Origin of the sequence: Inhella proteolytica, assembly GCF_016093275.1 — a bacterium.
GTDB lineage: Bacteria > Pseudomonadota > Gammaproteobacteria > Burkholderiales > Burkholderiaceae_C > Inhella > Inhella proteolytica.
Window position 1 is genome coordinate 1 of sequence record NZ_JAEDAK010000014.1, and the last position, 54,345, is coordinate 54,345.

Annotated in this window: 57 protein-coding genes, 1 tRNA gene and 1 pseudogene; 25 read left to right on the forward strand and 34 right to left on the reverse strand. The window is 68.0% G+C overall.

The window, feature by feature from the left end; translation table 11 throughout:
* Positions 1–260: 260 nt before the first annotated feature.
* From I7X39_RS17340 to I7X39_RS17355, 4 genes are all read right to left on the reverse strand, one after another.
* A complete protein-coding gene (locus I7X39_RS17340; protein ID WP_198112431.1) occupies positions 261–740 on the reverse strand; it encodes a hypothetical protein in 480 nt (159 codons plus the stop codon).
* A 446-nt stretch (positions 741–1,186) separates the two neighbouring features.
* Positions 1,187–1,654, reverse strand: a complete 468-nt coding sequence (locus I7X39_RS17345) for a hypothetical protein (protein WP_198112432.1) — start codon at positions 1,652–1,654, stop codon at positions 1,187–1,189.
* 86 nt (positions 1,655–1,740) lie between these two features.
* The gene (locus I7X39_RS17350; RefSeq protein ID WP_198112433.1) at positions 1,741–3,276 is read right to left on the reverse strand and encodes a hypothetical protein; all 1,536 of its coding nucleotides are present in this window, start codon (positions 3,274–3,276) and stop codon (positions 1,741–1,743) included.
* On the reverse strand, positions 3,251–4,051 hold the full coding sequence (locus I7X39_RS17355; protein ID WP_198112434.1) for a hypothetical protein: 801 nt from the start codon (positions 4,049–4,051) through the stop codon (positions 3,251–3,253). The genes I7X39_RS17350 and I7X39_RS17355 overlap by 26 nt, the downstream gene beginning before the upstream one ends.
* Before the next feature lie 283 nt (positions 4,052–4,334).
* Here I7X39_RS17355 and kynB point away from each other — a divergent pair, with 283 nt between their 5' ends.
* From kynB to I7X39_RS17375, 4 genes are all read left to right on the forward strand, one after another.
* Positions 4,335–4,982: an arylformamidase gene (gene kynB / locus I7X39_RS17360; RefSeq protein WP_198112435.1), complete on the forward strand. Its 648-nt coding sequence runs from the start codon at positions 4,335–4,337 to the stop codon at positions 4,980–4,982.
* 74 nt (positions 4,983–5,056) lie between these two features.
* Positions 5,057–6,337, forward strand: a complete 1,281-nt coding sequence (gene kynU / locus I7X39_RS17365; RefSeq protein ID WP_198112436.1) for a kynureninase — start codon at positions 5,057–5,059, stop codon at positions 6,335–6,337.
* Positions 6,337–7,176 carry a tryptophan 2,3-dioxygenase gene (gene kynA / locus I7X39_RS17370; RefSeq protein ID WP_198112437.1) on the forward strand — a complete coding sequence of 280 codons (840 nt, stop codon included), beginning with the start codon at positions 6,337–6,339 and terminating at the stop codon, positions 7,174–7,176. Before kynU ends, kynA begins: the two co-directional genes overlap by 1 nt.
* Positions 7,177–7,223: 47 nt before the next feature.
* Positions 7,224–9,035, forward strand: a complete 1,812-nt coding sequence (locus I7X39_RS17375; protein WP_198112438.1) for an aminopeptidase P family protein — start codon at positions 7,224–7,226, stop codon at positions 9,033–9,035.
* 52 nt (positions 9,036–9,087) lie between these two features.
* On the opposite strand, the gene I7X39_RS17380 is transcribed toward I7X39_RS17375, so the two are convergent.
* From I7X39_RS17380 to I7X39_RS17390, 3 genes are all read right to left on the reverse strand, one after another.
* Positions 9,088–9,873 (reverse strand): LytR/AlgR family response regulator transcription factor, encoded by a 786-nt coding sequence (locus I7X39_RS17380; RefSeq protein ID WP_198112439.1) that lies wholly within the window; start codon positions 9,871–9,873, stop codon positions 9,088–9,090.
* Entirely contained in the window at positions 9,870–10,961 is a 1,092-nt protein-coding gene (locus tag I7X39_RS17385; RefSeq protein ID WP_198112440.1) for a sensor histidine kinase, read from the reverse strand. The genes I7X39_RS17380 and I7X39_RS17385 overlap by 4 nt, the downstream gene beginning before the upstream one ends.
* Before the next feature lie 90 nt (positions 10,962–11,051).
* Entirely contained in the window at positions 11,052–11,297 is a 246-nt protein-coding gene (locus tag I7X39_RS17390; protein ID WP_198112441.1) for a hypothetical protein, read from the reverse strand.
* Between the two features lie 453 nt (positions 11,298–11,750).
* Here I7X39_RS17390 and I7X39_RS17395 point away from each other — a divergent pair, with 453 nt between their 5' ends.
* From I7X39_RS17395 to I7X39_RS17405, 3 genes are read left to right on the forward strand one after another with little or no spacing between them, the layout of a single operon-like run.
* Complete coding sequence (locus I7X39_RS17395; protein WP_198112442.1) at positions 11,751–11,981, forward strand: hypothetical protein; 231 nt, start codon at positions 11,751–11,753, stop codon at positions 11,979–11,981.
* A 16-nt stretch (positions 11,982–11,997) separates the two neighbouring features.
* On the forward strand, positions 11,998–12,360 hold the full coding sequence (locus tag I7X39_RS17400; RefSeq protein WP_198112443.1) for a hypothetical protein: 363 nt from the start codon (positions 11,998–12,000) through the stop codon (positions 12,358–12,360).
* Positions 12,357–12,545 (forward strand): hypothetical protein, encoded by a 189-nt coding sequence (locus tag I7X39_RS17405; RefSeq protein ID WP_198112444.1) that lies wholly within the window; start codon positions 12,357–12,359, stop codon positions 12,543–12,545. The genes I7X39_RS17400 and I7X39_RS17405 overlap by 4 nt, the downstream gene beginning before the upstream one ends.
* 20 nt (positions 12,546–12,565) lie before the next feature.
* Here I7X39_RS17405 and I7X39_RS17410 read toward each other — a convergent pair whose 3' ends face one another.
* The 3 genes from I7X39_RS17410 to I7X39_RS17420 form a co-directional block, all read right to left on the reverse strand.
* Positions 12,566–12,718 (reverse strand): hypothetical protein, encoded by a 153-nt coding sequence (locus I7X39_RS17410; RefSeq protein WP_198112445.1) that lies wholly within the window; start codon positions 12,716–12,718, stop codon positions 12,566–12,568.
* 4 nt (positions 12,719–12,722) lie between these two features.
* Complete coding sequence (locus I7X39_RS17415) at positions 12,723–13,967, reverse strand: MFS transporter (RefSeq protein ID WP_198112446.1); 1,245 nt, start codon at positions 13,965–13,967, stop codon at positions 12,723–12,725.
* 100 nt (positions 13,968–14,067) lie between these two features.
* Entirely contained in the window at positions 14,068–14,991 is a 924-nt protein-coding gene (locus I7X39_RS17420; protein ID WP_198112447.1) for a LysR family transcriptional regulator, read from the reverse strand.
* A gap of 33 nt (positions 14,992–15,024) precedes the next feature.
* Between I7X39_RS17420 and I7X39_RS17425 the strand changes: the two genes are divergently transcribed.
* The 4 genes from I7X39_RS17425 (at position 15,025) to I7X39_RS23720 (ending at position 19,255) form a co-directional block, all read left to right on the forward strand.
* Positions 15,025–15,894, forward strand: coding sequence for a LysR family transcriptional regulator (locus I7X39_RS17425; RefSeq protein ID WP_198112448.1), 870 nt, complete (start codon positions 15,025–15,027; stop codon positions 15,892–15,894).
* Positions 15,895–16,877: 983 nt separating this feature from the next.
* Positions 16,878–17,792, forward strand: a complete 915-nt coding sequence (locus tag I7X39_RS17430; RefSeq protein ID WP_198112449.1) for an Lcl C-terminal domain-containing protein — start codon at positions 16,878–16,880, stop codon at positions 17,790–17,792.
* Positions 17,793–17,822: 30 nt separating this feature from the next.
* Complete coding sequence (locus I7X39_RS17435; protein WP_198112450.1) at positions 17,823–18,350, forward strand: superoxide dismutase family protein; 528 nt, start codon at positions 17,823–17,825, stop codon at positions 18,348–18,350.
* 26 nt (positions 18,351–18,376) lie between these two features.
* Entirely contained in the window at positions 18,377–19,255 is an 879-nt protein-coding gene (locus I7X39_RS23720; protein WP_198112451.1) for a helix-turn-helix domain-containing protein, read from the forward strand.
* Between the two features lie 156 nt (positions 19,256–19,411).
* Here I7X39_RS23720 and I7X39_RS17445 read toward each other — a convergent pair whose 3' ends face one another.
* The 7 genes and pseudogenes from I7X39_RS17445 to I7X39_RS17475 all read right to left on the reverse strand — a co-directional run bounded on the left by I7X39_RS17445 (position 19,412) and on the right by I7X39_RS17475 (position 27,124).
* On the reverse strand, positions 19,412–20,548 hold the full coding sequence (locus I7X39_RS17445; RefSeq protein ID WP_198112452.1) for an ABC transporter permease: 1,137 nt from the start codon (positions 20,546–20,548) through the stop codon (positions 19,412–19,414).
* An 83-nt stretch (positions 20,549–20,631) separates the two neighbouring features.
* Positions 20,632–21,324, reverse strand: a pseudogene (locus I7X39_RS17450) (ABC transporter ATP-binding protein); the annotation flags it as partial.
* On the reverse strand, positions 21,321–22,337 hold the full coding sequence (locus I7X39_RS17455; protein WP_198112454.1) for an HlyD family secretion protein: 1,017 nt from the start codon (positions 22,335–22,337) through the stop codon (positions 21,321–21,323). The pseudogene I7X39_RS17450 and the gene I7X39_RS17455, both read right to left, overlap by 4 nt.
* Positions 22,338–22,342: 5 nt before the next feature.
* Complete coding sequence (locus I7X39_RS17460) at positions 22,343–22,969, reverse strand: TetR/AcrR family transcriptional regulator (protein WP_198112455.1); 627 nt, start codon at positions 22,967–22,969, stop codon at positions 22,343–22,345.
* Between the two features lie 32 nt (positions 22,970–23,001).
* Positions 23,002–23,514 carry a hypothetical protein gene (locus I7X39_RS17465; RefSeq protein ID WP_198112456.1) on the reverse strand — a complete coding sequence of 171 codons (513 nt, stop codon included), beginning with the start codon at positions 23,512–23,514 and terminating at the stop codon, positions 23,002–23,004.
* Positions 23,511–24,737, reverse strand: coding sequence for a hypothetical protein (locus I7X39_RS17470; RefSeq protein WP_198112457.1), 1,227 nt, complete (start codon positions 24,735–24,737; stop codon positions 23,511–23,513). Before I7X39_RS17470 ends, I7X39_RS17465 begins: the two co-directional genes overlap by 4 nt.
* Complete coding sequence (locus I7X39_RS17475; protein ID WP_198112458.1) at positions 24,734–27,124, reverse strand: TonB-dependent receptor; 2,391 nt, start codon at positions 27,122–27,124, stop codon at positions 24,734–24,736. The genes I7X39_RS17470 and I7X39_RS17475 overlap by 4 nt, the downstream gene beginning before the upstream one ends.
* Before the next feature lie 192 nt (positions 27,125–27,316).
* On the opposite strand from I7X39_RS17475, the gene I7X39_RS17480 reads away from it, so the two are divergent.
* Complete coding sequence (locus I7X39_RS17480; protein WP_198112459.1) at positions 27,317–27,544, forward strand: hypothetical protein; 228 nt, start codon at positions 27,317–27,319, stop codon at positions 27,542–27,544.
* 80 nt (positions 27,545–27,624) lie between these two features.
* Here the strand turns inward: I7X39_RS17480 and I7X39_RS17485 are convergent, their stop codons facing one another.
* The 9 genes from I7X39_RS17485 to I7X39_RS17525 form a co-directional block, all read right to left on the reverse strand.
* Positions 27,625–27,915: a hypothetical protein gene (locus I7X39_RS17485; protein WP_198112460.1), complete on the reverse strand. Its 291-nt coding sequence runs from the start codon at positions 27,913–27,915 to the stop codon at positions 27,625–27,627.
* Positions 27,916–29,067 carry a c-type cytochrome biogenesis protein CcsB gene (ccsB, locus tag I7X39_RS17490; RefSeq protein ID WP_198112461.1) on the reverse strand — a complete coding sequence of 384 codons (1,152 nt, stop codon included), beginning with the start codon at positions 29,065–29,067 and terminating at the stop codon, positions 27,916–27,918.
* Complete coding sequence (locus tag I7X39_RS17495; RefSeq protein WP_198112462.1) at positions 29,054–31,021, reverse strand: cytochrome c biogenesis ResB family protein; 1,968 nt, start codon at positions 31,019–31,021, stop codon at positions 29,054–29,056. Before I7X39_RS17495 ends, ccsB begins: the two co-directional genes overlap by 14 nt.
* Entirely contained in the window at positions 31,018–34,203 is a 3,186-nt protein-coding gene (locus I7X39_RS17500; RefSeq protein ID WP_232352031.1) for an efflux RND transporter permease subunit, read from the reverse strand. Before I7X39_RS17500 ends, I7X39_RS17495 begins: the two co-directional genes overlap by 4 nt.
* Complete coding sequence (locus I7X39_RS17505; RefSeq protein WP_198112463.1) at positions 34,203–35,564, reverse strand: efflux RND transporter periplasmic adaptor subunit; 1,362 nt, start codon at positions 35,562–35,564, stop codon at positions 34,203–34,205. The genes I7X39_RS17500 and I7X39_RS17505 overlap by 1 nt, the downstream gene beginning before the upstream one ends.
* Positions 35,565–35,628: 64 nt before the next feature.
* Positions 35,629–36,546 carry a multicopper oxidase domain-containing protein gene (locus tag I7X39_RS17510; protein WP_198112464.1) on the reverse strand — a complete coding sequence of 306 codons (918 nt, stop codon included), beginning with the start codon at positions 36,544–36,546 and terminating at the stop codon, positions 35,629–35,631.
* Positions 36,547–36,562: 16 nt separating this feature from the next.
* Positions 36,563–36,898 (reverse strand): c-type cytochrome, encoded by a 336-nt coding sequence (locus I7X39_RS17515; protein WP_198112465.1) that lies wholly within the window; start codon positions 36,896–36,898, stop codon positions 36,563–36,565.
* Between the two features lie 29 nt (positions 36,899–36,927).
* Complete coding sequence (locus I7X39_RS17520; protein WP_198112466.1) at positions 36,928–37,635, reverse strand: c-type cytochrome; 708 nt, start codon at positions 37,633–37,635, stop codon at positions 36,928–36,930.
* 8 nt (positions 37,636–37,643) lie between these two features.
* Complete coding sequence (locus tag I7X39_RS17525; protein ID WP_198112467.1) at positions 37,644–38,699, reverse strand: multicopper oxidase domain-containing protein; 1,056 nt, start codon at positions 38,697–38,699, stop codon at positions 37,644–37,646.
* Positions 38,700–38,930: 231 nt separating this feature from the next.
* On the opposite strand from I7X39_RS17525, the gene I7X39_RS17530 reads away from it, so the two are divergent.
* The 7 genes from I7X39_RS17530 to I7X39_RS17560 all read left to right on the forward strand — a co-directional run bounded on the left by I7X39_RS17530 (position 38,931) and on the right by I7X39_RS17560 (position 44,455).
* The gene (locus tag I7X39_RS17530) at positions 38,931–39,518 is read left to right on the forward strand and encodes an RrF2 family transcriptional regulator (RefSeq protein WP_198112468.1); all 588 of its coding nucleotides are present in this window, start codon (positions 38,931–38,933) and stop codon (positions 39,516–39,518) included.
* A 280-nt stretch (positions 39,519–39,798) separates the two neighbouring features.
* On the forward strand, positions 39,799–41,421 hold the full coding sequence (locus I7X39_RS17535; protein ID WP_198112469.1) for a cbb3-type cytochrome c oxidase subunit I: 1,623 nt from the start codon (positions 39,799–39,801) through the stop codon (positions 41,419–41,421).
* A gap of 3 nt (positions 41,422–41,424) precedes the next feature.
* The gene (locus I7X39_RS17540; protein ID WP_198112470.1) at positions 41,425–42,015 is read left to right on the forward strand and encodes a cbb3-type cytochrome c oxidase subunit II; all 591 of its coding nucleotides are present in this window, start codon (positions 41,425–41,427) and stop codon (positions 42,013–42,015) included.
* A complete protein-coding gene (locus I7X39_RS17545; RefSeq protein ID WP_232352032.1) occupies positions 42,012–42,671 on the forward strand; it encodes a c-type cytochrome in 660 nt (219 codons plus the stop codon). The genes I7X39_RS17540 and I7X39_RS17545 overlap by 4 nt, the downstream gene beginning before the upstream one ends.
* 59 nt (positions 42,672–42,730) lie before the next feature.
* Positions 42,731–43,183 (forward strand): group III truncated hemoglobin, encoded by a 453-nt coding sequence (locus I7X39_RS17550; RefSeq protein ID WP_232352033.1) that lies wholly within the window; start codon positions 42,731–42,733, stop codon positions 43,181–43,183.
* 13 nt (positions 43,184–43,196) lie between these two features.
* Positions 43,197–43,865: an SCO family protein gene (locus tag I7X39_RS17555; protein WP_198112471.1), complete on the forward strand. Its 669-nt coding sequence runs from the start codon at positions 43,197–43,199 to the stop codon at positions 43,863–43,865.
* A 95-nt stretch (positions 43,866–43,960) separates the two neighbouring features.
* Positions 43,961–44,455 (forward strand): hypothetical protein, encoded by a 495-nt coding sequence (locus I7X39_RS17560; RefSeq protein ID WP_198112472.1) that lies wholly within the window; start codon positions 43,961–43,963, stop codon positions 44,453–44,455.
* Positions 44,456–44,458: 3 nt separating this feature from the next.
* On the opposite strand, the gene I7X39_RS17565 is transcribed toward I7X39_RS17560, so the two are convergent.
* Positions 44,459–45,682 (reverse strand): nucleotide disphospho-sugar-binding domain-containing protein, encoded by a 1,224-nt coding sequence (locus tag I7X39_RS17565; protein ID WP_198112473.1) that lies wholly within the window; start codon positions 45,680–45,682, stop codon positions 44,459–44,461.
* A 227-nt stretch (positions 45,683–45,909) separates the two neighbouring features.
* On the opposite strand from I7X39_RS17565, the gene I7X39_RS17570 reads away from it, so the two are divergent.
* The 4 genes from I7X39_RS17570 to I7X39_RS17585 all read left to right on the forward strand — a co-directional run bounded on the left by I7X39_RS17570 (position 45,910) and on the right by I7X39_RS17585 (position 47,836).
* The gene (locus I7X39_RS17570; protein ID WP_198112474.1) at positions 45,910–46,371 is read left to right on the forward strand and encodes a hypothetical protein; all 462 of its coding nucleotides are present in this window, start codon (positions 45,910–45,912) and stop codon (positions 46,369–46,371) included.
* Entirely contained in the window at positions 46,340–46,615 is a 276-nt protein-coding gene (locus I7X39_RS17575) for a hypothetical protein (protein WP_198112475.1), read from the forward strand. The genes I7X39_RS17570 and I7X39_RS17575 overlap by 32 nt, the downstream gene beginning before the upstream one ends.
* Positions 46,616–46,640: 25 nt before the next feature.
* A complete protein-coding gene (locus I7X39_RS17580) occupies positions 46,641–47,312 on the forward strand; it encodes a hypothetical protein (RefSeq protein WP_198112476.1) in 672 nt (223 codons plus the stop codon).
* 80 nt (positions 47,313–47,392) lie between these two features.
* Positions 47,393–47,836, forward strand: a complete 444-nt coding sequence (locus tag I7X39_RS17585) for a site-specific integrase (RefSeq protein WP_198112477.1) — start codon at positions 47,393–47,395, stop codon at positions 47,834–47,836.
* Positions 47,837–47,945: 109 nt separating this feature from the next.
* Here I7X39_RS17585 and I7X39_RS17590 read toward each other — a convergent pair.
* The 4 genes from I7X39_RS17590 to I7X39_RS17605 all read right to left on the reverse strand — a co-directional run bounded on the left by I7X39_RS17590 (position 47,946) and on the right by I7X39_RS17605 (position 50,879).
* Positions 47,946–48,036 (reverse strand) — tRNA-Ser (locus tag I7X39_RS17590).
* 57 nt (positions 48,037–48,093) lie between these two features.
* Positions 48,094–49,389, reverse strand: a complete 1,296-nt coding sequence (gene serS / locus I7X39_RS17595) for a serine--tRNA ligase (RefSeq protein ID WP_198112478.1) — start codon at positions 49,387–49,389, stop codon at positions 48,094–48,096.
* A 69-nt stretch (positions 49,390–49,458) separates the two neighbouring features.
* Entirely contained in the window at positions 49,459–50,421 is a 963-nt protein-coding gene (gene ispH / locus I7X39_RS17600; RefSeq protein ID WP_198112479.1) for a 4-hydroxy-3-methylbut-2-enyl diphosphate reductase, read from the reverse strand.
* On the reverse strand, positions 50,421–50,879 hold the full coding sequence (locus I7X39_RS17605; protein WP_198112480.1) for an FKBP-type peptidyl-prolyl cis-trans isomerase: 459 nt from the start codon (positions 50,877–50,879) through the stop codon (positions 50,421–50,423). Before I7X39_RS17605 ends, ispH begins: the two co-directional genes overlap by 1 nt.
* Before the next feature lie 101 nt (positions 50,880–50,980).
* Between I7X39_RS17605 and radC the strand changes: the two genes are divergently transcribed.
* Both radC and I7X39_RS17615 read left to right on the forward strand, forming a co-directional pair.
* Positions 50,981–51,655, forward strand: coding sequence for a RadC family protein (gene radC, locus I7X39_RS17610; RefSeq protein WP_198112481.1), 675 nt, complete (start codon positions 50,981–50,983; stop codon positions 51,653–51,655).
* Positions 51,652–52,287: a Smr/MutS family protein gene (locus tag I7X39_RS17615; protein WP_198112482.1), complete on the forward strand. Its 636-nt coding sequence runs from the start codon at positions 51,652–51,654 to the stop codon at positions 52,285–52,287. The genes radC and I7X39_RS17615 overlap by 4 nt, the downstream gene beginning before the upstream one ends.
* Positions 52,288–52,295: 8 nt before the next feature.
* Here the strand turns inward: I7X39_RS17615 and I7X39_RS17620 are convergent, their stop codons facing one another.
* From I7X39_RS17620 to I7X39_RS17630, 3 genes are all read right to left on the reverse strand, one after another.
* Positions 52,296–52,679, reverse strand: coding sequence for a group II truncated hemoglobin (locus I7X39_RS17620; RefSeq protein WP_198112483.1), 384 nt, complete (start codon positions 52,677–52,679; stop codon positions 52,296–52,298).
* A gap of 130 nt (positions 52,680–52,809) precedes the next feature.
* Entirely contained in the window at positions 52,810–53,568 is a 759-nt protein-coding gene (locus I7X39_RS17625; RefSeq protein WP_198112484.1) for a MinD/ParA family protein, read from the reverse strand.
* A complete protein-coding gene (locus I7X39_RS17630; protein ID WP_198112485.1) occupies positions 53,565–54,287 on the reverse strand; it encodes a GGDEF domain-containing protein in 723 nt (240 codons plus the stop codon). The genes I7X39_RS17625 and I7X39_RS17630 overlap by 4 nt, the downstream gene beginning before the upstream one ends.
* Positions 54,288–54,345 lie beyond the last annotated feature (58 nt).

The window sequence follows — 54,345 nt, forward strand, 5'->3', positions numbered from 1 at the left end:
AAGGCCGTCGTCGGCGCTTGCATGCACAAGCTGGCGATGCTGATTTACGGCGTGCTGCGCTCAGGCCAGCCGTTCAACCCTCAAATCGCGATGCCGGGGCTTGCAATTCAAGACGGTATCTGACCCCAACGAACTTCAGCGCTCGTTGTCATAACTTCCCTTTTGACTGTTTCGGCACGAGGCGCGGAAGGCAACTGGATCGAACGCCTTTATTCAAAGGATCAACCAGCAAAACCGCCGCAAGCCGCCACAATAGAAGATTAATTCCTATTATTGAATCTTTCGCGCGCGGCGCGATAGAGCTCAACCAAGTTCGCCTCATCCTTCAGCTCTTTCATAAGAATCATCAGTTGAACAGGCAAAATCACGACCAAGCTATAAATAAGGAAGACAATCACCCCACTCCGAGGCTCCGGCAGTGACGTGACGATAAACAAAAGAATGAGATTGACACCAACAAGAATGAATGTCAATTGGCTTCGTATCTCGCATTGAGCCGCCTCCTGACCCGCCAATATCAACAAAGTAGGATCGACGGAAATTCTTGCAACCTTGGCACCAAAAACCTTATCGCGAGCTTCTCGCGCGACCCTTCGACGGTCAGAGCGCCTTTCAATCCATCTATCCATGGGCGGCTTGACATACGAGCTTGCCAGATTGATTGCGATCCCGACAAACACTACGGACAACCACCAGTACCAAGAACTAATGTCGCTTCCGAACTTCACAATTGCGTCCATTATCGAGCCCTAATTACCAATTTTAAGGGGCGGCAGAGTGAGGCCTATATGTTGAATGGGTCTCACAACAGAAGCCCATACATATATCTATCGCGACAGCTGCGCAGTTACCGCGCCGAGCCAACTTCCGAACAGCGCGCCCGCATGGGTCAAGCCCGCTCCGCATGCGAGGTGTGGCTGACTGGCCCTACGGCCACCCGCGCATGATTGAAAGCTCTGCGTGCTCATAAGGCCACCTCCCTCATGGCTGGGCTCCGGGGCACCTCTTGCCGGGCACCTTGGAGCAGGCCGTGTTTATACGACCCGCCCCGCAGGCAAGCCGCGCGGGCCAACCCCGACCGAAGCACACCCGCCGCCCACCCAACCCGTCCGTGAGCTCCAGCGGACCGACCTTCCGGGCGACGCGCCTTTAGCGCGGCAATGAACGGCGTGCAGCGAGCGACGTGTCAGCGCAGCGCCGCCGGCAAGGCCAGCGCGGTGCTCGCATTGCCGTAATGCAGCTTCAGCTGATCCCCCGGCCGCAAGGCCTGCGCCTTCAGCAAAGGCCCCAAATCCACCCAGAACACGCCGCGGTCCACGCTGCCGGGGTCGGGCCGCAGATTGGGGTTGGGGGTGATCGTCTGCACGTTGTCGCCCTTCACCGGCGGCGGCGCCAGTTCCCAGGCCAGGCGGCGTTCCTTGCCGTCGGGCCCCGGGCCCACGGCTTCCATCTGCCAGCGGGTGCCGAAGGGTGCATTGCGCAGCAGCAGGGTGTAGCTGACCAAGAGCGCGGCGGCCGACGCCGGGGGCACGGGCACGCGCGCATCGGCGCCCGGGCGCAGCAGCCAGGTTTCGACCCCGTACACACCGGGCTCGCGCTCCAGCTCCGGGAAACGCTCCTCGTCCAGCGGGTTCAGGGTCAGGAAGGGGGACACGGGTTTCTCCTTGGAACGGGGCGCTTGGGGCCCTGCGGCAGCCACCGGCAGCAGTGCAGCCGCCAGGGCGATGGCGAGGCCAGCGGTTAGAAGCCGCCGCTGAGATCGACCTTGCGCAGGGTGGTCTTGCATTCGTTGCAGAAGGTGGTGATGGTCTTGAGCGAACCCCACATGGTGCAGGTGGCGGCGTTGTGGGCCGCGTCGGTCCACAGGTCGGTGCCGGCGGCCACGCCCACGGAACAGTGCGGCCCGGTGTGGGAAACGCCATTGGCCGCATTGAAGCTGGGGTAGTGGTGGGCCTGCTGGTCGGGCTGGCCGCCCACACCGGGGGCGGTGAGGTGCAGCTTGTGGCCGAGCTCGTGGACCATCAACGCCTCGGCGGCGGCCGCGGTGAGGATGGCGTCGGTGTTGGGGTCGCGCATGTTGAGGTAGATGACCGGGTGCGCGTTGTAGGCCCAGCCCACCGCCCAGCCGCGGATGGCCTTGACGTTCAGCGTGACCCGCAGCGTGGCCACCGCCGCCGCAAAGTTGCCGCGCACGCCGGTCAGGTCCACAGTGAGTTGCTGGCTGAAGGCGTTGCGGCCGCCCACGGCGGCCGCGGCGGGCCGCTCGGTGCGCCCGCCGCCCCGCACCGTGCAGCTGCCGAAGGCGCTGCCGTCGTTCAGCGGCACAAACACGTACTGCGAGCCGGCCTTGGCCAGGGTGACGGTGACGCTGGCCGGGAAGTTGCCCGTGCCATCGCGGGGCACGTCCACCCGGAAGGCTTCCAGGGCGATGGGGTCGCTGACGAACTCGCCCACGATCACCGCCACGCTATGCGGGCGAAGCTCGCGCACATGGGCGGTGCTGGAGCGCAGGGCGCGGCGGCCGATGTCGTCCAGCCCTTCGGCCAGGTTGTTCTCTTCCACCACGCCCAGCTCGGAGCCGCTGGAGCGCTGCACCACCTTGACCTCGATGCCCAGCCGGGTGAGCGTGCTGCGGATGGCGTTCATGGCGGCCAGCGCGGCGGCGCGGCCGCTGGCGTAGCGCACCACCGGCCGCAGGTAGACGCGGCGCATCACCTTCACGGCGTTGGAGCCGGGCACGAAGCCCTGCCCGGGCAGAGCGGCCTCGACGCGGTATTCGCCACCGCCCAGGGCCGAAATGGGCAGGCCGGGTTCGATCAGCAGCTCGCCGTTCTCGTTGGTGCTGTATTCCCGGGCGGAGCGGGCGTACTGCAGGTGCCCGAGGCCGCGCTCGCGCGCCGAAAGGGTGGAGCTGCCGGCCGGAAAGCCGCCGCGCGTGAGGGTGCGCGTGAGCTTCACCCGCACGGTGGTGGCGCGCGCGGGGGTCACCTGCACAAAGATGGGCGGGGAGTTGCCGATCTGGTTGTCGGAGGTGATCTCGCTGTCGGCCTGGCGAATCTCGGCGCGCGTGAGGTTCACGTATTGCTTGCGCGTGGCGCCGAACAGGGCGTTTTGCGTCGCCTGGTCGGCAAAGCCCACGGCGACGATCGAGCTGACCAGCGGGCAGGGCTCGGCAGTGCCGTTCAGCACGTCTTCGGCCAGCAGCGCGTCGAGGTTGTCCTCGTCGGCGGCAAACAGGCTGGCGCTTTGATCAGCGCTGGAAACCGGCGGCGGCATGGATGGCCTCCTTCAGAAGCGGTTCACGTGAATCGGGCGGCAGCGTGGTGGCCAGGCGCACGCAGCGGCCCAGGCCCAGCAGCAGATCACCCGCCAGGCACAGGCGGGCCACGGGGCTGCCCTCCAGGCCCGCCATTTGCGCCAGCCGCTGTTCGTGGCTCAGGAAGGCCTGGGCGTCGGGCGAGAGGGGCAAGGCCTCGTCCTCGAACTCGGGCTCGGGGGCGTCGTCTCGGGGCTCGGCATGGGGGGCGAAGGCGGTGCGCGCCAGCTCCAGCAGCGCGGCGTCGCCCAGCTCTTGCGCCAGGGCGCGCTGCCACGCCAGGTGCAGGCCGGCGCGCAGCTCGCGTTCGCGCATCGCCGCCTGCTTGAAGCGCAAGCCCTGCTCCTGCGCCAGCAGCTGGGCCATGGTGACCGGCAGCGTGGGCTGAAGCGGCAGCTGCCGTGCTCCGGGCAACAGGCGTCCATCCACGAACCACAGCGCGCCCAGCGCGGCGGCGGCGTTCAGAAGCGCGGCGGCCCGGGTGTCGCGCCAGGGGGCGCCGGCCTCCAGGCCCATCTGCAGCCACTGAGCGGCTTGCTGCACGTCGCGCGCGGCCAGTGTTTCGTTCGGCGCCAGGCCTTCCGACACCAGCTGCTGCAGCGCGCCCAGGCGGGCCAGCGGCTCGCCGCGCTGCGCGGGCAACAGGGCTGCGTCCACGCGGGCGGTCCACTGGCGGGCCTGGCTGTGAACCAGGTTCCGCTTCATCTGCTGCATCTGCTCGGTGCTGAGCTGCATGGGCGTGTGAGGGTGTTCGTGGCGGGGAGAGGACCTGAATCAGGCCATCACGCTGAGGGGAGTGGATTCAACGGGAACCTCACCCAGGCCACCTCCCCTCTGGCGGGCCCCGTGGCGCCACTTGGCGGGCGTCTTGGAGCAGACCGGTTTATACGGCCCACCCTGCGGGCACGCGGCGCGGTCTAACCCCGACCCCCGCATCCAGGTCAGACGCTTGCTCCCGCCGCGCCTGTATGAAATAACCGACACCACGCCCCCGCCCTCCTCGCTAAGGTGCGCGCCCATGTCGAAACCCCCACCCTCTTCCCGCCGCCTGTGGGACCTCTCCCCACCGGTGAGCCCCACGGCGCCGATCTTTCCGGGCGACGCGCCCTTCCAGCTGCAGTGGACGGCGCGCATCGGGCCGCAGTGCCCGGTGAACCTGAGCGCGGTGAGCACCAGCCCGCATGTGGGCGCGCATGCCGACGCGCCGCTGCATTACGCCGATGAAGGCGCCGCCATCGACGCCGTGGCCCTGGACCCCTACCTGGGCCGCTGCCGCGTGATCCATGCCATCGACTGCGGGCCGCTGATCCTGCCGCAGCACCTGGCGCATGCGGCGGCCGAGCTGCCGCCGCGCGTGCTGGTGCGCACGGCGCAAAAGGCCGACACGGTCTGGCGCGAGGACTTCACGGCCTATGCGCCCGAAACCCTGGCCTGGCTGGCCGAGCGCGGGGTGCGGCTGGTGGGCATCGACACGGCTTCGGTGGACCCGGCCTCCAGCAAGACCCTGGATGCGCACCAGCAACTGCGCGCGCATGATCTGCGCGTGCTGGAAAACCTGGTGCTCGACGAAGTCCCGGAAGGGGACTACGAGCTGATTGCCTTGCCGCTGCGCTGGGTCGGGGCCTGTGCCTCGCCCGTGCGCGCCATCCTTCGGAGCCTGACATGACCACCCCCAGTCTCACTACGTTCGCCACCCCCCAAGGGGGCGCTGCCGCCCTCGGGAACGGCCCTTCGCGCGGCATGACAAGAGACGACGCACTGCGCAGCGATGCGCAAGACCCGCTGGCCCCGCTGCGCGAGCAGTTCGCCCTGCCCGAGGGCAAGATTTATCTGGACGGCAATTCCCTCGGCGCGCAGCCCAAGGCCACGCCCGAGCGCGTGCGCCGCGCCATCGAGCAGGAATGGGGCACGGACCTGATCGAGAGCTGGAACAAGGCCGGCTGGATCGACGCGCCGCGCCGCCTGGGCGACCGCCTGGCCCCGCTGATCGGTGCGCGCAGCGGCGAGGTGCTGGTGGCGGATTCGACCTCCATCAACCTCTACAAGGTGCTGCACGCCGCGCTGTCGCTGCAGCAGGGCCAGCGCAAGAAGGTGGTGAGCGAGCGCAGCAACTTCCCCACCGATCTGTACATCGCCGACTCGGTGGTGCGCGCCCATGGCGGCGAGCTGGTGCTGGTGGATTCGCCCGACGAGATCCCCGCCCTGCTGGACGAGCACTGTGCGGTGCTGATGCTCACCCATGTGCACTACCGCACCGGCCGCATGCACGACATGGCCCTGCTGACCCGCTGGGCCCAGCAGGCCGGCGCGCTCACCGTCTGGGACCTGGCGCACAGCGCCGGCGCCGTGCCGGTGGACCTGCTGGGCGCGGCGGCCGACTTCGCGGTGGGCTGCGGCTACAAGTACCTGAACGGCGGCCCCGGCGCGCCGGCCTTCGTGTGGGTGCACCCGCGCCACCTGGGCCAGAGCTTTCAGCCGCTGATGGGCTGGCTGGGGCATGAAAGCCCCTTCGCCTTCACGCCCAACTACCGGCCGGCGGTGGGCATCCAGCAGTACCAGTGCGGCACCCCGGTGGTGCTGAGCCTGGCCGCCTTGGAATGCGGGCTGGCGGTGTTCGAGCAGGCGCAGGCCCTGGGCGGCATGGCGGCGCTGCGGCGCAAATCGCTGGCGCTGACGGACGCCTTCATGGCCGAGGTGGAGGCGCGCGTGCCGCAGGCGCGCATCGTGACGCCGCGCGAGCATGCCTTCCGCGGCAGCCAGGTTTCGCTGGCACTGAATGCGCCGCTGGAAGACGCCGCCTACGCCGTGATGCAGGCCCTGATTGCCCGCGGCGTGGTGGGCGACTACCGCGCCGGCGACCCCGCCCGCTTGGACGCCGAGCCGCATCTGCTGCGCTTCGGGTTCACGCCGCTGTACACGCGCTTCGTGGACGTGCACGACGCCGTGACCCAGCTGGCCGACGTGCTGGCCCGCGAGGCCTGGCGTGCCCCTGAATTCCAGAAAAAGAACAAGGTGACCTGATGAGCAAGCCCGAAGACATCGTGCGCGATGAGCGCGCCCAGCTCGACTTTTCCAAGGACATGAGCTACGGCGACTACCTCGGCCTGGACCTGGTGCTGAACGCGCAGAAGCCGCTTTCGCCCGCGCACGACGAGATGCTGTTCATCGTGCAGCACCAGACCAGCGAGCTCTGGATGAAGCTGGCCCTGCACGAGCTGCACGCCGCCACCCGCTGCGTGGCCGAAGACCGCCTGCCCGAAGCCTTCAAGATGCTGGCGCGGGTGAGCCGCATCTTTGAACAGCTGGTGCATGCCTGGGACGTGCTCTCCACCATGACGCCGACCGAGTACAGCGCCATCCGGCCCTACCTGGGCCCGAGCAGCGGCTTCCAGAGCCACCAGTACCGGCAGATCGAGTTCATGCTCGGCAACAAGAACGCGGCCATGCTGAAGCCGCACGCCCACCACCCGCAGCGCCTGGCCGCGGTGCAGGCGGCGTTTGAATCGCCCTCGCTCTACGACGAAGCCCTGCGCCTGATGGCGCGCCGCGGCATTGCCCTGCCGCCCGAGGTGCTGGAGCGCGACTGGACCCAGCCCTATGCCGCCAGCGATGCCGTGAAGGCCGGCTGGCTGCAGGTGTACCGCGAGCCCACGCAGCACTGGGACCTGTACCAGATGGCCGAGGAGTTCGTGGACCTGGAAGACGCCTTCCGGCTCTGGCGCTTCCGCCACGTCACCACCGTGGAGCGCGTGATCGGCTTCAAGCGCGGCACCGGTGGCACCTCGGGCGTGGGCTATCTGCGCAAGATGTTGGACGTGGTGCTGTTCCCTGAACTTTGGGCACTGCGCACGGAGTTGTAAGGCGGCCGACAATCGCGGGCTCTGCTTCCCACCGCCCTGCCCGCCCCATGGACACCCGCGCTCACCCCATTCCCCAACGCCTGGCCTCCGTTCGCGAGGCGCTGCAAGCCGCCGGCAGCCACGCGCTGCTGGTGCCTTCCGCCGACCCGCACCTGAGCGAGTACCTGCCCGCGCGCTGGCAGGGCCGCGAGTTCTTAAGCGGCTTCACGGGCTCGGTGGCCACGCTGGTGGTGACGCTGGACGGCGCGGTGCTGTTCGCCGACAGCCGCTACTGGGTGCAGGCCGAGGCCGAGCTGAAGGGCTCGGGCATTGAGCTGGTGCGCGTGCCCACGGCCGCGCCCGGCCATGTGGTCGACTGGCTGGTGGGCCATCTGAAGAGCGGCCAGCGCGTGGCGGTGGACGCCCAGGTGCTGGGCCTGGGTTTTGCCCATGCGCTGCAGGCGGCGCTGGGCGCGGCCGGCATCGTGCTGGACGGCGGCCAGGACCTGCTGGAACGCATCTGGCCCGAGCGCCCCGGCCTGCCGCCGCAGCCGGTGCACGAGCTGGCCCCCGAGCTGGTGGCCCGCCGCCGCGCCGACAAGCTGGCCGACCTGCGCACCGCCATGGCGCAGGCGCAGTGCAGCCACCATTTGATTTCCACCCTGGACGATCTGGCCTGGCTGCTGAACCTGCGCGGCGCGGATGTCTCCTACAACCCGGTGTTCGTGGGCCACTTGCTGGTGGGCGCGGACAAGGCCGAGCTCTTCGTGGCGCCCGGCAAGATCGACGCCGCCCTGCAGCAAGCGCTGGTCGCTGACGGCGTGCAACTGCGCCCCTACGACCAGACCCTGGACGCGTTGGCCCGCGTGCCGGCTGGCAGCACCGTGCTGCTGGACCCCAAGCGCGTGACCTGGGGCCTGCGCCAGGCCCTGCCCGCGGGCGTGAAGGTGCGCGAGGCCATCAACCCCAGCACCCTGGCCAAGAGCCGCAAGGCCGCGCTGGAAGCCGAGCGCGTGCGCGAAGCCATGGTGCGCGACGGCGCGGCGATGTGCGAGTTCTACGCCGAGTTCGAGGCCGCGCTGGCCGCCGGCGAGGCCTGGACCGAGCTGACCGTGGACGAGCGCCTGAGCGCGGCGCGCGCGCGCCAGCCGGGCTTCAAGGGCCTGAGCTTCTCGACCATCGCCGGCTGGCAGGCCAATGGCGCCCTGCCGCATTACCGCGCCACGCCCGAGAGCTTCAGCCCGCTGGGCACGAACGGCCTGCTGCTGATCGACTCCGGCGGCCAGTACGGCGGCGGCACCACCGACATCACGCGCGTCTGGGCGCTCGGCGAAGTGAACGCCCAGCAGAAGGCCGACTACACCCGCGTGCTGCGCGGCACGATTGCGCTGTCGCGCACCGTGTTCCCGCGCGGCACCCTGGGCCCGATGCTGGACGCAATTGCCCGCGCGCCGCTGTGGGAAGCCGGCCTGGACTTCGGCCACGGCACCGGCCACGGCGTGGGCTACTACCTGTGCGTGCACGAGGGCCCGCAGAACATCTCCAAGGCCATCCCCGAGCCGACGATGGCGATGGAGGCCGGCATGATCACCTCGATCGAACCCGGCCTGTATCGACCTGGCCAATGGGGCGTGCGCATCGAGAACCTGGTGCTGAACGTCGAGCACGCCACGGCCGAGAACAACGCCTTCGGCCCCATGCTCGCCTTCGAGACGCTGACGCTCTGCCCCATCGACACCCGCCCGATCGAGCGCAGCCTGCTGCGTGCCGACGAGATCGACTGGCTGAACCGCTACCACGCCACGGTGCGCGAGCGGCTGCTGCCGCGCGTGCAGGGCGCGGCGCGTGGGTGGCTGCTGCGCCGTACCGAAGCGATCTGAGTCGCCTCAAAGCAGAAGGGCCCGCAGCGCGGGCCCTTTGTTTTGGCGGGTCTTACATCTGCTTGAACAAGTGCAGGTAGCTGCGGCTGACGGGCAGCACCTCGGGCCGGTTCTTCAGGTGGATGTCGGCGGTCTCGTTCGGCCCGCGGGTGACATGGGCGATGGCGCGCAGATTCACCACCACCGAGCGGTGCACCTGCTGGAACTGCTCGGGGTCGAGCTGGTCGATCAGCTCCTTGAGCGGGGTGCGGATCAGGGCCTCGCCCTCGGTCCAGACCACCAGGGTGTACTTCTCGTCGCTGCGCAGGAAGCTGATCTCGTCCACCGGGATCAGTTTCAGCATCTGGCCCACCGAGGCCTTGATCCACTGCAGATAGGGCTGCGGGCTACCGCCGCGCTGCAGATGGGCGGCGATCTGCGCCAGCAAGGCTTCGGCGTTCGGGGCAGGCTCGGCCGCGGCCGGGGTCTGCAGGCGCTCCTGCAGGCGCTGCACGGTCTCGGCCAGGCGGGCCGGCTCCACCGGCTTGACGACGTAGTCCAGCGCGCCCTGGTCGAAGGCGGCGACGGCGTATTGATCAAAGGCGGTGACGAAGACCAGGATGGCGCTGCGATCCGCCGCGCGAATGGCGCGTGCGGCCTCGACGCCGTTCACGCCGGGCATGTGCACGTCCAGAAAACAGATGCGCGGGCGGTGGGCTTCGAAGAGCTCGACGGCCTCGCGGCCGTTGCGCGCCTCCGCCACGACCTGCAGCTCCGGCCAGGCCTTGGCCAGCATGCCGCGCAGGGCCTCGCGCAGCAGGGGTTCGTCGTCGGCAATCAGGGCGGTGATCGGGTTCATGGCTTCTGAATGGGCAGGATGAGTTCGGCGCACACGCCATGGGGCTGCACTTCGCTGAGGTGCAACTGGGCCTGCGCCCCCAGGCTGAGCTGCAGGCGTTCGCGCAGGTTCGCCAGCCCGAGGCCCGGGCTGCCGCCCTGGCGCAGGCCGACGCCGGTGTCGCGCACCTGCACGCGGCAGCGCTGCGCCGCGCCCTCGCCTTCCAGCTGCACCGTCACGTCGATGCGGCCGCCCTCCTCGCTCGGGTCGATGCCATGGCGGATGGCGTTCTCCACCAGCGTGAGCACCGTCATCGGCGGGCAGATCAGCCGCTCGGCGGCGGGCGCCACGTCGAGCGCGTAGGCCAGGCGGTCGGGCATGCGCAGGTGCATCAGTTCCAGGTAGGCGCGCACCAGCTGGATCTCTTGGCCCAGGTTGCTGGCTTCATCGTTCAGGCGCGGCACGGCGGCGCGCAGGTAGGCGATCAGGCTGGACAGCACGGCCGAGGCCTTGGGCGAGCCGGCATCCACCAGGGCGCGCACATTGGCCAGGGTGTTGAAGAGGAAGTGCGGCTCGATCTGCGCATGCAGCAGGCGCAGGCGGGCGTCCAGCGCGCGGCGCTCCAGTTCGGAGCGCTCCAGCTCGAAGCCCAGGGCCTGGCTGCGCGCCTCGGCATCGCGCTGGCGGTAGAGCGCCGCCATGGCCACCAGCGGGCCCAGCACCAGGCCGGAGGCGGCGGTGTACAGAAAGCCCATCATCCGGGCCTCGCTCTGCCAGAAGGCCGCGAAGTTGCCCCCCACCGCCACCATGTAGACCACCAGGGTGCCCAGCGGCACGGCCAGCGCCACGCCCACCAGCTGCAGCAACCAGCGCGCCAGCCAGCGCGGCAGGCGCCGCGGCCAGCATTCCAGGCCGACGAAGGTGAGCAGCGCCAGCAGGCCGATGACCATCGAGCGGCCCACCAGCACCGGCGTGGGCGTGACGAACACCGGGCTCAGCACCAGTGCCAGCAGGGAGGAAATGCCCAGCGTGAACGTGACGCGCTGCGGGTTCAGCCCGCGGAAGAAGGCGCGCAGGGTCTGTGCATGCGTGGGCAAGGTCTGAGGCATGGCGACACCATAGCCAAGCCCAGACGCCCTGGCGCGGCCCTTGCGATGAGTGACGAACCGCAGGGGCCGAAGCACGACCCTCGCCGGGCTTCAAGCGCGCAGGGCGCTCCCGCAGATGACCCAGTCCAGCGCCTGCTGCAGCGCGAAGCGCAGGGCTTCATCAGGGGTGGACCAGCGATAACCCTGGCCCAGGTCCAGTTCGCGGAACACCTCGACAAGGCGCCGATCCCGCAGCCGCCGCATCACCACCACCGCCGCCCCGTACTGGCCGCCCGCACGCGGCACGGCCACCGCGTACAGCCGGTGGTCTCCGGTATCGAGCTCCCTGGACAACATTCGCTAACAAGCCCCGCAAAGGGAGCCGATGCTGCCCGCGCACGCCCGGGGCGGACATCCGACAAATGGGGGATGGGGTTCTCCCGTGGAGACCCGCTTGCCGAGGGGCCTACCCGGCTGCGGCGCCCCCACAGAAACCCCAGTGGCTCTCGCCATGAGCCAGTGCCTGCCTACTCTGGGTTCAAGCAGCCGCCCCGCCAGGAGAACCGGGTATTGCCTTGAGGCGCCGACTTAAAGTACTGTATGCCCATACAGTTTCACGCAAGCACTCACCAGGCACCTGGCGTACGCGCTGACCGAGCGGCGGGGGCACTGGCGAGTTTGCGGAAGTCTTGATGGAGCGGATCGACGGGGTTCCCCACCGCAAGGGAACGCACGTCGAGGCCGGAAAGGAGAACCAGGAATGAATGCGTTCAGACAGCACTACCGTCCCGCCCGCAAGGAGCTGCCCCCATGGCTGCGCCGCATCTGGGCCTGGCTTTGAACCCGCCCGCGGGGCATGGCGGCGGAGGCGCCAGCTGGGCCGGCAGGCGCGGCCCCTGCCGAACCTGCCGCTTCTTCGGCGGCTACTCGCGCAGCGGCGCGCAGGCGTGGTGCCTGCGGGAATTGCCCATGAAGGTGCTGTGGATGGAGCCCGCCCAAGGCTGCCAGGCCCATGCGGCGCGCGAGCGCGTGGCGGCTTGAGCGCGAGGAGACCTTGATGAGCTTCCGTACCCCGGCCGACTTCTCGGCGAAGCTGCTCCGCTTGGTGGCGGTGACGAGCCGCTCCGAAGCCACCGAGGCTGCGTTGCGCTGGGCCCGCCAGCACCGGCGCGGGCGGGCCTGGCTTCTGGATCTGCAGGCGCAGCCGGAGGCTCAGGACCTTGCCCCCCTGGCGGATTCACCGCGCGCCCTGAGCCGCGCCCTGGTGCGCCTGCTGCTGGAAGGGAAGGCACCCGTCGATTCATTACCCACCGAGCCGGCCATCCCGGGCTTGGACGTCATGGAGCTGCCCGGCTTGGAGTGGGTGGACCCGCCGCTTGAAAGCAGCGAACTGCCTGCGGCCGAGGGCACGCCGAAGTGAAGGCGCTGCTCGCCACGGTGGTGCTGGGCGCCACGCTGCCGGTCTTCGGGCTGATGCTGCTGCTGGTCTTGATCAAAGCGCCTTGGGCGCTGCTGGCGCTCGCCTTCATCCTGGCGGCGGTGTGGCCTTTCCATCGGCACGGGGCGGCGCAGCAGGCGGCGCGAGGGGCCGACTCGGTCTTCTGAATGCTTGCTGCCCAAAGGCGCTACAGGCCGCACAAGGCCCAGCCACTGGCCAACACCCGCTGCAGATCCGCCTGCGTGTAGGCCAGGCAGGTGCCGCCCAGCATCAGCAGGGCCAGCGCCCAGGCCACCATCCGCCAGGCCGCCCTGCGGCTCGGGCCGGGTGGACGCTTCATGGCCTCAGGCGGCCTGGAGCGCGAGCTCGGACTCAATGGAGCGATCCCGAATGGGCAGATGCAGGGCAATGGAAGCGAGCCCGAGCCCGATCGACAGGAGCCACATCCCGCTGTAGGAGCCGGTGGCATCGAACAGCAGGCCGCCCAGCCAGGCGCCCGCAAAGCCACCGGCCTGATGCCCCAGGAACACCAAGCCGAACAGGGTGCCCAGGTAGCGCACGCCGAAGATCTCCGCCAGCACGCCCGTGGTCAATGGCACGGTACCCAGCCATGTGGCGCCCATCACGATGGCAAAGATCCACAGGCTGACGGCGCTCAGCGGAAGCAGGAAGAAGACCAACATCGCGGCCGTACGCACCCCGTAGAGGCCTGCCAGCAGGTATTTGCGGCGGTAGAGATCCCCCAGGCGTCCGCAGGCATAGACCCCGAAGGCATTGGTCAGCGCAATCAGCGCGATCGCCGCCACGCCATCGGCGGCGCTCATGCCGGCATCGCGCAGGTAGGCCGGCAGGTGGGTGCCCAAAAAGGCCAGCTGGAACCCGCAGCTCAGAAAGCCCAGGTTGAGCAGCCAGAAGCCGCTGTGACCCAAGGCGCGACGCAATACCGGGCCCACAGGCACGGGGGCCGCAGGGCCGCCCTGGTGGCCGGCTTCGGGGCCGAATTGGGGGCGGTCATCCAGCACCCAGGCGGTACCGGCCGTCAGTGCCGCGCAGGCGGCCATGCCGAGCAAGGTGGGGCTCCAACCCATGCTGCCGATACCGGCCTGCACCAGCGGCACGAGGGCGAATTGGATGAGCCCACCGATGCCGCCTGCAATGCCCTGCGCCCAACCCCGGCGCGAGGGTTCGACCCGCCGCGCCAGCCCGCCGTAGACGACCGAGAAGGTCGTTGCCGTCAGCCCCAGGCCGATCAGCACACCCACGCCCCAACTGAGCCCCGCCGGCGTCGGGGCCCAGGACTCGATGGCCAAGCCCAGGGCATACAGCCCGCAGCCCAGCACGATCACGCGCCGCGTGCCGAAGCGGTCAGCCAGCCACCCGACGACCGGCTGCAGCAGCCCCCACACCAAGGCCTGCAGGCCCAGCGCGAACGAGAAGGCTTCGCGCCCCCAGCCCCGTTCGCCCAGCAGGGGCAGCATGAAGAGACCCTGCACATGGCGGGAACCCATGGACATGCCCAGCACCAGCCCGGCGCACAGCAGCAGGGCCCAGGGTTGGGAACTTGGGGATCGGGCGGAAGGGGCGTGCATGGGTTCAGGTGCCTTGGACGGCCTGCGGGCCAGGGCCACCATGTTCCGCAAGGCCCCTGCCTTCTGGCCTGAGCAATGCAGCGGTCCGCCCCGCTGCCGCTCAGCTCTGGGCGGGCAGCTGTTCCTGCAGCCAGGCCAGAAAGGCATGAACCGGGGGGCGCTGCTCCTGCCCCTGGGCGATCACGGCCCGGTAGGTGCGCGCCCGCAGCACATGGGTGGAGAGGACCACCAGTTCGCCGCGGCGCACGCGGTCCGCGATCAACAGCTTGGGCGCGATCGCCACCCCGATGGACTGCACGGCGGCCTCGATGGCCAGGTGCAGATCGTTGCAGCGCATCACCACGCGCCCGGCGCTGCCGCCCGAGGCACTGCCCGCCAGCCACTGGGCCCAATTGGCCACCGGATGGTCGATCAGGGGCAGGTGGGCGGCGATGCGCGCCGCGGACCAGCCCTCCGTCCCTTCCGCAAGCCGCGGCGAGGCGGCAGCCACCATGTCGTCGCACCACAAGGGGATGCTCGTTCGCTCGCCATCCTCCGGCCCGGCCATGCGCAGGGCGATGTCCACGCCCCCCGCACCCAGAGAGGCGTAGCGGTCGGTCGCCGTCAGCACCAGATCCACGCGCGGATGCCGCGCCAGAAAGCCGGCCAGCCGAGGGCCCAGCCACATCCGGCTCAGGGCCTGCGGCGCGGTGACGTGCAAGCGTGCACGGGCCTGCGCCGTGTGCTCGTACAGCCCATCGCGCACCTGCGCAAAGAACCGCTGCACGGCGCCGAGATAACGCTCCCCGGCGGCAGTCAACTCCAGCTGCGGGGTGAGGCTGCGCACCAGCTGGATGCCCAGTCGGTCCTCCAGCAGCGCCAGCGACTGCGAGAGTGCCGAGGGCGTGAGCCGCAGTTCACCCGCCGCCATGACTAGACTGCCGCTGCGCCCCAGGGCCTCGAAGGCTTGCAGGCAATGCATGGGCGCCGGCAAGCCCATCGCCAGGGGCTCCGTGCCGGGTTGGAAACCTGATGTGCTGATCATGGGTGGCTGATTGGAAGGGAAGGCGGGGCCGGGGTGAAGCAGAGTGCGTCAGCGCGACAAACCGGTGCAGACCTTCCGCTGCACGAACTGACGGCGCTCGAAGCGGTGGCGCGGCTCGGTTCGGTGCAGCAGGCGGCCGAGGCGCTGCACGTCACGCCGTCCGCCATCAGCCATCGCATCGCCAGCCTCGAACGCCGGGCGGGCGAGCCGCTCCTGCAGCGCGCGGGGCGCCGCGTCGCCCTGACCGCCGCGGGGCGGGCACATGTCGATGCCATCCAGGCGGGGCTGATCGCGTTCGCACAGGCGACGCAGCAGCTGCGCGAGCAGGAGCACCAGACGATCCGCATCGCCACCGCGGCCGCGATCGGCATCGACTGGCTGCTGCCGCGCCTGCGCGACTACCTGGGCGAACGGCCCCAGCTGAGCGTGGACATCCGCACCGTGGCGACATCGCAGTCCCTGCCCCCGACGCAGTGGGACCTGCTGATTCATTTCGGCGACGCCCCTGCCCGCGGCAGCCAGCGCATCCGGCTCTGCGAAGAGCATCTGGTCCGGGTGGCCTCCGCCACGCACGCGGCCACGCCGCGTGAGCTCCGGCTGGCCCAACTGGAGGACGTGACGCGAGGGCGTTCGCCTTCCCACCAGCCGGTGCCCGCGGGCGCGCAAGCGGTGTTTGACGACGCCTTGACGATGCTCGAGGTGGCGGCAGCTGGCGGCGGCATGGCCCTGACGACGCGCACCGCGGCGGCCGGACTGCTGCGTCAGGGGCGGCTGTGTGAGCACGGCACGCCGGTACGCGCCGCGGGGGACTACGTGATGGACCTCTCCGAAGCCGGCCAGCTCAAGGCCGCGGCCAAGGACTTGTTCCGCTGGCTGTCGTCCCGAAGGCCTGTCGGGGGGTAGAGCGAACCATTCCGGTGGGCGGTCCACACGCTGTGGGAGCCCGCCACCACTTGCTCGATGGAAAGTGGCGGCTCGGCGGGTGCCGCCGCGTCCGGCGGCGAACCCTCCTTCCGGCAGCGAGATGTTTGTGGTCCGATCGTTGGCCTTGATGGGCCAGAGTCCATGAACGATCGAGCTGAACAAATCCGAACCGCGCTCGTGGACGCGGCGCTCCGCGCCTACGAGGAAGCCGGCCTTTGCGGGCTCTGCGCTGAGGGGCGTTGGGAAGCCGCTGTCAGCGCCCTGCGATCGCTCGACCTCGCGTCGGTGCCGCTGAGCGCGCCATCAAGCTTGTCTGCACCGCCCGAGAAGCCACGCGGGTAGCTGAGCATTCGCTCAAGCTGCGCTGAAGTCAGTCCCGCGGCGTCGATGAATCGCGGGGCGATTCAGAGTTGCAAAAGCGATGACGCGGAAATTGCGGAAGCGATTGCCTCAGAAGCGAAAAGCCCGCACGGGGCGGGCTTTTAAGTCCTTGAATGAACAAGGCATCTGGCGGAGAGGGAGGGATTCGAACCCTCGGTACGGGGATACCGTACGCCTGATTTCGAGTCAGTCGGAATGTGCATTAAGAACAAGTACTTAGGCACTTTTCGTCTCCGCATCTGTCCGCCTCGCACATTGAGCTCTTCATAGGGCGGGCCATGGCGAATTCAGGTGCATTGCGGAAATGCTTCAGCCCCAGGAAGCCCCTTACGCCTCGGCTTGAAGACTAGGGTCAACAAGCCATCCGAATAGCGGAGGCAAGCAAGCCGTCATCGACAAGATCACGCACGAGAACGCCATCCTCAAACGGCTGAAGTTCGCCGCCAAGTCCGAGCCGTTCACCGCCGAGCAAAAGAGCCTGTTCAGCTCAAGCCATGGCGACGCTCGGCCGAAGGGGGCCTGCGCAGCTCAGGTTGCGCAGCCGGCCACTGCCAATACCACTTGAACTTTTCCGAACCAGCATGTGGCCGAGCCGTGGACGCTTCGGCCTTAAACATGCATACTTTGCGCATCTTAAGTGCATGGCCTGCCACTGCCGATCGGACTGCGGGCAGAAGGTGCAGGGTGGCGCAGCAGCGCTCTTGCCCGCTGCCAACCCAAATTTCAAGACAACAGATGCTGTTATGAACCATTCGGTCTTTTTCGCCCTGATTGCGGCGGCGTCCTGCACGGCCGCGGCAGCCGCGACCGTGGATGCCACAGGCAATCCATCGGCCAGCCCCGGCCACCTACTGAAGGGGCTGGAAGCCCGCGACTTCAATCGCGACGGCACGCTAGACGGCTATTTCGATCGTGAGCTGAACATCACCTGGTGGGCGAAGGGTGGCGTCAGCCAATCGAACTGGTCGCAAGCGAAAGACTGGGCGGCCAACCTCGATGTCTTCGGCTTCGACGATTGGAGACTCCCCACCGCCACCGACCACGGCAACGATGGCTGCAACTGGAGCGTGACGGGCGGCACGGATTGCGGACACAACGTTGACATCAGCGCGGCCAACGGCTCCGAAATGGCGAGGCTGTTTCACTTCAATCTAGGCAACAAGAGCTACTTCGATCTCAGCGGTCGCCCGAACACGGATTACGGCCTGAAGAACGCAGGCGGATTCAGCCAGCTTGTGGAAGGTTTCTATTGGATGGGCCTAACGCCACAGTCCAACCCGCAAGTGGCCTGGTACTTCAATACCGTCGGTGGCATCCAGCTGGTTTTCACCAAGCAAAGCCCGATGCATGCCCTTGCGGTGGCCGATGGCGACATCGGTGAACCCATCGCGGAAGTGCCGGAACCCCAAACCGAGCTGCTGGCGTCACTTGGAGTGATCGCACTGATTGCTCGAAGGGAAAAGCCGCGGCGAAACATGCAAAGCCTGGTGGCCTGATAGCGCCCACCCCTCAACTGGAGAACATGAATGAGAACTCTCAAGATGTGGCCTTCGGGTCTGATCACGTGCGTCGCTTTGACGGCCTGCGCCTGGCCCGGCGGCAACCCCAAGATCAACGCGAGCGCCGGCATCAAACCGGCGTCCGGCAGCTCCGTGGCCGGCGACGTGCGCTTCTTCGAAGGCAGCGGCGGGGTCTTCGTGCATGCCCGGATTTCCGGGCTCACGCCGGGAGCCGAGCATGGCTTCCACATCCACGAAAAGGGCGACTGCAGCAAGCCCGACGGCAGCAGCGCCGGAGGCCATTTCAACCCCGAAGGCCACGCCCACGGACCGCAAGCGGCCGAACACCACGCCGGAGACATGCCGGCCCTGAAGGCCGATGCCAGCGGTGTGGCGGAAGCGAAGTTCTTCCTGAAGGGCGTTTCGGTCGGCGCGAAGAACGACATCACTGGGCGCGGACTCATCGTGCACGCCCAACCGGATGACTACAAAACCCAACCCACAGGAAACTCCGGCGCCCGCATTGGCTGCGGCGTCATTGCGGCGGCCAAGTAGAACGGCGAATGGTCGCGGGGCTCTGCGTGCGCAAGATCGTTGAGTCGGAACTCCTGTGCGTCTTCAAGCCGCAGGGCGCAGATGCAGATTTCGTTCCCTGGATCATTTGGCGGCGCGCCGGCCCCTCCAGCTCGGAGCCCCTGGAGTCGACCGTTCCCGCGAATGTCTATTGCTGCCTGCACTTTTCTCTGACAGGCCGCGAATATCGACTGGGACCCGACGGGTGGCGCCCTCTGCCGGCCTGCTATCTCGCGGGGCCGGCCACCCGCCCTTTTCGCTTGCGAAGCGAATCAGCCTGCGAATCCATCAGCATCGTGCTGCAGCCATGGGTTGCCCGGGCGATATTCAATGTCGATGGCTCGCGCGTCGTGGACAGCCATCTGCCCAGAGGGGACTTGGGGGCGCTCGCCACGGAACTCATGGCACGTATCGAGGAACTCAAAGAGCCCTTCACGCCAGAAACTGCATTACCCATGCTGGTCGGCCCCTTGCTAAGGGACTGTCATCGAATGCAAACGACCTTGGGTCAGCACCATGCGCTGGTCAAAACCTTTGCCCGGCAGGGCTCCGTGGCAGCCACTGCGAAAGCACTGGGGCTGACTGTGGACCTCTTCTCTGCGGTGTTCAGAGACCTGACCGGGCTGCGCCCGGCGCGTTGGCGACGCCTGAACCGGGCAGAGCTGTTGGTCGATAGCCTCGCGAACTCAGCTGCACAAAACCCGCGCCTGTGTGAGCTTGGCAAGCGTGCGGGGTTCTCTGATCCCGCTCATGTGAGCCGCGAGCTCCGGCAGATTTCGGGCATGGCCCCGAGTGCGATTCGCGAGGTCGCTCTTGGCACCGACCCTGGACATTGGCCACTGGCTCGCTACTGGCGATCTGCTGCCGTGGCGACAAGGCCCGCTTGAAGCGGCATCAACCATGCCTTTTTGTTCATTGCGACTCCCTGCGGTCGAACTCCCCTTTCCCTCGGCCTCGGCAACCGGGGGGGCGGAGTCAGCGCATGGGAGCCAGCTTCGCGGGTTGGCGGATTCGCAAGCACCCAGCCCGGTGCAGTCTGAGAGTCAATCCAGAGTCCGGCGATAACGAGCTACCGCCACCAGCGAGACCGCGAGCAGGAAGGCCGCGAGCGGCCACACATCAGGCCACAGTTCTGCCGCCGTGCTGCCCTTGAGCATGATGCCTCTGACGATGCGCAAAAAGTGGGTCAGCGGCAGCACCTCGCCCAGCACCTGGGCCCAGTGCGGCATGCCGCGGAAAGGGAACATGAAGCCCGACAGCAGCATCGAAGGCAGAAAGAAGAAAAAGGTCATCTGCATGGCCTGCAACTGGTTCTGCGCCAGCGTCGAGAACGTGAATCCAACCGCCAGATTGGCCACCATGAAGAGCCCGAGCAGCGTGAGCAGCAAGGTCGGGCTGCCGACCATGGGAACGTCAAAAAGCGCCCAGGCGGCCCCCATGATGACGCCGAGCTGCACATAGCCCAGCGAGACGTAGGGCAGGATCTTGCCGACCATCACCTCCAGCGGGCGAACCGGCGTGGCCAGCAGGTTTTCCATCGTGCCGCGCTCGCGCTCTCGGGTCATGGCCAGCGAGGTCAGCATCACCATCGTCATCGTCAGGATCGTGCCGATCAGACCCGGCACGATATTGAAGCGCGACAGGCCCTCGGGGTTGTAGCGGCGGTGTACGCGCAGCTCGATGGGCAGCTGCGCCGGGGCCAGCCGGGCTCCGGCTGCGCCGGTCAGATCGTGTTTCAGCACAGTGCCCATGAGTTGCTGCAGGGCGCTGACGGCATTGCCCGAGGCGGACGGATCGGTCGCGTCGGCCACCAGGAGCAAATGAGCGCCCTCCCCGCGCAGCAGCCGCTGCGTGAAGTTTCCCGGCACCTGCAGAACGAACTGGACCTCGCCCTTAAGCAGCAGGGCTTCGGCCTCGGCTTCGCTCGGGGCCGGCGCGACAACCCGGAAGTAGCCACTCGACTGCATGGCGGCGACGATGCTGCGCTCGAACGGCCCCGGATCCTGCGACACGATGGCCGTGGGCAGCCCCTTGGGGTCGGTGTTGATCGCATAGCCGAACAGCAGCAGCTGCAGCACCGGGATGCCGACGGCCATCGCGAAGGTCAGGCGGTCGCGCAGCATCTGCTGGCACTCTTTGATGAAGACCGCCGCCATGCGGGTCCAAGACCACGCGTTCATGCGGCCCCCGCGAAGTTGTCCGTCGCTCGGGCGATCAGCCGGACGAAGGCCTGCTCCAGGTCTTCGTCCGCCCCGCAACCCGCCGCCGACAGCACCGCCTGCTGGTCACCTTGGGCCAGCACTTCACCGTAAGCGATGAATACAAGCTCGTCGCAGCGCGCCGCCTCATCCATGTAATGGGTCGCAACCAGTACGGTCATGCCCTCGCGCGCCAGCTGGTGCAATTGGTCCCAGAACTCTCGCCTTGCTTTGGGGTCCACGCCGGCGGTGGGCTCATCCAGCAGCAACAGCCGGGGCCGGTGCAACAGGCTGGCCGCCAAGGCCAGGCGCTGCTTCCAACCGCCCGAAAGCGCGCCGGCGAGTTGGCCGCCGCGTGTGGCCAGACCGAGCCGATGCAAGGCCTCGTCGACCCGGGTGCGCCGGTCCGGCAGTTCGTACAGGCGCGCCACGAATTCAAGGTTCTCCCGGATCGTGAGGTCCTCATAGAGCCCAAACTTCTGGGTCATGTAGCCCACCTGGCGGCGCAACTGGACCGCATCGCGCCGGAAATCGAGGCCGAGGCACTGGCCCTCGCCCGCGTCCGGCGTGAGCAAGCCACAGAGCATGCGCATGGTGGTGGTCTTGCCGCTGCCGTTGGGGCCCAGGAAGCCCACGATGCGGCCAGCCCCCACCTGCAGATCAATCTGGTTGACCACGCGCCGCCCGCCAAAGGTCTTGGTCAGGCCGCGCACACTGATCGCCGGAGCGCTCGAGGCGGCGGTTGCGGCCGGACTCATGAGCGCCCCACGGGACGCACGTCGATCGGTTGCCCGGGGTGCAGACGGGGCGCGTCGGCCAGGCGCTCGGGCTCAGCCTCGAGCAAGAACATCAGCTTGCTGCGCTGGGCATTGGAGTAGATGACCGGCGGCGTGTACTCCGGCTGTGACGCCACAAAGCTGACCCGCGCCGGGATCGGTTCGCCGCAGCCATCGCAGCTCAGTTGCACCTTCGTTCCCAGCGGCAACCGGGCAAGTTCGCTCTGGGGCACAAAGAAGCGCGCCTTGCGCGCTTGGGGCGGCAAGATCGCCAGCACCGGCCGGCCGGCATCCACCCATTCACCCACCCGGTAGAGGACCGTCGTGACAACCCCGGTCTGCGGTGCCGTCTGCTGCAACTGATCCAGCCGCCATTGCGCCTGCATGCGACTGAAGCCCGCTGCGGCCGCACTCGACTGCACAGCCTCCTGCAGGTGCTCGCGCGCCGGCAGTTGGGCCACGCGCAAGCGCGCCTGCAACTCGTCCAGTCGGGCCTGGGCCTCTCGCGCACCCAGGGCCGCATCGTCCAATCGGGCCTGCAAGCCATAGCCCTCACGTGCAAGCTGCTGTTGGCGGCGCCACTCATCCTGCGTCTGCTGCAGCCGAATCTGGGCTTGCTTCAGCTGCGCCTCCAGCACTTGCAGCTCAGTCAGCCGTTGGCCCGCCCGTGCGTCGAGTGCCTGAGCTTGCGCGCCGCGCTCTCGGGCCTGCAGCTCATTGCCCAGCGCGCGCTCAGCACCGTTGTCCAAACGAAAGGAGGCGGCCCCGGCCTGCACCGTCTGCCCCTTCTGCACCTGGAGTTCCACCAGTCGGCCGGCCACCGGCGCGGCCAGGTACAGCGCCTCGCCTTCCACATAGCCCGACCACCCCGGCAGCACGGGCTGGGTACAAGCCACCAGGCTCAGCCCCAGTGCCAGGCTCAGCCCCAAGCCCGAGCGGCCTCGCCGCCACGACTTGGCACCCCCCTGCCCCACCCGTTGATTCGATCCACGCATCGCTCTTACTCCTTGCGCAGGGCCGCCAAGGCCCAGTCCACCCGCTGCTGAATCGCCTCATCCGAGAGGACCTCTCGATCCAAAGGGGCATGCAGGGCGGCGGGCAATACCCCGAGGGCGCGAGCGCCCCCCGCCACGAGGATGGGCGCCACCACCGAGCCCAACACAAACACCAGCTTGCCCAGGCCCGGAGCGTCTTCCGTGCCAGGTTCCGACTGGGTGGCACTCAGCAGGGGCATCAGCAAGGCAAGGTGTCTCGGACCATTGCGCTGGAGAAACTCCAGGGCCACCTGTTCGCCCGCCAGCACATCGGCCCACACCCTGCCCACGAAGGCGCGGTGGTCCCGCACAAAGCGCGCCAGCAAGGTCACGGCCTGGGCCAGCCGGTCTTGTTCCGGGCCTACCGCACCGGCCCTTTCGATCAGGCCGGCATACATCTCGTCGTAGGTCTGCTGCAGCAGTGCGGCCAGCAGGCCCTCCTTGCTGCCGAAGTGGTAATGAACCATGCCCGGGTTGACGCCCGCCTCCTGGGCCAGCATCCGCACCGTCAGTCCCGCGCAGCCCCACTGGGGATACAGGCGCCGGCCGGTGGCCAGCAGCAGCTGGTCTTGTTGGTTCGAAGGACGTGGCATGCGGCAATTATTAGTCAACTGACTAATAACGGTCAACGCGGGGCTGTTGCTGCGCCCACCGGCGCGGGGTCGGTCAGCCAGCGCAAGTCCTCGGCACTCGGTACTCCCAGCACACGACGCACCTCATTCGGGCTGCGAAGCAAGACCAGGTACGGTGTTTCGCCGCGCCAGCGCGGATGCACCGCTTGCTGAAGCGCCCGCACGGGTTCGGCAGCCCGTCGGTGTTGCACGCCATCCAGCTCCCCATGGCCTCGCGCGACAGGGACACGGCCATCCCCGCCATCCAGCTCAATGGCCAGCACGTCAAACGGAACCCCTTGCGAGCGCCTATGGCGCAGCAGCGCCTCCATGGCCAAGGGACAGCTACCGCAATAGCTGGCGGTGAACACCACCGCGGTCGGTTCACGCACCGAACGGACCCACTGCAGCCAAGCGGCCGCGTCCAGCGGGGCGGGGGTCGCAACCACCCCTGTCGCCTGGACCACCAGAGCCATGCCGCCCAAGGCCCGGCGCGCAAACCGCATCAGCGGGACTCGCCAACTCACGACAACTCCTTCACCACCAGACCCGCTTCGGTGTTCCAGACCGCGAACAGGCGGCCCGCACCGGCGGCCAGCCGCGGGTGGTCCGACTCGCCGTCCCGCCGCGCGAGCGTCATCACCCTGAAGCGCCTGCCCCCATCCACCGAGAACCAGGCGCGCAGCAGCTGCTGTGCGCCCTCAAATGCGCGCCAGATCACCGCCACCTTCAGCCCGGCACTGGCCACCGCGGCGTGTTCGGCTTGCTCGTCCGGCAGCGCCCGCTCCGGCCCGTTCATGGAGCCATCGCTTCCGAGGCGGGCGTAGAACACCTGCCCCTCGCCCGCCCTGTGCGTGTACCAAACGGCGTGGTAACCGCCGCCAGCCGCCGGTGCGAGCGAAGGGCCGTGGTGCGGACAGGCCTCCAGCGCCCAACGGTCGGTTCCCACGCGCTGGATGGCCGCGCCCTCTCCCCCTGCGTGGAAGGCGTGGTCGCGATAGCGCCCTTCAAACACATGCCGCCACAGCACGGCGACCTGCCCGTTCTCGCCGAGGGCTATGGCCGTACGGCAGCACTCGCAGGCCGCCTCGCCCAGCCGCTGGGCGGGCCCAAACCGCCCGTTGGGCGATTCAGTTGCCGCACGATGCAGGGCCACCCGGTCACGCGTTGCCGGATCGGTCGACTGACGCTCCAGCCAGGCCAGGTGCAAGCGCCCGGCGCCATCAAAATTCAGTGCCGCGTGTTCGCGGGCAACGGCCTCGGCACCGGCTGCAGGCAGTTCAGCGAAGCTGATCCTCGGCGCAGATCCGGCCGCCAGACTGTCACCGTCATGGACGAAGTCCCCGGTCAGCACGCGCAGTTGCCCGCGGTGGCGCCGTGGCCCCATGGTGCTGAAGGCCACCGCCAACCTGCCCTGCGGCCCCCACGCGAGGCGGGGTGCCGACTCGGCCGAGAAGTTCACCCGTTCGCCGCCGGTGGGCAGGAGGTGCTGGCAGGCCCACACCCCGCCCGAGCGGTAGCGACCCAACTGCAGGCCGTCGTCGGCGCAGCCCGAGAGGATCCAGAGTCCCCCATGGACATCGACCGCAGCATCCACGGCCAGCGGCCGATGCGGCGCGGCCGCAGCACCGTGGCCGGCCCGCGCCCAGCCCACCCAGGGAGCCAGCAGCGCGCAGCTGGCGCCGCGCAAGGCGGTGCGGCGCGAGGGGTGCGCGGCAGGCACACCCGATGTGTGTGGGCGGCCCGTCATAGCGACACCTTCAGTTCGCCGGTGTAGGTGCGCTGCGGGTAGGGGTGGAAGTTCCACGACTGGCGGTTCGTCGCGTTGTCCACGCCCACGGCCAGATGCCAGGCCGGCAGCGGCTGCCACCACAAGCGCAGGTCCATCGCCGTCAGTGGGCTGACCCCCTGGTAGCTGCTGCCGTTGACATCCTGGTTGTCCAGGCTGCGGTACTGGTGCCCGGTGTGGCGCACCCCCATGCTGGCGCCCCAATCCGGTCCGAAGCGGTAGGCCAGCTGCGCCGTGGCGCGCCAGCGCGGGATGTTGGGCTGGCGCTTGCCCAGGGTGTCGCCGGGCTGCGAGACAAAGCCGGCATTGGCCCGAATCACGGAGTCGGTGAAGGTCGCGCTGACGGAGGCATCCAGGCCGGGCAGCGGCCAGTCCGCACTGCGCAGCACGGCCTCCACACCCCGGGTGGCGATGCGGTCCACGTTCTGCACCCGGCTCACCGTGCGCTGGGCCTGCGCGTCTTGGATCGACTGGGTGTACATGCCATCGCGGGTGCGCTCCAGGAAGCCCGTGAGGCGGCCCTCCACGGGGCCCCATGCCGTGTTCACGCCCAGCTCCGACGCCCACACCCGCTCGGGCCGCAGATGGGGATCGTTGATGTAGCGCGAGTTGCTGCTGGAGGTGGCGCCGTAGAGCTCACCCACCGTCGGGAAGCGCAGGGCGCGGCCCAGGGCCACTTTCAGAACCGTTTCAGGGCCAGACTGCCAGGCCAGTGAGAGCTTGGGCGAGAGCTCGGTCTGCTGCCGGGCCGGGTGCGTGAGGTGGCTGGCGGCCGAGAAGTCGGTCCGTCCGTCGCGGGCCTGCCAGCGCTCCAGCCGCAGGCCGGCTACGCCCTTCCAGTCGGGGTGGAGCTGCCAGGTGTCCTGCACATAGGCGGCCTGCAGGCGCGTGCGGCCCTGCACGCCCGCGCTCAGGCTGTCGGGGGCATCGTGCAGGAAGTTGCCCTCGATCCGGTGCGTCAGAAACTGCAGGTGGTAGCGCTCCTGCTGCAGCCCCAGCTCCACCGCATGGGAACCCCCGGCCGGCCGCCACAGGGCTTTCAGACCCAGCGTGTTCCAGCCGCTGCCATCGGCCTGGGCCAGGGTGCCAGGCCCGCCCTGGGCCGGGCCGGGCTGGGGGTTGTTGGCGGCGTTCTGGCGCTTGTCGTCGTCCACATAGCGGTACAGGATGGCGCTGGCCTCCAGCTCCCAGGCCCCCAGGTGGCGGCGCTTCAACGTCCATCCGTGCAGGGCGTGCAGCAGTTCTTCCTGGCTGGCGGGTAGGTCCGCGCCAGTCAGCGGCGCATAGCGGCGGCCGCCCACGCCCACTGGTCCAGACACCACCGCCTGCCCCTGCTCATTGCGCAGGTAGCTGAAGGACTGGCCCTGCGACTGGTTGCGCCACAGGCCCAGCACATAGCTGGCGTGCCAGTCGGTGTGGCCGTCATAGGCCAGCCGCAGCTTGAGCTGTTCCTGCTGGCTGTTCACCTGCGTGCCCGCGGCCACCAGCCACCAGGGCTGGCCGAAGGGGTTGGTGGCGGGCACCGCGCCGTCCAACGGCGGTGCCGTGGGGTCGGGCGTGCCCGAACTCAGCAAGCGAGTGGCAAAGCTGAGCGGCTGGGACTCGCTGTCCGTGCGGGCCACATGCAGGCGCCAGCTCCAGCCGGCCGCGCGATCGCCCACGGCGGCGTGGACCTGCCAAGTCTGGAAGTGCTCGCGTTGAGGGCCGAACTCAAAGGGTTGCAGCGCCAGGAAGACGCCGGCCTGCCCTTCGAAAGCTTTGGGCATGCGGGTTTGAAAGTCGACCACCGCGCCCACCGAGTTGCCGGAGTGGGCAGCGGAAAACGGGCCGTACATCACTTCGACCCGCTCGATCTCGTCCACCGACACCATGCCCCAGCGCGGCGGGTAGCCCAGCCCGCTCACGCCGTTGCCCAGGAAGTTCGACAGCAGCACCCCGTCTGCATACACGGCCGAGCGGGCGCTGTTGGCCGTGCCGGAGGCGCGGCTGGAGAGCACGGCGTGGTTGTAGTCGCCCATGTAGCGCTTGCGCACCGACAGGCTGGGGAAGTAGCGCAGCGCGTCCTCCGCATCGACGGCATTGACCTGCCGAGCGAGTTCCTCGGCGCTGAGCGACTCGCGCGTGGCCAGCACCGGTGCCAGCAGGCTGCTGGCCGCCGCCACCTGGAGGCGCACGGTATCCAGTTGCGCCGGCGGGGGCTCCGCGCCGTCCTGGCCCGCCGCACTGACTCCTGACGGGCACAGGCCCAGCGCCATCAGCACGGCCGGCAGAGCGGCGCAGACAAAGCCGCCCTTGCGCGGCGCCCGACCCAGGCCATCACGGCGCGGATCATTCCATTTTTGATTCATTTTTCATGCCTTATTTAAGGTGTGAGTGGGCGGCGCCAAAGCAGCAGGCCAGCGACCTCGTCGCGCTCTGTGGGTGCGGAGCAATTGAGCCGCGCTGGACGCGCCTTGGCGCTCCGACCCCGTCTTGCACGCCACAAACTATACATGTATTCTTTGCACATGTTTAACGAGTCAGTGATTCCGGAGCACCCCATGAGCACCCGTGCGCAGATCCTTCAGACAGCCAACCGCACCCTCGCCGTGTCGGCCCTGGCCCTGCTGCTGAGCGTGTTGGCGGCCTACCCCTTTGCCGAGCACTTCAGCATGGGCTTGCAGGTCACCGCCCACCTGGCCATCACCGTGGCCGCAGGCTTCTTCAAGCTGGGCTACGTGGTGCGCTTGGCCGCCCAGCACGACATGGCGCTCACGCAGCGCGCCTGATCCCCTTCACGGCCACCCCTTCACCGCACCCTTACACACCTGTTGCACCGGGCCTACCGGCCCGGCGCGATTCCCCTCGCTCAGGCGGCCTCCCGTTCGGCGCCGCCCATCAGCACCCAGAAGTAGCTGGGCAGGGCCGAGACCACGAACAGCGCCGCCATCGCGCCCGCGGCATGCCAAGGCTGCTGGGCGATGGCGGCACTGCCGTCCAGCAGCATGGGCAGCAGGCTCCAGCCCACGGCCGCCAGGCCAAACGACCCCCAGCGCCGCGCCATGCGCTTCGGGCCGAGGTGAAACGCGCGCAGGGCCAGGGCATTGCTGCCCAACAGGCCCGCCAGCAGGTAGGTCCACACCAAGGTGTCCAGGGCCATTCACAGCCCCCCGTAGGAGTGCATGCCCGCGAGGTACATGTTCACCCCGAGGAAGGCGAACAGGGTCACCAGCAGGCCGATCACCGCCCACCAGGCGATGAAGCGCCCGCCATAGCCCTTGACGAGGCGGACATGCAGCCAGGCCGCGTAGTTCAGCCAGACGATCAACGCCCAGGTCTCCTTCGGATCCCAGGACCAGTAGCCCCCCCAGGCCTCGGCGGCCCAGAGCGCCCCCAGGATCGTGGCAACGGTGAAGAAGACGAAGCCCAGGCCAATGAGGCGATGCATCGCCACCTCCAGCGCTGCGGGCGCGGGCAGGCGCGGGCCCAGGCGTCCGTGATCGGCCAGCAGGCGCGCCACGCCCAGCATGGCCGCCAGGCAGAAGGCCCCGTAGCCGATGAAATTGGCCGGCACGTGCAGCTTCATCCAATAGGAATCGAGCGCAGGAACCAGGGGCTGGATTTCGTCGGCCCCGCGGCTCAGCGCGTACCAGCTCAGAAAGCCCACAGCCGCCACCGAGACCACGGACATCAGCGCGGCGGCCTGGCGCAGCTCGCCGCGCGCCATCAGCCGCAGCTGCAGCAGGCCGCTGATGACGACAAACAGCACCAGCACCTCGTACAGATTGCTGATCGGGATATGGCCCAGGTGCGCACCCAGCCGGTAGGACTCGACCCAGCGCAGCAGCAAAGCCGCCAGCCCCAGCACCACGCTGGCCTGGAGGGCCCGACCTGCTCCCTGCATGGGCCAAGAGCGCGCCGGTGCCGCCAGCGCCGCCACGAAGCCGGCAAAGGAGGCCAGCACCAGCAGCGTCATGCCCAGCACCAGGGCCTGGCTGCTGGCCAGCATCACCCCGGCAGAACGTGACCCTGCCCAGGGCGGTTCACCCGCAGGGGCCAGCGCCGCGGCGGCAGCCAGCCCCAGGGCCGCCAGCACCAAGCGCGAGCCCCCCAGCCATCGCTGCGCGCCGAGGAGCGCCGCGGCGAGCGCCAGCGCGCCGATGCCCCAATCCCAGGCACTGCCCTGCGGCCCCAGCCGCAGCGCAGCCCAGGACGCCACGGCGGCATACAGCAGCGCGTGCACGCGCCACTCCGAAAAGGTGCGGGCAGCCCCTGAGGCGCGCGCCCACTGCAACGATTCAACGGTTTCCATCACCCATCCTTGGGGCGGCCCAGGCCGCCAACAGTTCCTCGATCCACTGCCCATCACCCGGCACCGCGCCCTGTAGGCCGGTACAGGCAAGCACCACTCGGCCAGCGCCATCACCGCGAATCCAGACCCGGCGCTCGCGCTGCAGCACCATCAAGGCCACCCCCAGGGCCAGCAGGCCCATGCCGGCGTAGACGATGGGGGCGCCCGGCGCCTGGGCCACTTGCAGCACCGTGGCCGTCACCGGCTCGGCCTGCAGGGGCCGCAGCAGCGGCGGGCGGCCGCCGCCGAGCCAGGCGTCGTAGGCCGCCAGCGCGTCACCCACGAACTGCCGGGCCTGCACGGGCGGGCAGGCGGGCTCGGCCTCCAGCACCGCCAGCACGCCGGCGCGCAGCAGCAGGTCGAACAGGGCGGCGCGCTCGGGGCCCCCGCCCACATCCGCCAAACCGGCCAAGCCGGGCAGACCCTTGGCCAGGAAGTCCGCCGCCGCGCGGTCCAGCGCGCGGGCCACCACCTCGTGCGTGGCCTGCGGCCGCTGCGCCCCCACCAGCTTGCGGGCCAGGGCCGCGCGCGTTTCGGGCTGGCGCAACGAGGCCAGCAGCTGCGTGTAGCGGTCCAGGCGGCCGTCGGCATCCAGGGGCAGGCGCAGCCAGCGGGTGTCGGCCCCTGCCCGCTCGATCCCGAGCACGGCATACGCCCGCCCGTCCCAGTGCAAGGGTTCCACGTAGGCCGTCTGCGTGACGCCCTGGCCAGCCGCGTCGCGCAGGGTCAGGGTGAGAGAGGGCCCGAGGTCGCGGACCGGGGTGGCGCGCGGACCGGAAAGAAAGGTGGCCCGCCAGTCAGCGTCCGCGGCCTCGGTTTCCGGCAGCACGTTCTTGAGCCGGAAGCTGCTGGGTTCGAGCGTCCAGGGCTGGCCCTCCACCATCACGGGCTGCGCGGCCCCGACGCGGGCGGTGATCGGCACGCGCCGGTGTCCGCCGTCCTCCAGCAGCTCGGCCTGCAGCCGGGTGCCGGCGTCATCGAAGCCGGACTGATAGATCTGCAGCCCACCGTACTGCGCCGGCGCGTTCATGCCGACCCGCAAGCGGGCCAGCACCTGCCCACTGACCGGCTCCAGCGCCCGCAGTTCGCTGATGAAGTCCTTCGGCTGCCCGCTGGGGTGGTAGTCGATGTGGAAGCTCTCCAGCGCCAGCGCCACCGGCAGGCGCCGCAGCACAAAGCCCTCCGCAACCGGCACGGCCGCATGCTGCGTGCGCTGCCCCGGGGCCAGTTGCACCGCGCCCCGGAAGGCGCCGCTGCTTGCCACCCGCGCCGGGTCGCGGGCCGCCTCGTCCACGGCCTGGGCCACCGCCATGTGGGCGGGGCTGGGCACCAGGCTGCCGCGCCAGCGTTGCCACTGCTGCAGCGGGTTGGCATCCAGCAGGCCACCCACGCAAATCACCACCACCGCCAGATGGGTGGCCACATAGCCGATGCGGCGCCAATGGCCGGCACGCGCCGTCAGCGCCAGCGCGCCGTCGGCAGAGTGGTCACGCACCTGAAAGCCCGCAGCCTCCAGCACACGCAGGGCCACATGGCGCGCCCGGCCAGGGTCGCGCAGTTCCAGCACGCGCGCCCCCGGCAGCCGGCTCAGCTGGCGAAAGGCCAGGCCGGTCTTGAAGTCCGCAAACTCCCGCAGCATCTTGGGGGTGTTGCGCCACACGCAAAGCCCGGTGGAGAGCGCCAGAAAGCCCAGCAGGGCCAGGAACCAGGCGGCGTGGAAGACATCGTCCAGCCCCAACAGCTTGACCACCCGGGCCTGCAGCAGACCGAAGCGCTGCACATAGAGCGGCTCCACCTGCAGCTGCTCGACCCAAGTGCCAACGCTGGCCGCCGTGGCCACCAGCGCCAGGAGGGCCACCGCAAAGCGCATCGAGCCCAGTGCGCGCCAGGCCCGCCCTGCCCATCCGGGCTTCATGCCGCGCTCCCTTGCAGTTGCAGGGAGGTACGGGGCGCCCCCGCCTTCCGGGAGATGGCCCAGACGTAGAGGCTGGGCAGCACCAGCAAGGAAAAGAGCGGTGCCGTCAGCATGCCGCCCACCATGGGCGCGGCAATGCGGCTCATCACTTCCACCCCCACGCCCTCGGTCAACAGCATGGGCAGCAGCCCGCCCACGATGACGGCCGCCGTCATGGTCTTGGGGCGCAGGCGCAGCAAGGCCCCTTGCAGGACCGCTGCGCGCAGGCACTGCGGCGTCAGCGCCCAACCGGCGGCGCGGCGCGCCGCCACGGCCTGGTCCAGGTACAGCAGCATCACCACGCAGAACTCGGCGGCCACGCCCGCCAGGGCGATCAGCCCAACGATGGTGGCAAACGAGGCCTTGAAGCCGAGCGCGTGGCTGAGCCACAGCCCGCCCGCCACCGCTATCGGCAGGCTGGCCAGCACCACGCCCGCGCGCGCAGCGCAGCGGAAGTGCAGGTACAGCAGGCCCGCCACGGCCAACAGCGTGGCGGTGCTGATCGCCAGCAGGCGCCAGCGCGCCTCCTTCAGGCGCAGGTGCTGCCCCACCCAGCTGGCGGCATAGCCCGGCGGCAGCGCCAGCGCCTGCAGCACCGGCTCGGCACGGCGCAGCACGCTGCCCGCGTCGTCCTCGCCCAGGGTCAGCAGCACATAGGCCACCGGGCGGGCGTTGTCGCTGCGCACCTCCGAGGGGCCGTCGCTCAGGCGGATGCGCGCCACCTGGGAGAGCAGCACCTCGCCGCCAACCTGGCCGCGCAGCCGGATGTGGCCTATGGCCTCGGCCGACTGCCGCGTCGCCTGGGGGTAGCGCAGCACCACCTCCAGCCGCTCGCGCCCCACACTCAGCACGTCAAAGGGCATGCCACCCAGCGGCCCCTGCACCAGGTCCGCCAGCTCGCCCACCTCGACACCCAAGGCCTGAGCGCGCGGGCGGTCCAGCTCGATGCGCAGGTAGCGGCCCTGCTGGGTGCGCTCCGTCAAGGCACTGGCCACGCCCGGCACCTGGGCCAACTGCTGCTCGGCGCGTTCCGCCAGGGCCTGAAGGCGCACCGGGTCGTCGCCCGTGAGCTTCAGAGCCAAGGGCGTCTTGACCCCGGTGGAAAGCATGTCGATGCGCGTGCGGATGGGAAAGCCCCACGCATTGCTCAGGCCCGCCAGCCGCACCTGCTGCTGCAGGCGCTGCATCAGCGCCTGGGTGCTGATGGGCTCGGGCCACTCCGCGCGGGGCTTGAGCACGATCACTGACTCGATCATCGACAAGGGCGCCGGGTCCGTGGCCGAATCGCTGCGGCCCGCCTTGCCATGCACCAGGGCCACCTCGGGCTGGGCGGCAATCAGGGCATTGGTGCGCCGCAGCAGCTCCTTGGCCTGCTCCACCGACACGCTGGGCAGCGTGGTCGGCATGTAGAGCAGGTCACCTTCATCCAGCGGCGGCATGAACTCGGTGCCCATGCGCTGCAAGGGCAGCACCGCGCTCAGCGCCACCGCCAGGGCCAGCCCCAGGGCCCAGCGCGGGTGGTTCAGCGCCAGGCGCAGCGCCGGCCTGTAGGCGCGGCGCAGCAGGCGGTTGAGCGGGTTGCGCCGCTCCCTCTGCACCGGGCCGCGAACGAACAGGCCCATCAGCACCGGCACCAAGGTGATGGAGAGCGCCGCCGCGGCGGCCATGGCATAGGTCTTGGTCAGCGCCAGGGGGGAAAAGAGCCGCCCTTCCGCCCCTTGCAGGGAGAACACCGGCAGGAAGGAGACCGTGATGATCAGCAGCGAGAAGAACAGCGCCGGGCCCACCTCGCGGGCGCTGGCGGCCACCAAGGCCCAGTGCGAGACGGCGCTGCGGCCGGCCGCCTCCAAGCGGCGGTGCAGGGTCTCGACCATCACCACGCTGGCATCGATCATGGCGCCGATGGCGATGGCCAGGCCGCCGAGCGACATCACGTTGGCGGTGACGCCCTGCGCCTGCAGCAGGGCCAGCGCCGCCAGCAGGCCCAGCGGCAGGGTGACCAAGGCCACCAGCGCGGAACGCAGCCGGCCCAGGAACAGCGCGCACACCAGGCCCACCACCAAGGCTTCCTCGGCCAGGCGCAGGCCCAGCGAGCGCACGGCCCGCTCGATCAGCCCGGCGCGGTTGTAGGTTTCCACCAGCGCCACGCCCGCCGGCAGGCGCTCGCGCAGGTGCGCCACCCGCTCCTGCACACGCTGCAGCACCTCGTACGCATTCGCGCCCTGGCGCATCACCACGATGCCGCCCACCACCTCGCCCTGCCCGCTCAGCGCGCCCACACCCTCCACCGGGCCCGGGCCGATGCGCACGCGCGCCACCTGGCCCAGCCGCAGCGCGGTGCCGTCTTCCAGGGTCTTGACGGGCAGGTCGCGCCAGTCGTCATCGGGTTGCAGGCGGGCGTCGGCGCTTACCAGGAAGCGCTGCCGCCCCAGCTCGAGCGCGCCGCCACCCACCGCGCGGTTGGCACCCCGCACCGCGCGCATCAGGTCCTCGGCGGTGACGCCAAGTACCCCCATGCGCTCGGGCAGCAGCTCGATCTGCAGCTGGCGCGGCGCGCCGCCAAAGGTGGCCACCTCGGCCACCCCGGGCACGGCCTGCAGCTCCGGTCGCAGCTGGGTGTCCTGCAGCACGCGCAGTGCGTCCAAGCCTGGGCCGCCCTGGCTGGTCAACGCGTATTGGTAGATCCAGCCGGTGCCCGAGGCATCCGGTCCCAGCACCACGCTGGCGGCCGCAGGCAAGCGGGCGCCCAGGCTGGGCAATCGCTCGAGCACGCGGGCGCGAGCCTGCTCCGGGCGGACGTCCTCGCCGAACACGACGTAGACGAAGGCCTCGCCGAACATCGAGAAGCCGCGCACTGTTTGCGCGCCGGGCAGGCCCAGCAGCTCGGTGGTCAGCGGGTAGGTCAGCTGGTCTTCCACCAGGGTGGGCGTGGCCCCCTCCAGGCGCGCCTTCAACACCACCTGGGTCTCGGAAAGATCGGGCAGCGCGTCCAGCTTGACCCGCCAGGCCAGTGCAGCCATCAGCAGCAGCGCCAGCGCGCAGGCGGCCAGGACCCAGCGTCGGTGCTGGATGGAAGCCTCGATGAGCCCGGCAATCAGGCCCGGCCGGCGGGTTCGGGCGGCGGCGCTCGGTTCGGCCTGCATCAGTGCCCCCCCATCGCGTGGTGGGCCGGAGCGGATGCGGCCATCGCGGCCGGCGACGCGTCGTCCTGCGCCTGCCCGCCCATCTCGGCGCTGAGCAGGAACTGGCCGTTGACCACCAGCCGCTCCCCGGCATGCAACCCTTCCAGCACTTCCACCTGGCCTTCAACCACCGGCCCCACTCGCACCGCGCGGCGCGCGAAGTGCTGCGGCTGCGTCTCCAAGAACACGAAGCTGCCACGGCCGCTGTGGATCACGGCGTCTGCCGGGATGACGAGCGCCTGGCGCGCGGGCAGCACGATCTCGCCCTCCACCAAGGAACCCACCGGAAAAGCCGCGCTGGCCGCACGGGTGCCCTGCAAGGGCGCACGCACCCGGGCCATGCGGGAGCCCGTGCTGAGCACCGCCGCCACCGGCTCAATGGGCAGCTGCACCGCGGTGTGCGGGTCGACGCTGGAGCGCACCCGCAGGGTGGCCTGGGGCTTCAGCTGGCCGAGTTGTTCGGCCGTCAGCAGCACCTCGACCCAGGCGGCCTGCACGCCGCCCACTTCCAGCATCACCTGGGCGGGCATCACATAGGCGCCTTCGCGCACGTTCAAAGCGCTCACCACGCCATCGTGCGGGGCCAGCACGGGCACCACATCGCGCACGCGGCGGCTGGCTTCGAGCTCGTCCACCAGCGCCGGGGGCAGGTCCGCGGCCAGCAGGCGGTTGCGCATGCGGAAGCGCTCGCGCGCCACGCTGCCCAGCATCATGTCGGGGTTGGTGCCGCCGCCGGGAGCGGCCTTCATCGAGCCCGCCTGGGCCTGCAGGGTGTCGCGGCGGCTCAGGATTTCAAGGTACTCACGCTGGCGCAGCTGCAGCTCGGGGGAAAAGATTTCCACCAACATCTGGCCGCGCCGCACGGGCTGGCCCACCCCTGCCACGCCCAGGCGCTTGGCCCAGCCTTCGACCTTGGGCGCCAGCGTCAGTGCGCGGCGTTCGTCAGCGAGCACCTGGCCGGTCACCCACAGCTTGGGCGCCCAGGGCTTGGGTTCGACCCCCTCGACCCGCACGCCGCTGTTCTGCTGCACTTGTTCGGACAGATGCAGCGACGGCGCCGTGGTCGACGCCTGCAGCCCGGCGGCATCGCGCGGCACGAGTTCCATGCCGCAGATCGGGCATTCGCCCGGCGCGGACTGGTCGACATGGGGGTGCATCGGGCAGGTCCAGCGCTTGCGGGCGGGCGCGGTAGCCGTTGCTGCCGCAGTGGCCGGCAGGCCGGCAGCTTGCAAGGGCGCCGAGCGACGGCCCAGCGCAAAACCTGCCCCCAGCAGGGCAGAGGCGCCGAGGACCAAGCCCCAGCGACGACGGGTGCTGTGCATGAGAACTTTCTCGTGCCGCCAGCAAGGGCGGCAGCGCCCAGCGCCCCGCCCTCGCCGCAGCGGGTTACTTCACCAGGATGTTGTCGCCCTTGCCCGCCTTGGGGTCGGCGTCCTTGGTGAACTGCAGCACCGCGATGGCACCGGTCAACGCCTGGCGCATCACGTGGCTGACCAGGGCGTTGGCCCCTTCCACCGGCGAAATGATGTCGAAGGCGGCACCGTCGCCCGGACCGACCGTGTAGCTTTGCAGGCCGTGCATCACGTTCTTGGGATTGCCGCCCGGGTACACGCGGTCCCAGATGCCAGCGATCGGGTGGAAGGACGAGAACTCGTTCACCCCCGCGTTGACGAAGTGGATGCGCACACGCTCACCCGGCTTGGCCTGCAGGATGCGGGTGGCCGCCGGGTCATGCACCGGGTCGTACTTGAACACCCCGCCGTTGAACATCACGTTGGACCACTTGTTGGCCATCATGTCGTTCTGGTTGTCCGGATTGGGATACAGCTCCGACTGCACCAGCACGTACTCGCGGTCCGCCTTGGGCAGGGCATTGCCGTCCTTGGGGTCCACGATGATCACGCCGAACATGCCGCGCGCGATGTGCTGGATCATGGGATCCGAACCGCAGTGATAGAAGAAGGTGCCGGGGTGCGTGGCGTTGAAGGTGTAGGTCTTGGTCTCACCGGGCTTGATGGACTCGAAGTCCTTGACCAGGTCGGTGCGCGCCGCATGGAAGTCCACCGAGTGCGAGTTCTTGCTGGACTTGTCGTTGACCAGCGTGAACTCCACGGTGTCGCCTTCGGTCACCCGCACCACGGTGCCGGGGATCTGGCCGTCAAAGGTCCAGGCGCGGTACATCGTGCCCTTGTTGTCGATCGGCAGGTCCACCTCCTTGGCGGTCAGCGTCACCTTGACGGTCTTGGCCTGCGCCAGGCCAGTCATGGCCAGCGCCATGGCCAGCGCGAGGGTCAATTTCTTCACTTGTTTTCCTTTGGTTTTACTTCGGGGTGGTTTTGCTGACGAAGCGCAGGTAGGCCACCAGGGCGCCCACCTCTTCGTCGCTCATGACGCTCTCCCACTTCGGCATCAGGACGGACTTGCCAACGGCCAGTCCGCCACCCTTGATGGCTTTGAAGAGCAGGTCATCCGGGGTATCGCCCATGCCCTTGGTATCGGTGTGGTCGCGTGGCTTGACGGCCATGTCGCGTGCATTCACACCGTTGCCGTCACGGTTCACACCGTGACACTGGACGCAATAGGCGTTGTAGAGCTTGATGGCCTTGGCATGCGCCTCCTCAGCGCGCGCCGGGCCGGCCAGGGCCAGCAGGGCCATTCCAGCCCCAACGAGTGGCTGTAGAAACTTCACTTCGCGGCTCCTTGCTTGAGCGTGCTCAGGTAGGCGGTGAGCTTCTGGATGTCGCCTTCATTCAGGTCCAGCCGCGGCATCCAGACATGCGGGTCGAACTTCTGCGGATCGCGCAGGTAGCTGGCGATGAAATCTGGCTGCAGGCGATCGCCCGCCGTGGCCAGTTCGGCCCCCGACACACCACCCGCACCCGGCTTGGCCGAGTGGCAGGACGCGCACCCACGCAACTTGTTGAACAGCAGCGCCGCCATCGACGCATTGGGGGCCTCGTTCTTGAAGCTGCCGGGCTCCACCAGACCATCAGCACGCAGGGCCATCAGCGCCTCGGTGGCGTCGCGTGCGTCGGCCGCAGAGAGCGCTGGATGCGGCGGCACCTTGGCTGGATCCAGCGAGTCAAATGCGCCGCCAGTTCCGGGCTGCAGAGCATTCAGGAACATCGCGCCGCCGCTGCGGATGGCAACAGGCTTTTGCAGCCAGGCCTCCAGCCATTCGCGGCGGAATTTGCTGCCGGCGAAGTACAGGTCCGGCCCCTTGCGGCTCAGCACACGCTCCACGCTGCTGCTGCTGGGCTTGGTGACGGCGTGGCAGCTGACGCACTGCGCCTTGAGCAGATCGGCGCCGTTGCCCGCCTGGGCCAGCGGGCTGGCCAGCATGGCCATGGGCACAACCGCAGCCAGGGCCAGCAGCTTGAATGGGTTCTTCATGCTGCGCCTCACTGGATCGCCTGACCCTTGAAGGAGTCATTCGTGTAGACGCCCGGGCCCTTCTTCAGCGAATCCTGGTAGTAGAAATTCGGCTTGGGGCTGCGCTTGTTCCAGGGGTACCAGGTGTCGTTGCGCTTGATCTCCTCGTACTCCACCACCGTCATCAGTCCACCGTGGGGGCGGTCACCGTTCATGGTGTGGGTGTCGACGTGGTCGTGGATCATCCAGCGACCCGGGTTGTCGGCTTCGAAGATGAGGTCGTAGCGCTCGCCAGGACCGATCAGCACGGTGTCGGCCATGATGGGATTGGCCAGGGGGAAGCCGTCCTTGAAGGCGATCTTGAAGGCGTGCCCGTGCAGGTGAATGGCGTGCACCAGGTCTCCAGCGCCGATCAGGCGCAGTCGCACCACATCACCCTCCTTGATGCGGATCGGCTCGGTGTCCGGGAAGGCGCGGCCGTTGATGGTGAAGTAGTCGAACTTGTCACCCGGCAAGCCACCGAAGCCAGGCTTGTTGGCCCACTTCGAGTCCCAGTCCGACAGCATCAAGATGTGGTCCTGGGTGACCGTCTTCTCCAATGCGGTGGGCTTCTTGGGCCGCACGATGAACGGACCCCACATGCCCCGCAGGGCGACGTGCTCGTTCACATTCACATGGCAGTGATACCAGTGCGTGCCACTGGGGCCGGCTTTGAATGAGTAGGTGAAGCTGTCGCCCGGCTTGATGGCCTCTTGCGTCACGTCCGGCACACCGTCCATTTGCCAAGTGCCCCGCTGCAGCATGCCGTGCCAATGGATGGTGTGCGGCAAGGCGGTGAGGTTGTTGACCTTGACCTCCACGTCGTCACCCTCGTCCACGTAGAACAAGGGGCCCGGCACCTGGCCGGCGAAGGCGAAGGTGTGGAACTGCTGCTTCTCCACCAGCGTGATGCGGGTGTCCTCGATGTTCATCTCGAAGTCGCGCTTGGCCGCCCAGGCAGCCGGCGTAGCGGCCGATGCCACCAGCCCCACCAGAACGGCCGCCCGCCCCCAATCCCCGAGGCTCCAGCCCTGCTCTCTCAACATGTCCACTCCTTTCGGTGCCGCCCTCGGGCTGCAAAGTCAAACAACGGACCGAAAGATATCTTGCGTGTACATGTTTAACAAGCTATTGACAGATGACCACAAAGCACGCAGGGCCAATACACCGGTCATTCATATTCAAGGCGGCACGGCTTCTGCCGCCCTTCCAGGCCTCAATCCGCCCTGTCGCCTTCGGTGTTAAATTGGCACTTGCCATTCATCTTTGAGGCTCTCATGCGCCTGACCACCTTTACCGACTACACGCTGCGCGTGCTGATGTTCCTGACGGTCAAGCACCAGACGGGAGAACTGGCCACCATTGATGAGATTTCGCGCGCGTACGACATCTCCAAGAACCACCTGATGAAGATCGTCCACCACCTCAGCCTGAACGGCTTCATCGTCACCAGCAGGGGAAGGGCCGGCGGGGCCCGGTTGGCACGCGACCCCTCGCAGATCTCGGTGGGTCAGGTGGTTCGACTCTGTGAGCCAGATTTCGCCATCGTCGAATGCCACGAAGAGGGCAAGCAGCCGACCTGCGCTGTCTGGCAGGCGTGCAACCTCAAATCCGCGTTCCGGCGCGCGCTGGATGCCTTCTTGATGGAGCTTGACCGTCTCACCCTGGCCGATTCGGTGACGACGAACTCCGTCGCGGCCTCCCTGCTGGGCCTTGAGCTGGGAACCTTCCGGTCCATCCCCATCCGCGCCGCCGCCGCCGCTCCCGCCGAGCGCACCGCGCCCGCGCGGCGCGCAGCTCCGGCGCCGAAGCGGGCCCCCGTGGCCAAGCGCGCCCCTCGCACCAAGCCCGCCGCCAGCCGCTGAAGCCTGGCCAGCGCCGTCGACCGGCGCTGCGCAGCCGAAAAGAAGCATTTTCCGTATTGCTTTTTTCCGATCGAAATTTATGATGCACGCGTCGCACATGTTTAAAAGAGATCCGCGTGCACGCCATGCCCCACCTTCTGCCCGCGCCCACCGGGCCTGCCGTCCGGCCCCTTCGGCGCCCGGCCGCCCACCCCTGCAGCCTTGCCCGCGCCCGCTTGGCGGCGCGAGATCGCACGCCCGCCATCGCCCTTGAAGCGCGGCTGGCGCTCAGGAGTGCCGCATGAGCACCCTGTCGATCCTCCTGTCCGCCTTCCTGCTTTCGGTCGTGGCCTTGATGGCCTTCATCTGGAGCCAGCGCAGTGGGTTACTGAAGCAGGATGCAACGAGCGCTGCCGTCATCTTTGAACCCGGCGAGATCGGTCACGTCGAGGAGCCGGCCGCCAACCTGGCCGGACAGCAGGCGCTTCGGCTCAGCTTGGGTGCGCGTGCTTCGGCGTACGACTCCCCTGAACACGCCGACCGAATGCGCGCGGATGCCTCCTCCGCCCCGCTGGTGTTCTTTTTCTTCTGCTGCGCGTTCGCTTGGTTACTGGTGGCTTCCGCCGCAGGGCTGACCGCGTCCATCAAGCTGCACGAGCCCGATTGGATGGCTCACGTGCCGTGGTTGAGCTTCGGCCGAATCCGCACCCTTCATCTGAACGCAGTGGCTTACGGATGGGCCCCCATGGCCGGGCTCGGTATCGCCCTCTTCATCATTCCTCGCTTGCTGCGCACGGAGTTGGTGGGTGGCCGCTATGCCCTGCTGGGGGCGGCGCTGTGGAACGCGGCCTTGATAGCAGGCCTGGGCAGCATCGCCTATGGCGTCAGCGACGGCCTGGAGTGGCTGGAGATCCCTTGGCAGATTGACCTGCTGTTCGTTGCGGGTGGCGCTCTGGTGGGCGTCCCACTGGTGCTGACGCTGCTGCAGCGCAAGGTCACGCACCTTTACGTCTCGGTTTGGTACATGGGCTGCGCACTGTTCTGGTTCCCGGTGCTCTTCCTGGTGGCCAACTGGCCGGGCCTGCATGCCGGTGTTCAGCAAGCGGCGATGAACTGGTGGTTCGGTCACAACGTGCTGGGGCTTTTCTACACCCCGCTGGCGCTGGCCTCCGTCTACTACTTCCTGCCCAAGGTGATCGGTCGTCCGGTGAGCTCGTACAACCTGTCGCTGTTGGGCTTCTGGGGCCTGGCCTTCTTCTATGGCCAGGTCGGAGGACACCATCTGATCGGCGGTCCGGTGCCGGGTTGGATGATCACCCTGTCCATCGTGCAGAGCATGATGATGATCATTCCGGTCATCGCCTTCACGGTGAATCAACACCAGACCCTGAAGGGCCGGCTGGGCGCGCTGGTGCATTCGCCTACCTTGCGCTTCATTGGATTCGGCGGTCTGATGTACACGGCCAGCTCCATCCAGGGCTCACTGGAGGCGCTGCGCAGCGTCAATGCGGTCACGCACTTCACCCACTACACGGTGGCACACGCCCACCTGGGCCTGTATGGCTTCGTGTCGATGGTGTTCTTCGGTGCGATGTACTTCATCGTGCCACGCATCACCGGCAAGGAGTGGCCCTCGCCAGCGCTGATCAGCGCGCATTTCTGGCTCGCCGTGGTGGGCATCGGGGTGTACTTCGTGGGCCTCAGCATCGGTGGATGGCTGCAGGGTCTGGCCATGCTGGATGCCAGCCGTCCCTTCATCGATTCGATGACGCTCACCCTCCCCTACCTCAAGAGCCGATCGGTCGGTGGTGCCCTGATGCTGCTCGGCCACCTGATCTTCGCCCTGCACTTCGTGCTCCTGTTGCGCAGCCGGCGCCTGTCGGACGGCCGCCCCACCCTGCTGCGAGCTGCGCTGGAGGTCTGAACCATGCACGACGAAACCAAATTGCTGGCCGGCGGCATGCTGATGCTCAGCCTGGCCACCTGCGCCCTGGTGGTGTTGCCCTACCTGACGGTGCGCGACCCCAAGCCGACCGAAGGCCTCAAGCCCTACACCTCGGCAGAACTGCGTGGCCGGAGCCAGTACATCGCTCACGGGTGCGTCTCCTGTCACTCGCAGCAACCGCGCGCCAAGAAGCTGGCGCCAGACCTGGCGCGGGGCTGGGGACGCGCATCGGTAGCCGGTGACTACGCCTACGACTCACCGCACCTGCTCGGCACCATGCGCACAGGCCCGGACCTGATGAACATCGGCGCCCGCCAGCCGAGCGAGGCCTGGCACCTGGGGCATCTGTATCAGCCGCGGGCCTATGTGCACGGCAGCATCATGCCCAGCTACCCCTTCCTCTTCGAGCTGAAAGAGAAGGCCGAGGCCGGGGACCTGGTGGTCAAGCTGCCCCCTGGACACGTGAGCCCAGGCCTTACCTTGGTGGCCAAGCAAGAAGCCATTGACCTGGTGGCCTACCTGAAGGCCTTGGACAGAACCATGCCTGCCTTGCCAGGGGGGGCTGCACCATGAACACCCCAAGCCGCAACGACACGGGAAGGCCCGCCCCACCCGCCACAACAACCAACGCCGCCCGGATGAGCCCCTCGCCTTCGCCTCAAGCCCGCGAGAACCCCGATCCGCAGGAGCTGCCCGCGCCCATCCCTTGGTTTGTCGTCTTGCTCGTCGCCTTGATGCTCACGTTCGGCCTGGTCTACATCACCTTGGCCAATGTCGAAACGCCAAGCCATTGGGGCGACGACCGCACTGCGGCCGAGCTTCAAGGGAGCCGCCCAGCAGGAGGTGCCGCCATCAACGGTGCTGCGCTTTACGCCTCCCTCTGCGTGGCCTGCCACCAAGCCAATGGCGCCGGCGTGCCCGGCGTCTTCCCGCCGCTGGCCGGGAGCGAATGGGTGCGCGGGCGCGACGCCCAATTGGCCCGCATCGTTCTGCAGGGGGTCTCGGGCACGCTCACGGTGAAGGGCGTCGACTACCAAGGCGTGATGCCTGCCTTCAAGCAGCAGCTGGGTGATGCAGAGATGGCCGCTTTGCTGACCCACCTTCGTAGCCAATGGGGCAACGGCGCAGCGCCCGTGTCGGCCGACACCGTCGCGACCGCTCGCAAATCGCTGGAGACACGCGACGCGCCGCTGGCCGGCAACACCGAACTCTCGGCCGACGCGCCCTGACCCGCCCCAGTGCTTCCCAGAAGCCCCGACCGACTGATCCTTGGACAGGAATTCTCTGCATGTTGAACACAAGCTCCCACGGCGTCGAGCCTGATGCCGCCGAACACATTCCAAGCCGAGAGGAGCTGCATGAGCTCGTCCATGCCTTCTACCGTGACGTACGCGCCAGCCCGGAGCTCGGTCCGCTATTTGATTCCGTCATCGCCGAGGCATGGCCAAGCCATCTCGATCGAATGGTGGAGTTCTGGTGCACGGTCATGCGCGCCTCACACAGCTTCAGAGGCAATGTGTTTGGCAAGCACATGGCGATCCAGGGCGTGCAAGCGCAGCACTTCCTGGAGTGGCTCACTTTGTGGCGCACGCATACGGCCCAGCGGTACAGCGGCAGCGTGCTGGAGCGTTTGCAGGAGACCGCCGCGGGCATCGGCCGCAATCTGTACTACGGGTATTTCGGTCAGTTCCCGATGTTCCGGTATGAGGGGGTACGCGCGGTAGAGATCATCACCGTCTAGTCGCCGAAGCAAGATGCCGGCCGCCACTTCCAACGCCTGCAGGGATCCGAAGGTGCCCTTGGCACCCACGGTGCTGGCCTGCTTGCTGGTGGTGATTGCAGCGGGCATCGCCCTATGGTGGCTGACGCTGAGTTTCGAAGCCTGGACGTTCGAAGAACGTCGCCATGGCCTGGTTTCTCGTGGCGCGCTGTCTGCACCGCCGATTCAGGCGATCGATCAGACGGGAGAGGTCTGGACAGCACCCTGGAGCATCAAGGGGGCCCCGACCCGGGTGGTCGTGCTGGACTTTGTCTACACCCGGTGCGAAACCGTGTGCACCGCACTGGGTGGCACCTACGCCCAGATGCAAGCTGCGTTGGAGCAGAGCCCGGCTGGTGCCGCGATTCAGCTGATCTCGCTCAGCTTTGACGCGAGAGACGATCTCAGAGCTTTGCAACGCTACGCCGACCGCTACCGGGCCCGGGCACCCACCTGGCGGGTACTCCACATGACAGATCCCTTCGCGCGCCAGAACGTGCTGCGGACCTTGGGCGTGGTAGCCATCCCGGATGGTCTGGGGGGCTTTGTCCACAACGGGGCCCTGCATGTGATCGATGCGTCGGGGCAGGTCCGAGGGCTGTTCGACTATGCCGACTGGCCGCAGGCTCTGGCGCTTGCCCGGAAGCTGAGTCGTCGACCATGAGCAGGCATGCGCACTGGGCCCTGAGCCTGCTTGCAGCCGTCCTGGTCTCTTGGCCCAGCTTCCAAGGCTTTCTGGAAGCCCGAATGCTCACTCACATGCTGGTGCTGCTGCCCGGCCTCGTGGCCACAGGCTACCTGCTGGGCCGCCGTGTGGCAGGTTCACACGGGTCGCGGGTCCTGGCCGTCTGCGATGCCCATGGCCTGCTCACTCTGACCGTGGCGACGGCGCTGGCGGCGTTCTGGATGGTGCCCGCCGCGCTGGACTGGGCAGCTTTGACGTCATTAGGCAGCGCAGCACGCCACCTGAGCTTGCTGAGCCTGGGCGCCGTGTTGGCATGGCGGCTGCACCGCATGGCCATTGAGACCCTGCTGTTTCTGGCGGGGAACACCGCTTGGATGCTCATCACGGCAGGAATGCTGATTGCCAGCTCCGAAAGCCGCCTCTGCGTGAGCTACCTGTGGGAAGAGCAGGCCCTGGCCGGTTGGAGCCTCGCAGTGGGCGGGGTTGCCCTTGGCGCCTTGGCCATTCTGAGGGCTCTGGATCAACCCATGCAGGCGGGCAAGGCCGCCCGCGCTGCCGGGCATCGCTGAAGGTCAGGGCCGAAGAGCCAGTTCCGCGATCTGAGCCGCGCCGTCCACCCGACCCACGCCTCGGGCCAGCACCTTCTGACGAAACTCGGCCGGACTGGAGGACGCGAGGATGCCTCGCACCGCGCTGCCGAAGTCCCCGGGCGCCCAGTCCGCCCGACCTGTGGAGCCCAGGCCCAGGACCTGCAGGCGATCAGCGTTATCAAACTGATCATGGGCCGTGGGCACGAGCAACTGGGGCGTGCCAGCGCGCAGCGCCTCTGCCAAGGTTCCGACACCCCCGTGGTGCACCACCACTTGAACCCGAGGGAACAGTGCTTCGAACGGCGCGTTCTGCATCCACAGGAGATCGGCTGAGCTGTCTTGAGGCCGGGCATGAGGACCCACGGCGACCACCCGGATACCGCTCTCACGCAAGCCTTTGACGCATCGAGGCATCCATCCTTCGCGCGCCTGCACCGCGGTTCCAGCCGTGACCAAGGCGACGGGTCTGGGATCGGATCGGTTCAGGAAGGTTTGCAGCGGCTCAGGCAGCGCAGCCGGTTTGGCCGTCCGAAGCGGGAAGTCTGCGTGCTCGCCACAATTCGGCCAGTCGGATGCCGGCGGCCCGAACCACTCAGGAAACGCATAGACGACACGCCGAGGCGAGTGAATCCACTGCGAGAACACATGACGGACTGGCGCCAGGCCCAGTTCGGCACGCACCGGATTGATAAAGGGCATCAAGGTTGGATCCAGCGCGAAACGCTCGGCGGCTGCTGCAAGGGTCCTTTTGAGCCAGACGGGCCATTGCTTGGGTATCGAGCTGGCGGGCCAGCGCGGCGGCGCCACACCGGAGAACACGACCGAGGGCGAAAGATGCACGGTGGTGTTGGCGTAGCCGTCACGTTCTTCGGCCAATCGGGCCGCCAGGGCAAATGACGAGCTGATCAACAGGGTTCCCGAAATCGGCCAGCCTTCGCGCAAGCGCTCGTAGCCCGACCGCGCAGCTGCGCTGTAGTAGCGCCACGAGGCCGCGGTGCCCTTGCGTGGATCCCAGACCTCGTCGCCGTCGAAAACCTCAGCAAAGATGTCCTCGGCGCCGATGCTTTGGTAAGCAATCCCCAATCGCTCGGCCGCCCCTCGGTAGCGCTTGGGACCGAGCACCGTCGCGTCCAGACCCCGCTCCACCAAGGCGCGGGCCACTTCGACAAACGGGAAGACGTCGCCCCCGGACCCCACAGCCAACAAGGCCACTCTCTTCACAGCTGACAAAACAGACCTCCTTTGTGTGCACAGCGAGCGAGTTGGCACCGACACGGATGGGCAGTGCGCAGTGATCTAAGCGTGCCAACGAAGCCGGCACCATGCGACCCCCACCGTCACTCGATGTCCCTTGCGGGAAATTGCAAGTCTTAATAATATATTGTTCGTACATTTTTAGACAAGCATCCAGGTCATCCTCGGAGTAGCTGGCCATGAAACGTCACCCTCTCCTCATCCCCCTTGCCCGCGAACACCACGCTTCGCTTGTTTTCGCCCATTGGTGTCAGACCACCGACGCAGCTATCAGCGGCCCAACACAGACTGACGCACACAAGCGCTTGCGGGACTTTCGCGCCCACTTCGAAGCGCACGCTGCGACTGAGGAGCGCAACCTCACGAATTGGGCGATGGCTCCCGAACTGCAGCCTGCCTGGAAGCGTATGCAGGCTGACCACCGAGCCATTCGAAGGGCGCTGGAAGACCCGCTCGGCGCCATCGAACTGCAAGCACTGGGCGAACTCGTTGAAGCGCACACCCGCTGGGAAGACCTCGTGTTCTCTCCGGCACTTGAAAGCAGCCTGAAAGCCAGCACCAGTGCGCCCCTTAAGGCGCTTACCCCCCTATCTGCCCAAGATCACAGCGATGAACATCCCCACGCCGCATCAAGCGCTTGACCTCACTGCCCTTCCCACCGGTGTCCCGCATTTCAGTGCCGTCTTTGATGCGTACCGTCAGATGCGCGTGGGCAGTACCTTGGAAGTGCAAAGCTCAAGTGAACTGAACTCGCTGCATCGCCACCTCACGGGTGTGCTCGATGAGGACTTTCTCTGGACTCCGCTCCCAGCCGAGGCTGGCACCTTGCGCGCTCAAATCACCAAACTGGAGGCATTTCATGTCTGCTGCGGCGCCTGTGGTTGACCCCAGATTGCCGGAAGCCGATGGCGTGAACCCCCTGCTGTTGGGCCGCCACCGAGCGCTCGTGTGGATGTCCGCACGTGCCGTTACCGCCAGCGCAGCGCCTCCTGTTGGCGGCGAGAGTCAAACGCTTCTGGGCGACATCGAGTTGCTCCTGCTCGAACTGCGGCTCCAGATGAATGCCGAAGAGCCCATCTGGCAGGTCGACACCGACCTGCCCGCTGAGCTGCAACATGCAGCGCTTCGACATGCCGCGGAGCGACTGCAGTCTGATGTGGATCGTCTGCGGAGCACCCAACCCACGGCCATCGAACTGGCCTGGCGCGCGCTTCACGAAAAGGTCTTCAACTTGGCGCAGCTGATCAGGGCGCACGTCGAGAGCGAGCAGGCCGCCATGAATGGCACATCGACACCCAGCCAACGCAATAGCACCCGCTGGATCGACGCACCGCTGTCCATCGACCTGGCTCGCAGCTCGCTGCTTACCGGGGGCCGGGCCTTGATACTGATGAGCCAGTGCTGCACGGCGCGCGAGCTCAGCTTATTGCTGCGAACCCTTCAATGCCACGGCCAAGCCGATGAGTTTCGAACCGCCTGGTCCATCGTGGAACAGCACACATCGCAGGAAAACTGGCGGCGCATCGCACCCAGCATGTGGGCCTTCCAGGACACCCTGCCCATGATCCACTCACAGGACTGAATTCGATCAGCGGGCCGGGGCTGAGCTGGCCGACCGAAAGCAGGCAGCGGCCTGTCCACGGCTCTCAGCGACCCGGCGATGTGCTCCGATTCACCGCGCGGGACCTGGTAGACGATGCCCTTCAACTCAAGCAAGGCAAAACCAACAAGAAGCTACGGATCCTTCTGTCCGACTCACAAACCGGACGGCGGACGGAACAAGGCCAATTGGTCGACCGATTGCGCGCCCAACCTGTGCGCAGCATTTGGCTGCTCAATTCGTCCGCTGGCCAGCCGCTCAGCAAAGGCATGCTGCGCGTGCGCTTCATCGCCGCCCGTGCTGCCGCTGCCAAAGAGGCCGAAGCCACTGGCGATTTGGGCCTTGCCGCCCGCATCAACGAGCTCTGGTTCGCCGACGCTCGCCCCAAGGCCGCCAGCGAGATCGATGATCTTCGCGACGCGCAAAAGCTGCTGGGACACAGCAGCGAGCGGATCACGAAAATCGTCTATCGGCGACGCGGAGAGCGGGTCAAACCGACCCGATGAAATCTCGAAGTTGCGGAGATCAAGTTGCGGAGATTGCGGAGATTGCCGCCCCGGAAACGAAAAAGCCCGCACGAGGCGGGCTTTTAAGTCCTTGATTGAACAAGGCATCTGGCGGAGAGGGAGGGATTCGAACCCTCGGTACGGGGATACCGTACGCCTGATTTCGAGTCAGGTACATTCGACCACTCTGCCACCTCTCCTGAAAGCAGCTCCTGCGTGGTCTGGTGCAGGAAAGCCGCGCAGTATAGCAGCGGTTTTCAGGCCTTCAACTCGGTCGCACCGCCCATGTAGGGACGCAGCGCTTCCGGCACTTCGATCGAACCGTCGGCGCGCTGGTAGTTTTCCAGCACCGCCACCAGGGTGCGCCCCACTGCCAGGCCCGAACCGTTCAGGGTGTGCACCAGTTCGTTCTTGCCCTGGGCATTCTTGAAGCGGGTCTGCATGCGGCGCGCCTGGAAGGCCTCGCAGTTCGAGCAGGAGCTGATCTCGCGGTAGGTGTTCTGCGCCGGCAGCCAGACTTCCAGGTCATAGGTCTTGGCCGCGCCGAAGCCCATGTCGCCGGTACAGAGTTGCATCACACGGTAGGGCAGGCCCAGACGCTGCAGGATGGCCTCGGCATGGCCCACCATCTCCTGCAGCGCGGCCTCGCTGTGCTCGGGGTGCACGATCTGCACCATCTCGACCTTGTCGAACTGGTGCTGGCGGATCAGGCCGCGCGTGTCGCGACCGGCCGAACCGGCTTCGGAGCGGAAGCAGGGGCTGTGAGCGGTCAGCTTGATCGGCAGTTCTTCGGCCTTCAGCACCTGCTCGCGCACGCTGTTGGTGAGCGAGATTTCCGAGGTCGATATCAGGTACTGCTCCTGCGCCTCTTCGTCGCCACCGCGCAGCACCCAGAACATGTCCTCCTTGAACTTGGGCAACTGGCCGGTGCCCTCCAGCACCTCGCGGTTGACGATGTAAGGCGTGTAGCACTCGGTGTAGCCATGCTCCTGGGTCTGCACGTCCAGCATGAAGGCGGCGAGCGCCCGGTGCAGGCGCGCAACCTGGCCGCGCAGGAAGGTGAAGCGGGCGCCGCTGAGGCGGGTGCCGGTCTCGAAGTCCAGGCCCAGGGGCTCGCCGAGGTCGGCGTGGTCCTTGGGGGTGAAGTCGAAGGCGCGCGGGCTGCCCCAGCGGCGCACTTCCACATTGCTCGTCTCATCGCTGCCCACCGCCACATCTTGCTGCGGCAGGTTCGGCAGTTGCATCAGCAGCGCGTTCATCTGGTGCTGCAGCGCGTCCAGGCGCTCGGCGGATTGCTTCAGCTCGTCGCCAATGCCGCCCACCTCGGCCATCAGGGCCGATGCGTCTTCGCCTTTGCCCTTGGCCATGCCGATGGCCTTGGACAAGCTGTTGCGGCGCGCCTGCAGTTCTTCAGTGCGGGTCTGCAGATGCTTGCGCTCGGTCTCAAGCGACTGGAACAACGCCACGTCCAGATAGGGCTGCGGGTTCTTGCGGGTTTCGAGGCGGGCCACGACGGCATCGAGGTCGCGGCGCAGCAGGGTGATGTCGAGCATCGGATTTCCTTGGAGAAAAGTTCAGCGGCCGGCCCATGGACCAGCAGGGGCGTCAACGCGGCGCCGGGGTCAAGATCGCTCGGCGGCGACCTCGGCCATGGATTTGTCGCCCAGGCCCATCGGCAGGGGGAAGCGGGTGTGTTCGGTCACGCCATCGAGCTTGCGCACGCTGGTGGCGCCGAGGGCGCGCAGGCGCTCGATCACGCCCTGTACCAGCACCTCCGGAGCCGAGGCACCGGCCGTCAGGCCCACCTGGCTGCGGCCTTCGAACCAGGCTGGGTCCAGGTCTTCGGCACCGTCCACCATGTAGGCGGGTGTGCCCAGGCGCTCGGCCAGCTCGCGCAGGCGGTTGCTGTTGGAACTGGTGGGGCTGCCCACCACCACCACCACCTCCACCTGGGGTGCCAGCAGCTTCACGGCATCCTGGCGGTTCTGCGTGGCATAGCAGATGTCCTGCTGCTTGGGTTCGCGCACCTGCGGGAAGCGCTCGCGCACGGCCTGCAGGATCTCGGCGGCGTCGTCCACGCTCAGCGTGGTCTGGGTCACCACCGCCAGCTTGTCCTGCTGGCGCAGGTGCACCCGGGCCACATCGGACACGTCCTCGACGAGGTGAATGCCTTCGCTGAGCTGGCCCATCGTGCCCTCGACCTCGGGGTGACCCTTGTGGCCGATCATGATGAACTCATAGCCTTCGCGCGCCAGCTTGGCCACTTCCACATGAACCTTGGTGACCAGCGGGCAGGTGGCATCAAAGATCTGGAAGCCGCGCGCCTCGGCCTCGCGGCGCACCGCCTGGCTCACGCCATGGGCCGAGAACACCAGCGTGGCGCCGGGTGGCACCTCGGCCAGGTTCTCGATGAAGATCGCGCCCTTGGCCTTGAGGTCGTTCACCACATAGGTGTTGTGCACGATCTCGTGGCGCACGTAGATGGGCGCGCCGAACTTCAGCAGCGCGCGCTCGACGATCTCGATGGCGCGGTCCACGCCTGCGCAGAAGCCGCGCGGCTCGGCCAGCAGGATCTCACCGGCCATCACAGCACCCCGATGACTTGCACCTCGAAGCTCAGCGCAACGCCGGCCAGCGGGTGGTTGAAGTCGAACAGCAGGTGGTCGTCATGCAGCGCGGCCACGGTGCCGGCGAATTGCGCGCCGCCCTGCGGTGCAGGGAACTGCACCACGTCGCCGATCTGGTAGTCCTGGTCCGGGTCACCCTGCTCGGCCAGCAGGCGGCGGCTCACGGGCTGCATCAGCTCGGCCTTGCGCGGACCGAAACCTTCGTCGGCCGCCAGCTGAAAGTGTTCATGCGCGCCTTCGGGCAGGCCGATCAGGCGCGCCTCCAGACCGGGGGCCAACTCGCCCTGGCCGAGAGTCAAGGTGGCGGGCTGCTGCGCGAAGGTGTCAACCAGGATCTGGCCATCCGGGCCCTTCAGGCGGTAATGCAGGGTCAGGAAGGCCCCGGGCGTGACGGTGGCGACGGTGGCAGCAGACATGGTGGGGCAGGCGAACAGCGCCGGCAGGCAGGTAGCAGAACCAGGGATTTTAGGGAGGGCGGCCCCCGCCCCCAGGAGTGCCCTTCCTAGAATGCCGCCCCATGTCCCTGGCCGCCCTGCCCCCGAGCTGCCGCCCGCGCGAAAAGCTCCTTGAGCGCGGGCCTGCCGCCCTCAGTGATGCCGAGCTGCTGGCCTTGCTGCTGCGCACCGGCGTGGCCGGGCAATCGGTGCTGAGCCTCTCTGATGCCTTGCTGCAGCGTTTTGGCGGCCTGGCGGGCCTGCTGCGTGCCGAACCGGCCGAGCTGGCCCGCATCAAGGGCCTGGGGCCCGCCAAGCGCGCCGAGTTGCTGGCCGTGCTGGAGCTGGCGCGCCGGGTGTTGCAGCAGCCGCTGGAACAGCGCCCGGTGCTGAGCGACGCCGATACCGTGGAACAGCTGCTGCGCCTGCGTCTGGCCCCGCTGCCCTATGAGGTGTTCGCGGTGCTGTTCCTGGACAGCCAGCTGCGGCTGATTGCGCTGGAGGAGTTGTTTCGCGGCACGCTGAACCACACCGCGGTCTACCCGCGCGAGCTGGCCCAGCGCGCGCTGCAGCTGGGCGCGGCCGCCGTGATCCTGGCGCACAACCACCCCAGCGGGCTGTCCGAGCCCTCGCAGACCGATCGCGAGCTGACGCTCCGCCTGAGCCAGGCGCTGAGCCTGTTTGACATCCGCGTGCTGGACCACCTGGTGGTGGGGCACCAGGCCTGCGTGTCCTTCGCCGCGCGGGGCTGGCTGTGAAGGTCTCTGGCCTGCAAGGCCTGGGTGAGCTGCGGCGCACGCTGCGCACGCAGCGCGAGCGCGCCGAACAGCAGGCGCGCGAAGAAGCCGAACACCAGGCCCAGCTGGACCGCGAACGACGCCTGTTTGCCCTGGCGGTGGGGCCGGTGACGCCGCTGCGGCCGCATCGCCGCTTCGTGCCGCGCGCCATGCCCCTGCCGCCCGAGCCGCGCCAGCGCGAGGCCGATGAGGCGGAGGTGCTGCGTCAGGCCTTGTCGGACGGCTTTGACGTGGACACCCTGCTGGAGACGGATGAAGAGCTCTCCTACCGCCGCGCCGGCATTCCGGCTTCCGCGCTGAACCGCCTGCGCCGCGGCCACTGGAGCCTGCAGGCCCAGCTAGACCTGCACGGGCTGCGCCGCGACGAGGCACGCTTGGCAGTGGCCGAGTTCCTGCACCTTTGCCAGGTGCGCGGGCAGCGCTGTGTGCGCATCGTGCACGGCAAGGGCCATGGCTCACCGGGGCGCGAAGGCATCTTGCGCGTCAAGGTGCGGCGCTGGCTGGTGCAGCACGATGCCGTGCTGGCCTTCGTGCAGGCGCGCTCCGACGAAGGCGGCGCCGGCGCGCTGGTGGTGCTGCTGGCCGGAACCTGAGACGGCGCTCAGGCACCCGCGCGGTTGCGCATCCAGTCTGCGGTGTTGTGGAAGGACTGCTGCAGGCGCTCGCGCAGAGCAGCCGGTACGCCCTCCTCGTCCATGGCTTGGGCCATGCAGGCCAGCCAGTCGTCGCGTTCGCGGATGCCGATCGGAAACGGCAGATGGCGCGCCCTTAGGCGCGGGTGACCGAAGCGGTCTTCGTAATGGCTGGGGCCACCCAGCCAGCCACACAGGAACCAGAACAGCTTGTCGCGCGAGCCTTCCAGGGTAGTGGGGTGCAGGGCGCGCAGGGCAGCGAAGCGGGGCTCCAGATCCATCAGGTCGTAGAAGCGGTCGACCAAGTGGCGGACGGCGGGTTCGCCGCCGAGGGTTTCGAAGGGGGTCGTCATGGGATGGTTTGTCTATGAGGCGGCCCTAAAGCATCCATCGACTGCCAGCGCCTGCCAGCCTGCGCCCGCGTGACAGGCGCAGTCCTTTGACGGGCGTCGGCCAGCCCTCAGGGCTGTCCTCGGTCCCGTCTCAGCCAATCAGCCGATTGGCAAGGGCGCGCAGGCCCTGGGCCGCATCGGTGCCCGGGCTTTGCTCCAGCAGCAGCTGGCGCTTCAGCACTGCCTGGCGCACCGCCGGGTCAGACCGCACCTCACCCATCAGCTCCAGGCGGAAGCTGTTGCCGCTGGTGTCCACGAAGCGCGCCAGCACGGTTTGCAATTGCGTGCAGATGACGCGTCCCTCACCCGCGCGGCTGGCCTGGTTCAGCACCAGCCCGACCTGGCGGCGCTGCTGCTGCGTGGCGAGCACCTTGATGGTGGCGTAGGCATCGGTCAGCGACGTCGGCTCGGGCGTGGCCACGACCAGCACATCGGTGGCGAGCGACACGGCATACAGCACCACGTCGGAGATGCCGGCGCCGGTGTCGATCAGCACCCAGTCGTAGCGCGGCTTGACCAGATCAACGATGCGCAGCAGCTTGTCGCGCACCTCGGGCGTGAGGCGCGAGTACTCGACCATGCCCGAACCCGCCAGCAACACCGAAAACCCACCCGGCGCCGGCAGGATGGCCTGCTCCAGCGTGCACTTTTCGGTGAAGACGTCGTGCAGGGTGAGCTTGGGGTGCAGGTTCAGCACCACGTCCAGATTCGCCAGACCGAGGTCGGCGTCCAGCACCAGCACCCGCTGGCCGCGCGCCGCCAAGGCGTAGGCCAGGTTGGCGGTCACGAATGTCTTGCCCACGCCCCCTTTGCCGCTGGTGATGGCGACAGTCTTGGCGCCATTGCTCATGGGGTCTCCTCGGGCGTCACGGCAAACAACATGCTCTTTTCATCGGCACTGACCACGGATTCGACCTGCGGCTCCAGGCAGGCGCGGTTACGCCCCTCGGCCTTGGCCCGGTAGAGCTGGCGGTCGGCACGCTCCATCCACAGCAGCGGCGATGAGCGCACCCACTGCGGCGCAAAGGCCCCACCCAGGCTGACAGTGACCTGCAGCTTCTGGCCGGGGGATATGGTGATCTCGGTGGCAGCCACGTTCGCCCGGATGCGCTCGGCCACGGTCGGGCCGAAGCTCACCGAGCAGTTGGGCAGCACCACCGCAAACTCCTCGCCGCCCACACGGGCCACGGTGTCCATCGGCCGCACGGCCTGGGCGATGGCATCGGCCACGGCCTTGATCACGAGATCCCCCGCGGCATGCCCGTGGGTGTCGTTGACCTTCTTGAAGTGATCGATGTCCAACACCAGCAGCAAGGCCGCCTCGCCCGAGCGCGCCACGCGATCGATCTCGCGCGTGAGCTGCATCTCGAAATTGCGCCGGTTCGACAGGCCAGTGAGCGGGTCGCGATTGGACAGATCGGCCAGCGCGTCGATGATGCCTTGCAGCCACGCGACGCTGTATGGCTCGGCATCCGGCAGCAAGGCCCCGGCCTGATCTAGGAGCTGCAACGCCCGATCAAGATCGAGCTGGCGCAAGGCTGGCAGGGGTCCAGGGTCGGAAACGGTCATCTGGGCGGGTTGCGGGGGCCGGATCGGCTCAAACCAGTCTAGCAGCGCCTACTCGGGG

Coding starts and splice junctions, on each gene's coding strand:
- I7X39_RS17340 (WP_198112431.1), bottom strand. CDS start 740: ATGGACGCAATTGTGAAGTTCGGAAGCGACATTAGTTCTTGGTACTGG.
- I7X39_RS17350 (WP_198112433.1), bottom strand. CDS start 3,276: ATGCCGCCGCCGGTTTCCAGCGCTGATCAAAGCGCCAGCCTGTTTGCC.
- I7X39_RS17355 (WP_198112434.1), bottom strand. CDS start 4,051: ATGCAGCTCAGCACCGAGCAGATGCAGCAGATGAAGCGGAACCTGGTT.
- kynB (WP_198112435.1), top strand. CDS start 4,335: ATGTCGAAACCCCCACCCTCTTCCCGCCGCCTGTGGGACCTCTCCCCA.
- kynU (WP_198112436.1), top strand. CDS start 5,057: ATGACAAGAGACGACGCACTGCGCAGCGATGCGCAAGACCCGCTGGCC.
- kynA (WP_198112437.1), top strand. CDS start 6,337: ATGAGCAAGCCCGAAGACATCGTGCGCGATGAGCGCGCCCAGCTCGAC.
- I7X39_RS17375 (WP_198112438.1), top strand. CDS start 7,224: ATGGACACCCGCGCTCACCCCATTCCCCAACGCCTGGCCTCCGTTCGC.
- I7X39_RS17380 (WP_198112439.1), bottom strand. CDS start 9,873: ATGAACCCGATCACCGCCCTGATTGCCGACGACGAACCCCTGCTGCGC.
- I7X39_RS17385 (WP_198112440.1), bottom strand. CDS start 10,961: ATGCCTCAGACCTTGCCCACGCATGCACAGACCCTGCGCGCCTTCTTC.
- I7X39_RS17390 (WP_198112441.1), bottom strand. CDS start 11,297: ATGTTGTCCAGGGAGCTCGATACCGGAGACCACCGGCTGTACGCGGTG.
- I7X39_RS17395 (WP_198112442.1), top strand. CDS start 11,751: ATGGCTGCGCCGCATCTGGGCCTGGCTTTGAACCCGCCCGCGGGGCAT.
- I7X39_RS17400 (WP_198112443.1), top strand. CDS start 11,998: ATGAGCTTCCGTACCCCGGCCGACTTCTCGGCGAAGCTGCTCCGCTTG.
- I7X39_RS17410 (WP_198112445.1), bottom strand. CDS start 12,718: ATGAAGCGTCCACCCGGCCCGAGCCGCAGGGCGGCCTGGCGGATGGTG.
- I7X39_RS17415 (WP_198112446.1), bottom strand. CDS start 13,967: ATGCACGCCCCTTCCGCCCGATCCCCAAGTTCCCAACCCTGGGCCCTG.
- I7X39_RS17420 (WP_198112447.1), bottom strand. CDS start 14,991: ATGATCAGCACATCAGGTTTCCAACCCGGCACGGAGCCCCTGGCGATG.
- I7X39_RS17430 (WP_198112449.1), top strand. CDS start 16,878: ATGTGGCCGAGCCGTGGACGCTTCGGCCTTAAACATGCATACTTTGCG.
- I7X39_RS17435 (WP_198112450.1), top strand. CDS start 17,823: ATGAGAACTCTCAAGATGTGGCCTTCGGGTCTGATCACGTGCGTCGCT.
- I7X39_RS17445 (WP_198112452.1), bottom strand. CDS start 20,548: ATGAACGCGTGGTCTTGGACCCGCATGGCGGCGGTCTTCATCAAAGAG.
- I7X39_RS17455 (WP_198112454.1), bottom strand. CDS start 22,337: ATGCGTGGATCGAATCAACGGGTGGGGCAGGGGGGTGCCAAGTCGTGG.
- I7X39_RS17460 (WP_198112455.1), bottom strand. CDS start 22,969: ATGCCACGTCCTTCGAACCAACAAGACCAGCTGCTGCTGGCCACCGGC.
- I7X39_RS17470 (WP_198112457.1), bottom strand. CDS start 24,737: ATGACGGGCCGCCCACACACATCGGGTGTGCCTGCCGCGCACCCCTCG.
- I7X39_RS17475 (WP_198112458.1), bottom strand. CDS start 27,124: ATGAATCAAAAATGGAATGATCCGCGCCGTGATGGCCTGGGTCGGGCG.
- I7X39_RS17480 (WP_198112459.1), top strand. CDS start 27,317: ATGAGCACCCGTGCGCAGATCCTTCAGACAGCCAACCGCACCCTCGCC.
- I7X39_RS17485 (WP_198112460.1), bottom strand. CDS start 27,915: ATGGCCCTGGACACCTTGGTGTGGACCTACCTGCTGGCGGGCCTGTTG.
- ccsB (WP_198112461.1), bottom strand. CDS start 29,067: ATGGAAACCGTTGAATCGTTGCAGTGGGCGCGCGCCTCAGGGGCTGCC.
- I7X39_RS17495 (WP_198112462.1), bottom strand. CDS start 31,021: ATGAAGCCCGGATGGGCAGGGCGGGCCTGGCGCGCACTGGGCTCGATG.
- I7X39_RS17500 (WP_232352031.1), bottom strand. CDS start 34,203: ATGCAGGCCGAACCGAGCGCCGCCGCCCGAACCCGCCGGCCGGGCCTG.
- I7X39_RS17505 (WP_198112463.1), bottom strand. CDS start 35,564: ATGCACAGCACCCGTCGTCGCTGGGGCTTGGTCCTCGGCGCCTCTGCC.
- I7X39_RS17515 (WP_198112465.1), bottom strand. CDS start 36,898: ATGGCCCTGCTGGCCCTGGCCGGCCCGGCGCGCGCTGAGGAGGCGCAT.
- I7X39_RS17520 (WP_198112466.1), bottom strand. CDS start 37,635: ATGAAGAACCCATTCAAGCTGCTGGCCCTGGCTGCGGTTGTGCCCATG.
- I7X39_RS17525 (WP_198112467.1), bottom strand. CDS start 38,699: ATGTTGAGAGAGCAGGGCTGGAGCCTCGGGGATTGGGGGCGGGCGGCC.
- I7X39_RS17530 (WP_198112468.1), top strand. CDS start 38,931: ATGCGCCTGACCACCTTTACCGACTACACGCTGCGCGTGCTGATGTTC.
- I7X39_RS17535 (WP_198112469.1), top strand. CDS start 39,799: ATGAGCACCCTGTCGATCCTCCTGTCCGCCTTCCTGCTTTCGGTCGTG.
- I7X39_RS17540 (WP_198112470.1), top strand. CDS start 41,425: ATGCACGACGAAACCAAATTGCTGGCCGGCGGCATGCTGATGCTCAGC.
- I7X39_RS17545 (WP_232352032.1), top strand. CDS start 42,012: ATGAACACCCCAAGCCGCAACGACACGGGAAGGCCCGCCCCACCCGCC.
- I7X39_RS17550 (WP_232352033.1), top strand. CDS start 42,731: ATGTTGAACACAAGCTCCCACGGCGTCGAGCCTGATGCCGCCGAACAC.
- I7X39_RS17555 (WP_198112471.1), top strand. CDS start 43,197: ATGCCGGCCGCCACTTCCAACGCCTGCAGGGATCCGAAGGTGCCCTTG.
- I7X39_RS17560 (WP_198112472.1), top strand. CDS start 43,961: ATGCTGGTGCTGCTGCCCGGCCTCGTGGCCACAGGCTACCTGCTGGGC.
- I7X39_RS17570 (WP_198112474.1), top strand. CDS start 45,910: ATGAAACGTCACCCTCTCCTCATCCCCCTTGCCCGCGAACACCACGCT.
- I7X39_RS17575 (WP_198112475.1), top strand. CDS start 46,340: ATGAACATCCCCACGCCGCATCAAGCGCTTGACCTCACTGCCCTTCCC.
- serS (WP_198112478.1), bottom strand. CDS start 49,389: ATGCTCGACATCACCCTGCTGCGCCGCGACCTCGATGCCGTCGTGGCC.
- ispH (WP_198112479.1), bottom strand. CDS start 50,421: ATGGCCGGTGAGATCCTGCTGGCCGAGCCGCGCGGCTTCTGCGCAGGC.
- I7X39_RS17605 (WP_198112480.1), bottom strand. CDS start 50,879: ATGTCTGCTGCCACCGTCGCCACCGTCACGCCCGGGGCCTTCCTGACC.
- radC (WP_198112481.1), top strand. CDS start 50,981: ATGTCCCTGGCCGCCCTGCCCCCGAGCTGCCGCCCGCGCGAAAAGCTC.
- I7X39_RS17620 (WP_198112483.1), bottom strand. CDS start 52,679: ATGACGACCCCCTTCGAAACCCTCGGCGGCGAACCCGCCGTCCGCCAC.
- I7X39_RS17625 (WP_198112484.1), bottom strand. CDS start 53,568: ATGAGCAATGGCGCCAAGACTGTCGCCATCACCAGCGGCAAAGGGGGC.
- I7X39_RS17630 (WP_198112485.1), bottom strand. CDS start 54,287: ATGACCGTTTCCGACCCTGGACCCCTGCCAGCCTTGCGCCAGCTCGAT.